A 57,671-nucleotide genomic window follows, 5' to 3' on the forward strand; every position below is an offset into this window, starting at 1 on the left:
AGAAGATTTAAATTCTTATCCACGGTGTCCTATCTAATTAGATTGCAAAAAAAACAATTTTCGGACAATCCCCCAAGTTTTCTACTTGATCCTTATTACAACAGGCCACCAATATGCCAAAGCGCACTTTTGTTAGCCATCAAATCTAATCCCAACAATAAAAAGTAAATCAATCTATGAAGCAAAAACCATCAATGGCATTTATTGCTGCCTCCTGGGTGGCTGTACTGGCAGGTATTCTGGGCTTTGTTATTGGTCTTTGGAATGCTACCATGCAACTGAATGAAAAAGGATACTACTTCACCGTATTGATGTACGGGTTGTTTTCCGCTGTATCTGTGCAGAAATGCGTGAGAGATAAAATTGAGGGCATTCCTGTTACAGATATTTATTATGGACTGAGCTGGGTATCCATGCTCCTCACCATTTTGCTGTTGACCGTGGGTTTATGGAATGCTACGCTGGCTCCCAGTGAAAAAGGATTTTATGCCTTTGCATTTCTACTCAGTGTTTTCGGCGCTATTACTGTACAAAAAAATACCCGCGATACACAAGCGGCTAAAGCAGCCGACGTGTCCAGGGAAACTATTTAACGCCTTCCCTCCCACCAGAAGGTATAACGAATAAATTATCCTGTAAAACAAGGCCTTTGGCAGCTTGCTGCTGAGGGCCTCTTTTTTTACCTCTTCCTTTCACTGCGACATCCAGAAAAAAATGTTAAAAATGATTTCATTTAATGCAAATAAGTATTACTTTTATTCCTGAGTTAGAGAAATTGTGCCCGTTACAAAACTTGTTATTCAAATCAGAGATTCCCATGAATCTTTTTTTTGGCCATATTTGCTAAATCGATTTTTTAATGACATTAAAATGATCGTTAAAAAATAGTGATAGGAGATACCGCGTATGAACGAAAAAACTAAAAGGTGTATAAAGCATATTCCGGTGCTGTATTCAAAAATAAACTTGTTATTCTCGTTGTTAGCTAAATCGATATAGTGTTAAAGGAAGGGACTATAAGCGATCAGTGTTTTTACTTATGCTACATCACTGGAGGAACCATGTAAAACCTGAATGGAAACCAGGTAACTGCCTCCTATGGAGGTATTTTCACTATTCTAAAACAATTAAAAAAACGTAACTCAAATTCTAACAAACAGCCTGTACCCTTATTGCTAAATCGTTTTTTCAATAATTAAGACAGGCATCTTTATTAACCAATATCAATAAATGTATATGCACAAACGATCCACGTTTTGGGCTCGGACGAGTATTGCCGCTACTGTCCTGATGCTCCTTTCGCTGTTCGCCTCTTCACAGAGCAGAACTGTAACCGGAAAGGTAATGGACGGTAGCGACCAATCCGTCATTCCGGGAGTTTCCGTCCAGGTAAAAAATACCAATACCGGTACGGTTACCAAAGCAGATGGTACCTTTTCTCTGCAGGCGCCGGAAAACAGCGTCTTGATTTTTTCCTTCGTGGGATATCAGCCACAGGAAGTTCCTGCCAGCAAAGGCGCACCTATGCTTATTAAACTTACTGCTGCCGTTAAATCATTACAAGACATCGTAGTGGTGGGTTATGGTACACAAAAAAGAAATGAGGTAACTACCTCCGTAGCTACCGTAAAGCCTGAAAGCTTTAACCAGGGCGGATCACGCTCACCGATGGATCTCATCCAGGGTAAAGTGGCCGGTTTATCTGTTACCAGAACACAGGGCAACAACCCTAACAGTGGCGCCTCCATCCAAATCAGGGGTATTAGCTCCATCTCCGGCAACATGAACCCACTGATCGTTATTGATGGTATTCCCGGTGGTAACCTCGACCTGCTGCAACAAGACGATATCGCCAGCTTCGACGTGCTGAAAGATGGTGCTGCTGCGGCTATCTATGGTACCCGTGGTAATAACGGCGTAATTCTTATCACCACTAAAAAAGGGAAAGCAGGCGATCCGCAGTACACCTATTCTACTTATCTGCAACGTGAAGGTGTAGCCAAAAGACCGCATATGCTCAGCGCGGCCGAATACGTAAAAGTAGCCGGAGCCAGCAACAACCAGGGCGCCGACGTAGATATGTACGACCTGCTGCTGGATAAAAACAATCTTAGCCACTATCACAACTTCGCCGCTTCCGGCGGTACCGTCAACAGCAATTACAGAGCGTCTCTCTATTACAGCGATGCCAATGGTATTGCCATAGAAAATGGCCGTAAACAATATGGTGGCAGGGTAAACATAAATCAAACCGGATTGCAGGGTAAACTGACCCTCGCCATGAACCTGGCTACCAACTTCAACAAAGCCAATCTCAATGGCGGTAATAGCGGCGATAAGGCAGGCGGCAACGGCGCCGACTTCGAACAGGCTGTACAACGCAACCCTACCGCTCCTATTTACGATGCCAACGGAAAATTTATCGAAACCAACGGGTACAATAACTATAACCCGCTGGCCCGCTTACAGCAGGAACTGTATGATCGCGATCAGAAAACTTACTCCGGCGATGCCCGTCTGACCCTGGAGCCGATCCGCGACCTGAAATTATCTGCCTTCGGCGCCATTCTCCGCGATGAGTGGAATGACCGCAACTACCGTAGTAAGTTGTCCCGTTCCTCTATCCAGGATTATTCCGGTGGTGGTTATGCTTACAAGGGGAACCACACCGACCTGAGTAAAACATTTGAAGCAACCGCCGATTACACTAAAACTGTTAACAGCGATCATACATTTAACCTGATGGGCGGTTACAGCTATCAATACCAGACGCTGGAAACCTACGACATGGATAACAACGGTTTCCTTACCGATGCTTTCCAGGACTGGAATATCAACGCCGGTAACGCTATCAATGATCCCAAACTGCCCCGTCCCTCCCAGAACAGCTTTAAGGAAGACAACACCCTTATCGCATTCTTCGGCCGTTTGAACTATAACTACAAACAGAAATACATGTTGCAGGCCATCCTGCGTCATGAAGGTTCTTCCCGGTTTGGGGCCAACTACAAATGGGGTAACTTCCCTGCAGTATCAGCAGGATGGGTGATCTCCAAAGAAGCATTTATGCAAAACCTTACCGTGATCAACAACCTGAAACTTCGTGCCGGTTATGGTATTACCGGTAACCAGGGCATTCCCAACTACAAATCACTGATCACGCTGGGCACCGGTGGTGCTTACCTTCAATATGGTAAATGGATACAGACTTATGGTCCGGATAAAAACCCGAATCCAAACCTGAGATGGGAAAAGAAAAAAGAATTCAACGTAGGTCTGGACTTCTCCCTGTTGCAAAACAGACTGGGCGGCGCCATCGATGTATACAGCCGCAAAACAGTAGACTTGTTGTTCGGTTATGCAGCAGCATTGCCTCCTAATATTGTCGATAACATCTTCACCAACGTAGGTACCATTTCCAACAATGGTGTGGAAGTAGTGATCAATGCGGTACCTATAAAAACCCGGGATTTCGTATGGAACAGTGATGTGACTTTCAACTCCCAACGGAATAAAATGGTTTCCTTCTCCAATAATATTTATAAAGCTACCGAACAGTATTTTGGAGATCTTCCTTCCCCGGGTAACCTGGGCCCCGCTATCCGCGTAGTAGAAGGCGGTCCGCTGGGTACCTTCTATGGCTACCGTTATGCGGGTCTTACAGATGATGGCAACTGGTTGTTCTATAAAAAAGACGGTACTAAAGGCACGCCTTCAGAAGTAAACCAGGACGATAAAGTAGTATTAGGCAATGGTATTCCTAAATACATGGCTTCCTGGAACAACACTTTCCACTATAAAAACTTTGACCTGAGCGTGTTTTTCCGTGGCAAGTTTGGCTTCAAGATCCTCAATCTCCAGGATATGTATTTTGGTAACAAGAAATGGTCGCCCAACAACATGCTGAGCAGTGCGATCGGTAAAAACAGCAAGATCAATGCAGATCCGCAATTTTCCGATTACTACCTGGAGAAAGGTGATTTCGTAAAACTGGATAACATCACCCTCGGCTATAACTTCAAACTGAAAACCAAGTATATCCGCAACCTGCGTGTATATGCGAGCGGCCGTAACATTGCCACCTTTACCAAATACAGTGGCCTGGATCCGGAACTGGAAGATACCGCCCTGGATTCCGGTATAGATGGAAGAGGATTTTATCCACGTACCCGTTCCTATACCATCGGATTGAACATTGGATTCTAAAAGCAGTAAAACCGACACGCATGAAAAAAACTAAAGTATATATCAGTGCAGCTTTACTGGCGCTCGGCATGAGTGCCTGTACCAAGCTCGATGAAAAGCCATACAGCGTTATCACCGCAGATAACTTTTATCATAACCGGGAAGAAGTACTGGCCGCTGTATTGCGTCCTTTCACCCATGCCAACGCCTGGGCTGCTCCTACCGGGCAAACCGGCTACTGGCGGCTCCAGGAATTGTCGGCCGACCAGCTGGCATGGCCGCAAAAAGGCCGCCACGGTTATGATGGTGGTAACTGGATTCGCCTGCACAATCATACCTGGATTGCCAATGACGACAATGCCTGGAATCCATGGCGCCTCATGTTCTGGGGAATGGGCTTCTGTAACAACTCCATCGCCGACTTTACCAAACTGGATTTCACCAAAATTGGTATGACCGACGCCGATAAAGTCAGCATTATTGCAGAAACGAAAGTGCTCCGTGCCTGGCACTATCTCAAACTGATGGACCTCTACGGCAATATTCCCATCGTAACCGAGGTAGGCATCCCGGAAACACCTCCGACCAAACCTCGTAAGGAAGTATTTGCCTTTATTGAAAAAGAAATCAAGGACAACGTTGAACAGCTGAAACCTTTATCTGCCGATATGGTGGGCCGCGTTACCAAAGCTGGTGCCTATGCCATGCTGGTAGAACTCTACCTCAATGCTAAAGAATGGTCTGGCACCGAACGCTGGGATGACTGTATCACCTATTGCAATAAAATTATTGCAGGCGACGGCGGCTCCCTCAGCGGTTCCATTCCTGCCCTGGAACCAGATATCTTCCGCGCATTTGCCAACACCAACGCTACCTCCCCGGAAGACCTGTTCCAGATTGCCTATGACTTCAGAAACGGTAACTTCCGCTTCGGATGGAATGGCGATTTCTGGCACTACCGCCAACGCCAGGTATACAACGTAGACCGCGATGGGAACAACGGTATCGTTGTAATACCCACCGCCTACGATGCTTTCAAAGACAACGATCTCCGTAAACAAAACTGGATGCTCATCGGTCCACAGAAAAAAGACCCGGCACTGCGCACAAGTGAGGGCGACAGCCTGGTACTGGGTACTGAAGAATACAACAACAAGCCGCTGGTATTTGTAAAAGAAATCCGTAGAAATTCAGAAGGAGAAACCGGACCTGGCGGTATGACCCGTGGAGAAGAGAATAGCGGCGCACGTTTCGCCAAATACCTGCCTGGTAAACTGGATGATCCTAACTACTGGGGCAACGACTTCGTGTTATACCGTCTCACTGAAATTTACTACAACAAGGCAGAAGCACTCATGCGCAAAGCTGGTGGTGTAGCTACCCAGGAAGCAGTAGACCTGATCAACACCTGTAAAAAACGTGCTTTTAAGCCGGCCGACTGGCCTAAAGAAGCCTATACGACCAGCTCCCTCACTATGGATGAATTATTGGCAGAAAGAGGCCGCGAGTTCATCTTTGAAGGAAAGCGTCGTACAGACCTGATCCGCTTTAATAAATTCACCACCGCTACCTGGTGGGATCATCAGCCATCCGCTGATAAATACAAACTGTTTCCAATTCCATTCAGACAAATGAGCATCAATCCTAACCTCGTACAAAACGACGGTTATTAATTCAACTATTTGGGCCTGATGGGGTAGACGACACAGGCCCGGATGCGGAACCAGACAAAGAAATGCCATCTCCGGAAAGAGATGGCATTTTCTTTTCATTCCAACAAATCATTTGTCTATAACACTACCAGCCGAAAATCTGTTTCAGATTTGCGTTCAGCACCATCTGCGATAATGGTATTGGACGATAGTAATATTTAGGTTCCAGGAATACCCGTTTACTGTCGCGATCACGTGTAAACATGATGTGGCCCGAAGTGCCGTTTTCCAGGTAAAAGTTATTGTCTTTACCATTATTATCCTTGAGATAAAACCTCGCTACGCTGGCTCTTACATCTGCTGGCAAGCCTGCCAGTGCAGAGGTGTCTGTAGGAGACGCCAGGATAGCGATATCCGCTTTCCCGTCGCCGGTCATATCGATACCACCCAGCGCGGCTACATACATCCCTTGCTGTGAATCCTGGAAGCGCATACCTGCTTTCCACCTGTTAACATCGTTAAAGCGCAACCCTTCACAGGCCGTTTCTACCCTTCTCTCTCTCCTGATTTCCAGCAATACTCCTTTATTGGCGCCGGTTACATTCGAATAAGCCGCTGCCTGCACCGGATCCGGTGTTGCATTGGCTACCCCCATGTTCAGGTGAGGCATTTGCACGCGGTCCCGGAGTTGATTAATGGTATTATCAATATCTCCCTGTGTTAATGTGCCCAATTCAGCTTTTGCCTCTGCATAGTTCAGCAGTACTTCTGCATAGCGGAACAACGGAAGCGCGGTGTAATCTGCTCCCCAGCCCTGGCGTTGCGCCGGATCACGTGGATAAAACTTCAGCTGATCAAATCCTCCCAGGTTGGGCTTAGGGATATAGTAGCTTTTATCATTGGTAGTTGAAAATCCCGGATAGGCTACTGTTTCGGCTAAACGCGGATCACGGTTATTAAAAACGTTCACGAAACCCTGTTGGGCATAGCCAGGAATGGAAGTAAACGGTGTACCATCTGTCATCAGGTACGAATACACCAGGCTTTGACTCAATGACCACGTCCAGCCCAGCACGGCATGGGTATTATTACCGCGACCTAAGCTCTGTTGAAAATCTACCCACTGGATCATTTCCGGATTGCCAGACAAAGAACCGCTGGCAAATAAAGCGCGGTAATCTGCGGCCCCTTTGCCGGTGTTATAAATCTTAAATTTACCGGAAGCCATCAATTGTTCACATGCCCATGCCGCCTTCTGCAAATATGTACTGGCAGTCGACTGCAGGCTCAGTTCATCATGATACTTGCGGAAAGTTCCTTCAAATACCCCGAAACGGGCCATCAATGCCAGCGCCGTCCATTTGGTAACCCGGGTATTATTTCCCTGATCCGGTTTAATGTTATCCACAGCAAACTGCAAATCAGCCATAATGGAGTCTACCACCAGGGTACGTGGATCGCGTGGTTTATATAACGATGAGTCAAGATTAGACAAGGCATGTGAATACCAGGGCACATCAGAATAACGGGCTACTTTAGCCATATAAAACCTTGCCCGGAAGAAACGCGCAATACCGATATAGTGGTTAATAGTAGCCTGGTCGCCGGTTGTTTTGGATACATTATCCAGCATAAAGTTAAAGCTACGTAAATCGCTCCAGTCGTTCCATCCGCCTACTGTGGTAGGATTGATGCCATTTTCCACCAACAGATCCAGCTCACCACCGCCGCTATAGCTGGAAATATTATCCGAGTTGATGTCGTCTGTTTGATAATAATCCTTCACATAAAAACCATTGGTATAGGTTTCCAGGTCTTTAGTGGTATTAAAGAAAGCTTCAGGTACAATGTTGGTTTGGGGCAATCGCTCCAGGTAATCCTTGTTACAAGCAGCAGCGGCGCTTCCCAATATAATAAATGATAAATATAGCCTCAGATTTTTCATGATGCACATTTTAGAATACATTAAAAATTCATATTCAAACCAAACGAATAAGTTTTCTGGAATGGGTAAATAGTACCATCCAGACCTTCCGGATCGAGGTTTACTTTCAGGTGAGAGATAGTGAAGATATTTTCAGCACTGAAATAAAACCGTAGGCGGCTGATCTTCATTCTATCTGTAATATTTTTAGGCAGCGTGTATCCCAGTGTTACGTTTTTGAGGCGCAGGTAAGCAGCGTTCTGCAGGTACTTGGTTTGCGGTGCACTCAACTCATCGCCATCTTCGGCGATATAAGCTTTTACGCGTGGGAAATAGGCATTAGGATTTTCTGGTGTCCAGTGGTCCATGTTCTGCACATTCACGTTGGTCCATGGTTGTGCATAGATACCCCAGAAATAGTGATTTCCTCCACCAGGATACCAATCTCTTTTACCGATACCCTGTGCAAACACGCGGATATCAAATCCTTTGTAAGACGCGCTCATATCCACGCTGTAAGGGAAACGGGGACTGCTGTTACCAATAATCTTTCTGTCACCCGGATCGCTTAATGTGTTTTTACCATAGCTGATTTCGCCGTCGCCATTCAGGTCTTTGAATTTCAGATCACCTACATAGAATTTATAGTTCTGATCATCTTCTCCTACTTTGGTCTGATCTGCATGATTTTTCAGTTCTGCATCATTCTGGAAATAGCCTTCTGTTGTCAGACCCCAGATTTCACCCATTTCTTTCCCTTTGTAATGATCGCTAAGCGTTCCACTAGGATTATCGTACTTGGTAATAAACGTACGACTGTCTGCCAGCGCGATTTTTACACTGTAGGAAAATGGATTTTTGTTGATGTTAAACTGATCGCGCCAAACGATGCTGAGTTCCTGTCCACGGGTTTTCAGGTTAGCCGCGTTGGTCACCGGCTCTGAAGCGCCGTATACAGCAGGCAATGTTTTGCTCTTCTGGAACATGCCTTCTGTAAATCGGGTATAGCGATCGTAGCTCACGCTCAAGCGTTCTTTCAGCAGGGAAACATCCACACCACCGTTAATCGATCTTACGGTTTCCCAGGTGTAGTCAGGTGTTACCGGAGATGGCTGCAATACGGCCACTGGTTGCTTACCATCCAGGATCGTATTGATGGTATTGGCATTCATGGTGGCGAGGTAACCATAGTTCAGGTAGTTCTGATCACCCAGTGAGCCATAGGAGCCACGTAACTTGAAGGCATTGAATTTCAGCGCTTCAGTTACCGGTTGAAAGAATTTTTCCTTAGACAGTACCCAGGCTGCTGATGCCGATGGGAAGAAGCCCCAGCGGTGATCAGCCGGGAAACGGGAAGATCCGTCTCTGCGACCATTTAATTCCAGCAGGTATTTGTCGTCGAAAGCATAGTTAACCCGGTAAAAAATTCCTCTTACGGCCCAGTCTGAAATACTCTGGCTCTGTTTTACTGCGCCGGTAGCCAATGCAGTGGTAGGATAAGCAGGGCTGATAAGGCCGCTGGCGCTGGCAGAAAACGTGTTGAAATTATAGTACTCCTGGTTGAAGCCCACTACAGCTCCCAGGTCATGTTTACCAAATTTCTTATTGAAATCGGAGTAGATGTTAAATACGTTGTATTTAGTCTGACTGGCATTGTTGCTGGCACTCGACTGATTACCATCTGTGTACTGGAACGGCTGATTAGGGCCGGTACGATACGCTACAGGAACAGTAAAAGCGTTACCGGTACCATTACTGCGGCGGAAAGTAACATCAGCTTTCAGGTTCCATACTTTTTTTATCAACCCTATTTCTGTATTCAGTGTGGTCAGGAATTCGCCCATATTGCTGTTAGTACGACCACCACTCTGTAATTTCCCGATCAATGCAGCACCGTCTGAAGTCCAGGTACCATCGGGGTTCTTAGGAACGGATAAGGAAGGAGTACGGTTCGCATTGTGGAAAAACAGCCAGCTGGCGTTGGTTGGCTGGTCATAGTTCATATTGGTATATACCGTATTTGTACCCAGTTTAAAACGATCGTTGAAGGTATAGGTAGCCTTGGCGCGGAGGTTGTAACGGGTATAGATATCGGGGTTGCTACGCAACATACCGTCTTGCTTATAATATTCGCCAGATAAATAATAATTCAGCTTGTCGTCGCCGCGGGCAATGCTGAAATTGGCCGTCAGTGCAGGTGCAGACTTATTATACACCTCATGCAGCCAGTCGGTAGTACCATAATATGCATAGGCATTGGGATTGGTAGGATCTACAATAACAGCTGGTAAGGAAGGATCTTTAGAACGCTTGGCGGCATAAGCCCTTACAGCATCCGGGTACAGGTCATACAACGGCGTAGCGGCGTCATGTTTCATCTGCATGACTACCAGCGGATCGGTAATAATTTTAGGAACAGCGCCTAACGTACGCACGGCATAGTTAGCATTTGCAGATACTGACAACCGGCCATCCTTCGCGGTTTTTGTAGTGATCAATACCACACCGAAAGCAGCGCGGGCGCCATAAATAGCTGCTGATGCTGCATCTTTCAATACCGACACACTTTCAATGTCTGCGGGGTTCAAACGTGATACTTCATCTGCGGTAAAGGGAATATTGTCTACGAGGATAAAAGGATCACCACCGTTCAGCGAAGTATAACCACGCAGGTTAAATCCGGGTGCATCCGCAGACCGGCCGCTGGCCACCGTAATGTTCAGGTTGGGAATCAATCCCTGTAAACCCGTTCCTACGTTGGTAATGGGCCTGCTCTCCAGGGCTTTACCAGATATATTATCAACGGCTCCACTGAGGTTTACTCTTTTTTGTTTGCCATAACCTACTACCACGACTTCATTCAGGCCGCTGGCGTTGGCTTTCATTACTACCGTCACACCCTGTGCTCCTTTTACGGGCAATTGCCTGGTTTCATATCCCACATAGGAAAACTCGAGGGTGGCATTCTCCGGGGCTTCCAGCTCATAGTGGCCCTCGGTATCTGTTTTGGCGCCCTGAGTAGTGCCCTTTATTAGCACCGTTACGCCAATTAACGGAATGCCTTCCTCATCTTTCACCTGTCCTTTTACTTTCACCGATTGCATGGTTTCTCCCGCTTTCATGATCACCACCAGGTTATCGGCCATGATCCTGTAATTCAGCGAGGTACCCGCCAATGCCCTATCCAACACATCTTTCACAGGTGCATCGTCCATTTTTATGGCAATCTTTGTTTCGGGAATAGCGCTGTTTTTATACACAAAGGTGTAATCGCTCTTCTTGCCGATTACGTTCAGGAGTTTGCCAATGCTGATACTTTTGTAATCAACACTGATTTTTTCCTGTGAAAACCCATGCGCGCTCAGCTGCAAGAAACCAGCACAAAGCAATACGGAAGTTAGTTTCATACGCAGTAAAAGTTTCCTCATATCCCGCTGGGGGATATTAGAAGGCCACCAATAACTTTTTTTCATAAATTTGTTTCGTTAGGTTAAATAATTAGGCCATTACCAGATTGTGTGGATCGGTTTACGTTGTTTAGCCAGCATTTTGAAAAGGGGAATGTTCGAGCATTTCCCTTTTTTATTTGCTGTCAGCAATAAAAAAATAATTTGATTTATATGTTCATGAATGATTATTAAAACAAAAGACTACCATATGTAAATAACATTCTCCTTACTGTTCACTTCGTAGTGCATGTCTGCCGACATTAACTGCAAAGCTTGTAATACCTGCTCAATGCGCTGTTTACGGAAAGCGCCCGTAAACACTTCATACTTGTATTTATCGTTTTTAAAGCGGATGGTTACGTTGTACCAACGTTCCAGGTCGTGTGATAACTGTTCCAGCGTAACGTTATCAAATTCAAAGCGGTCGTTCATCCAGGCAGTTTCCTGCTGTTTACTGCTATCGCCCTGGTTATTTACTTTCAGTGGGGTAATGGCGAAAGTACGAATGGTATCATTACGACTGCTTTGTGCAGCAGCATTCATATGCTGCTTATCTAAAATCAGCTTCTGTTCCGGCTCCAGTACTACTACCTTATTTACTTTACCGGCAGCCCCTTCGCGGAAACTCACTTCTACTTTACCACTGAGCAGGGAGGTTTCTACAGTAGCGTCTTCGGCATAGGCCTTCACATTAAAAACAGTGCCCAACACTTTAATACTGGCATGATCGGTTTGAATAATAAAAGGATGCTGTGGATCATGCTTCACATCAAAATATGCTTCTCCGGTAAGCACCACTTCCCGGTTGCCGTTCAGAAATTTATTCACATCATACTTCAGGCGGCTGCAGGCATTGAGTACCACGTTGGTTCCATCTGGCAGTACTACCGCGGTTTTAGAACCATTCTTAGTTACTATCTCATTTCCATAACTTCCCTGACGCGGCATTTTCCATATGCCATACACCGCCACCAATACGGCTATACAGGCGGCTATACCGGCGCTCATCTTCCAGGGGAATAACCGCTTTACGGGCCGTTCGTCGGCTATGGCCATTAACCGCTCTATATTTGCCAGTCCATCTTTCAACAACTGCTGCTCCTCAGCTGCCGAAAATCCCCCTGTTTCTTTCACCTCCCGGATATCTGCAACAATGGTATAAGTGTATTGAAGCTCAGGGTATTGCAACAGCAATTCATCCAGTTCTGCCAACTCTTCCAGGGAAGCCTCCCCGGCTACCTTCCTGGTCATCAATAAATTTATCCGCTGCTGCTCGATCATTTACTTGCTTGTAAGTGTTATAGCAGAAGGACGAAAAGAAATTCAAAAACCCCCAAAAAGAAAATAATATTTTTTTAGTGCAGTGGTGGCGGATTAATGGGGCAGACGGCAACTACAACCCTAGTTTTCAATAAAATAATATCAGGGCTACAAAAACCTTTTGCAGATAAATTAATTTGTTAACTTTAGCGTAATCTACGTTATATAATTTGCAACCATTATCAGCGGGAAACAGGAATGGATCAGTGTACAATTAATGAGCTTTTTAGTAACATCACAATGAACAATGATCAGGCAGCCTTCCGGGCTTTCTACAATCATTTTTTTGTGACCTTACTACGCTTTTCATTCACATTAACTCATTCCAAAGAAATTGCTGAAGAAATTACCAACGATGTTTTCATGCATTGCTGGCAAAAAAGAGCTTCCCTCGCACACATAAAAAATCCACAAGTATATCTTTTTGTGATCGCAAAAAATAAAGCGATTGATTATCACCGGAAGCAGGTAGCTTCCCGGCAGGTATTTTTTCCGGAAGAAGACAAAATAGATATCGCATTCGACAGCGACCCCGAACAATTGATGATTTCCGCGGAAATGGTGCGTAAAATGGAATTCGCCATACAACAACTTCCTCCCAAATGCAAAATGATATTTACGCTGATTAAGCAAAACGGCATGAAATATAAAGAGGTGGCTACCGTAATGAATCTCTCTGTAAAAACAGTAGAAAATCAACTCGCCATTGCCATGAAACGTTTAACCGCTACCGTTAGTTTTACCTTTGGAACTGCTTCTAAGGCAGTGAAATAACCGGCGTCTGCGCCGTTGCAACCATCCTTCTTTTTCAAAAATAGTACGCCCTGTTTTCAGATCAAACCATCCGGCTTCGGGAGCATTCCAGAAAGTATGTATTGACAAGTTAGTAGGCCAATAGCTTAAGGATCATTTGGCTTACCTTTTCCGGACCTGGCAGCATCGCGGCTTCCAGCCCTGTGTTGAGGGGTACTGCCGGTAAATCCAGGGCCCCCATGGTAAATACGGGAGCATCCAGGAATTGAAAACAGGCGTGTTGTATACGGCCGGCCAGCGCCTGCGCAAAAGAATTATTGAGTTGTTCTTCCGTCAGGATCAGGCATTTGCCATGTTGCTGCACCGTTTCAAATACCAGCGCTTCGTCCAGTGGAAACAGTGTACGCAGATCGATAATGGTTACCTGTCCCGGCCAGTCTTTAGCGGCGGCCTTAGCCCAGTATACGCCCATTCCGTAGGTAATAATACAGATCGTATTCCCGTTTGCTACATCCCTGGGATGCGCATGTTGCACTACCGCTCCTTTGCCCAATGGGAGTACATAATCGGCGGCCGGCTCCACGGTCATGGCTTCCAGGGTACCTGGTACCTTGCTCCAGTAGAGGCCTTTATGCTCCAGCATTATTACGGGATTGGGATCCAGGAAGGCTGCCTTCATCAGGCCTTTCATATCAGCAGCGTTGGAAGGGTATACCACTTTGATGCCTTTTATGCTCAACAGCGTTGATTCCACGCTGCCGGAATGATAAGGGCCGCCACCACCATAGGCGCCGATAGGCACACGGATAAGTGTTTGTACCGGGTATTTTCCATTGGTGAGATAGCAGGATTTAGAGATTTCCGTTACCAGCTGGTTAAATCCGGGATAGATATAGTCGGCGAACTGCACTTCCACTATAGGTTTTACGCCTACGGCAGATAATCCTGCGGTGGCGCCTATAATATACGCTTCCTGTATAGCGGTGTTATATACGCGATGTATACCAAATTTATCGCCGAGGGTAGCCGCTTCGCGAAATACGCCACCCAGCCGGCGGCCTACGTCCTGGCCAAAAAATATGGCTTCAGGATATGTCGACATAATTTCTTCTACGGCGTGCAGGGCAGCATCTACCATCACCACCTTCTGCTTTCCGGCGGGATTACGTTCCCCTTTTTCTTCCTTGATGGCGGCAGGCGCAAATATGTGTTCGGTTACGGTGCCAGGAAGGGGTTCGGGAGCAGCCACGGCTTTATCAAAGGCGGCCTGTATATCCGTTGCCGCAGTGGCGGCCAGCTGGTCGAGTGTTGCTGCGGTAACCCCATGCTTTTCCAGTAATGTCCGGAGTTTAGGTAGTGGGTCGTTGGCGGCATGTTTTGCCAGGTCGTCTGGCGTCCGGTACCACTCTTTCCGCACCCCGGAGGTATGATGTCCGAGCAACGGCACGGTGGCATGTACCAGGATGGGTTTGCGTTCGTGGCGTACATAGCCAATGGCGGCTTCCATGGCGGCATAGCTGGCCGTAAAATCGCTACCGTCCACCTGCATACGCTCTAGTCCCTTAAAGCCGGCTGCATACTCGTAGGCATCCATGGTGCGTACTTCTGCGGAGGTAGCAGAAATTCCCCAATCGTTGTCCTGTACCAGGTAGATAATGGGCAGCTGTTTTAAAACGGCAAACTGGAATGCTTCAGCCACCTCTCCTTCCGTAACGCTGCCGTCGCCCAGGGAGCAAATGACTACCGGTAATTCGCCTGCAGGGCCGGTGCGCAACAGGTTGGAATGGATCTGTTCCAGGTATTGAATCCCCTGTGCAACGCCGGTAGTAGGAATCACCTGCATACCGGTGGCACTGCTTTGATGAGGAATTTGCGGCCGGTCTGTTCTACGGCTGTTTGGGTGGCTGTAATAAGATCGTCCCCCTGAGAAAGGATCGTCAGCTTTGGCAAGTAACTGTAGCATTAACTCATAGGGAGAAAAGCCCATGGCGAGCAACATACTTTCATCGCGGTAATAGGGACTTACAAAGTCCCACGGCTGCAATTGCAGACCTGTGGCTATTTGTATAGCCTCATGCCCCCGGGAGGTAGAGTGTACATACCGGCAAATACTCCTGTTGTTTTCATAAATGGCGGCCATGGAACTGGCCTCACACATCAATCTCCACGCTGTCAATAAATCAGCCATTTCGCCCTGGTGACCACCCGGATCGGATGTGGGCGTTTTTAAAGTTGAAACGCTTGTGCTATCTTTAAACACAATAAGACTGTTTTGGTGATGACGGTAATCTAAAAACAATAGTTGCCATAGCAACAGTTGCTAATGCAAATTAACTAATATGACTGATACTTTCGTCAGTAATCCATCTTTTTTTAAGTTGGATGCTACGCTAAAAAAATTGCGCAACTATTGGCAAAAAAAGTTCGATGCCGAGCAGAAGGACATTACAGTGGACCAATGGCTGCTAATAGAGAATCTTTACAAGCACAAAAAAACCACCCATAACGAGCTGGCCCGTAATACCTCAAAGGACATTACAACTATTTCCCGTATTATAGAATTATTGGTAAAGAAGGGATTGGTAAAGCGGGAAGCGGATGCCCAGGACCGCCGCAAAGTTTACCTGCAGCTTACCCCGGCTGGGGTGGATAAATACAAAGATGTAAAATCACTCGTGTATGACATGCGTAAAATTGGCTGGAAAACGCTCACAGAGACCGATTATGCAGAGTTAACGAGGATACTGGATACCATTTATGCGAATATTCCGTCCTAAGAGCGGAAAGTATAAAGCAAAAAGCTATTGAGGCAAATGATCTTTGCGATTACCTAAAACCGCGCTGATCATTTGCCTCAATAGCTTTTTGCTTTTCGCTTTATACCTTCTGCTTACTTCACGTTAAACTCCAACAGGCTATCATTTTCAATAAATGCTTCAAAACTATCCCCGATTTCGGCAGGTCCTACGCCGGCGGGAGTACCGGTATAGATCAGATCCCCAATATTGAGGGTAAAAAAGCGGGAAATATAGGCCAGGAGGAAATCGAAAGAAAACAACAGGTCTTTCGTATTGCCGGCTTGGGCCAGGGCTTTGTTCTTATATAAACAGAAATTAATGTCTTTCTTATCCATTTCCGGGGTAATGGGAATGAAATTGCCTACCAGGGCTGAATTGTCGAACGATTTGGCGATTTCCCAGGGTAAGCCTTTGGCTTTTTGCTTATCCTGCAGATCCCTTGCGGTAAAATCAATTCCTACTGAAATCTGATCGTAATATTTATCGGCAAATTTCTCTTGTATATGTTTCCCGTTCTTGCTCACTTTCAGTACCAGTTCACATTCGTAGTGCAGGTTGCTGGTAAATTCGGGGTAATAAAACGGGTGGCCATTCTGGAGCAGTGCACTCTTGGGTTTCATGAACAATACCGGTTCTGAGGGCACTTCATTCTTTAATTCTTTGGCATGGTCGGCATAATTCCTGCCTACGCAAATAATTTTCATAATGCGTTTGTTTTTAAAGATAAGAAAAACAGCGAGGTATCCGCTATACGATTCATTTACAGCAGGAATGTGAGCTTGTTGGCATCATTCATAGTACGGGCAATACCGATGCTGGCAAAACTTTCAATAATTTCCGTGCTTTTGTTAATTTTTTCCTGCACAACAGGCTCTTCCGTTTTTTTCCATTTGCTCAATACAAATTCCACCTGCCGTCCTTTGGGATAGTCATTGCCTACGCCAAAGCGCAGTCGGGGGTATTGGTTGGTGCCCAGCGACTCCTGTATACTTTTTAACCCATTATGCCCGGCATCGCTGCCTCCGGGGCGTAACCGGATCGATTCAATGGGGAGGGCGAGATCATCGAGAATCACCAGCAGGTTTTCTACGGGGATCTTTTCCTTGTCGAGCCAGTACTTAATGGCTCTTCCACTAAGGTTCATGTAGGTAGTGGGCTTAATGACAATAAACGTTTTCCCTTTCCATTTGCATTCGGCTACATCAGCCAGCCGGTCGTTCCGGAAACTTGCCTGGTGTTTGGCTGCAAAGGCATCAGCCACATCAAAACCAATGTTATGGCGGGTATGTTTATATTCTTCCCCAATGTTGCCTAATCCGGCTATTAAATATTTCATAACCTGAAAAATCTAAAATTAAAAAGCCCCTCTAAAAGTAGAGAGGCTTTTTGGAAAAATATTTCTAAAAGATTATTTCTTTTTAGCGTCTTTTTCAGCAGTGGCTTCTTCCTGGCGCAGCTGACGGGTCATAACCACAGAAGCGATAGGAATACGCGGAGAGTTGGTGATTTCAATACCTTCGATCTTCACGTCTTCTACACGGATGTTAGCATTCAGTTCCAGGTTATCGATGTTAACTTCGATATTTTCAACCAGGTCCTTAGGTAATGCTTTTACTTTCAGCGCTTTCAGTTTGCTCACCAGCTTACCACCGGCTTTAACACCTACAGACTGACCAACCAGTTTGATAGGCAGGGTTACTGCTACCGCTTTGTCTTCTACCAGCTCCATGAAATCGATGTGAGCCAGTTCGTCAGTTACTACGTCAAACTGCAGATCTTTTAATACACATCTGTAAGTTTTAGCACCCAGTTTAACTTCTGCGATCTGGAAGTCAGCAGTGTACACCAGGTTTTTGAATGCTTTTGCAGGAGCTGAAAAATTAACAGTTTCTGCACCCCCGTAAATAACGCAAGGCACTTTTTCCTCAGAACGGATCTGGCGGGTGGCTTTTTTGCCGAATTCGCTCCTGAGTTGTCCTTCGATGGTTATTGTTTTCATTGTTTAGACAATTTTATATTGGTAATTAAAATACTTGGTTATTCGCCCCGGCGATGGCTGTGTATAAACAGGCTGGTGATAGACTTGTTTTCGTGCATGTTGCGGATCGCTACCGCAAACAGCTCGGCCACAGAAATCACTTTAATCTTGGAACCCGGCGCTTGTGGTTTGATGGGAATAGTATCGCATACCACGATTTCTTCCAGCACTGAATTCATGATGTTTTCGTACGCATTCCCGCTAAATACCGGGTGGGTACAAAATGCACGAACACTTCTGGCGCCTTTTTCCTTTAACAGGTTGGCTGCTTTAGACAGTGTTCCTGCTGTATCACAGATATCGTCAATGAGCACTATGTCCCTGTCTTTCACCTCTCCGATCACTACCATGGATGCTATTTCATTGGCACGTTTACGATGTTTATCGCAAATCACCATTTCAGCATTAAAGTAGGACGCTACTTCACGCACCCTATTGGTGCTACCTACGTCAGGGGACGCAAAGGTAAGGTTTTCTAACCTTAAATTCTCGATATAAGGAATAAAAATAGCGGAACTATCCAGGTGGTCCACCGGGATATCAAAGAATCCCTGGATCTGAGGAGCATGTAAGTCCATGGTTATCACCCTGTTGGCTCCTGCTGAAGTAAGCAGATTGGCCATCAGTTTAGAGCCGATCGCCACCCTGGGCTTATCCTTCCTGTCCTGGCGGGCATATCCGAAATAAGGAATTACGGCGGTAATATAGCCTGCGGATGCCCGTTTAGCGGCATCTATCATCAACAACAGCTCGAGCAGGTTGTCTGACGGCGCGCTGGTGCCCTGGATAAGAAAAACATAGTCGCCCCGGATACTTTCCAGGAACACAGGCTGGATCTCACCATCACTGAATTTCTGAATTTTTACTTTGCCAAGACCGCCATTAAGACCCTTGCCATATTTTTTGGCAATTTTCTCGGCCAATGCAGGATTACTGTTGCCTGTGAAAATTTTTACTGAAGGTTGCATACTAGATACTAGTGGAAAAGAGGTTGCAAAACTATGGTTTTTTGGTAGTACCAGCCTGATTTTTTTCGAATACAAAATATATAGTCATTATTAAACAACTATAAACACCGCATTACCAACAACCACTGGAAGGTATATCGTCCCGAAAAATTCCCATAACGATTGGCACTCAATATAACATTTTATAATGACCGTATAAAAAAGGAACGGAAAAATGTGGGAAAATCGGGAAGATTACGGGAGGGATGAAGTATATTTGGATAAAGAGAGATAACCATGTTTGTTGACCTTAAACCAGCTCCCCGCCTGGCCATACGCGATTGGCCGGAAGATGAAAAACCCCGGGAAAAATTCAGTCATCTTGGTCCCACTGCACTCAGCGATGCAGAATTATTGGCCATCCTGTTACATACCGGGCATAAAGGAAAGTCGGCCATAGAATTGGCTAAGGAAATTTTGCGCCTGGCCAATAACAACCTGGCAGAGCTGGGGAAAATGAATATCGGGCAATTACAACAGCTGCCGGGTATAGGCGAAGCCAAAGCTACTACCGTACTGGCTGCCATGGAACTGGCCCGCAGACGGCAGGCAGGCGCTATCAACAAAAAAACCGTGATTGCCAGCGGCACAGAAGCCGCCCTGTTTTTTAAGCCATTGCTCGCTGATCAGCCCTTTGAAACCTTCTATGTGATGTTCCTGAACAATGCCAATAAAGTACTCCGTTACCGCTGTATCAGCACCGGCGGTATCACCAGTACAGTGGTAGATCCCAGGCTTATCTTCCGGGAAGCCCTCTATGCCGGCGCTACCAAACTATTGCTTTGCCATAACCATCCCTCCGGCAGCCTGCGCCCCAGCCAGGCCGATATCCGCATTACCCATAAAATAAAAGACCTGGGGCTTCTCTTTGATATCGCCATACTGGACCATATCATCGTTTCCGAAACCGGCTACTACAGCCTCGCGGAAGAAGGAATGATCTGAGATGATGATATTTGATTACTTTCGCACATATTTATTCATTTTCCATATGCTCAAAATAGGACTCTTCGGCGTAGGACATTTAGGTAAAATACACCTCTCTCAACTGGCCACTATGAAAGATGTAGAAGTGGTAGGCTTCTACGATCCCAACAATGCAAATGCGGCCAGCATCATCGAGCAATATAACATCCCACGCTTTACCCTGGCGGAAGAATTGATTCAGCAGGTAGACGCCATCGATATCGTGGCCCCTACCACCCTGCACTTCAAATTATGCGAACTCGCCATCCGCAATGGTAAACACATCTTCGTGGAAAAACCCATGACCAACACCATGGAAGAGGCCAAGACACTGGTAAAGCTGGTGGATGAAGCCAACATCAAATTCCAGGTAGGACATGTGGAACGCTTCAACCCAGCCTACCTCGCCCTCAAAGGATATGACCTTAAACCCATGTTCATTGAAGTGCATCGCCTGGCAGAATTCAATCCCCGCGGTACCGATGTCAGCGTAATCCTCGACCTGATGATCCATGATATCGACATCGTACTCAGCATCGTAAAATCTACCGTGAGCCGTATTTCCGCCAGTGGTGTAGCCGTTATGAGCGACACGCCGGACATTGCCAACGTACGCATAGAATTCCATAACGGCTGCGTAGCCAACCTCACCTCCAGCCGCATTTCCCTAAAGAAAATGCGCAAAATGCGCCTGTTCCAGAAAGATGCCTACATCGGCATTGACTTCCTCGACAAGAAAACAGAAATTATCAAACTGAAAACACCAGAAGACGAAGGTTTATTTACCCTGGATATCGAAACCAACAGCGGTAAAAAAACCATCGCCATCGATAATCCGCAAATCAAACAATCCAATGCCATCCGCATGGAATTGGAAATGTTCCGCGACAGCATCCTGCACAACAAACCCGTAGCCGTTAACGCGATCGACGGCCTGCAGGCACTGGATGTGGCACACCAGATCCTGCAAAAAATAAATAAAGGCCTGTCTGAAACAGCCGCCGCCAAATAATTAACTACTGTAACAAAAGCCACTGCCAGTCCGTTTTCATAACACAACCAACTTGTATGAAACGTATTTTTCCTGTACTGGCAGTGGCTTTAGCTATGACGGCCTGCTTTAAAGATCCCCCCAACATCTCCAAGCCAATGTTTTACTTTGAAACATTATGCAATAACCCCTGGGGCCCTGCACTCACTACCAAACAAGACACTGTAGCCGCCTGGCTTTCCAAACAAAACATACACTATGAATACCTGAGTATACAAGGTGAGATTTTTTCCGGCGCCGCCAACGTCACCAAATGCGATACACTCACCAACCGGCAAATTGTTGTTGCTGTACTCTATGCAAACACTTCAAAAGCAGCAGCAGCGAGGTTCAAAAGCCCTTACTAAACCACTGCTGTTTAATTTAATGCCGCTCCTTTAACAGGGCCTCTGCAATCGTCAGATCCAGTGGCTTGGTAATCTTGATATTGGATTCCTCTCCGGGCAGCAGATGCACCGGGTGCCCCAAACGTTCTACCACCGTTGCTTCATCTGTAAACAACGGATCATAAGGTAACTCAAACGCAGGCAAAATCAGGTGAGAAAGAAAGGTTTGTGGGGTCTGAATAATTTTAAAGCGATCGCGGTCTACTGCCGCATTATTACCTGCGCGGATCTCCCGGATACTATCTTTCATATCTACCACCGGGATAGCAGTACCATGGCTCAAGGCAGCCTCATAACAGGCACGTATCAACGTAGTAGATACCAGTGGCCGCACGCCATCATGTACAAACACTACCGACGGACTATCTACCAGCTGTAGTCCATTCTTAACGGAATGAAAACGGGTTTCCCCCCCCTTTACAATGGTAACAGCCGGTAAGGGATCAAACCCCTGTAGTAACTGATTGGCAAAAGAGAAATGTGCTTCCGGCAATACCAATACGATTTCCATATCGGCATAGGCAGCAGCAAAAGCAGCAATGGTGTGGTATAGGACGGGCTTTCCCGCAAGCTCCAGGAACTGCTTGGGTACAGCACTTTGCATACGGGTGCCGGAACCTCCGGCAACAATGATCGCCACTTTTTTATATTCCATACAAAAAAATCGGGGACTACCTTATCCAGTACACTGAATAAGATAATCCCCGGAAATACTTTGTAATTAAATGATCAGCATAGCATCGCCATAGCTGAAGAAACGGTATTTTTCTTTGATGGCCTGCTGGTAAGCCTCCATGATCAGATCATATCCTGCAAAAGCGCAGGTCATAATCAACAGGCTGGTCTTAGGCAGGTGGAAGTTGGTGACCATTGCATTCGGAATAGCAAAGTCGTAAGGCGGATGAATAAAAGTATTAGTCCATCCCTCCGCTGCCTTCAGGTGGTTTTGCGCAGTAACAGAAGATTCTACGGCACGTACGGAAGTAGTACCGATAGCGCAGATCCTGCGGTTTTCTTCTTTCGCTTTATTTACCACTTTCACGGCATGTTCTTCGATCAGGAAGTACTCTGCATCCATTTTGTGCTTGCTCAGGTCTTCTACCTCGATAGGACGGAAAGTACCCAAACCTGTGTGCAGCGTTACTTCTGCAAACTTCACCCCTTTGATTTCCAAGCGCTTGATCAACTCACGGCTAAAGTGCAACCCCGCAGTAGGCGCAGCTACCGCACCTTCGTACTTAGCATACACGGTCTGATAACGTTCTTTGTCCTCATCTTCCGGTTTACGTTTGATATATTTAGGCAAAGGCGTTTCTCCCAGCTGGTCTAATACCTGCTTGAATTCTTCATCATTGCCTTCAAATAAGAAACGAATAGTACGGCCCCTGGAGGTGGTGTTATCAATAACTTCTGCCACCAGCGTTTCATCATCGCCAAAATACAACTTGTTGCCTACACGGATTTTACGGGCAGGGTCAACAATTACATCCCACAAACGGTTTTGCTTGTTCAGCTCACGCAACAGGAATACCTCAATTTTTGCTCCTGTCTTTTCTTTACGGCCATACAACCTCGCAGGAAACACCTTGGTATTGTTCACAATCATTACATCCTTGTCATTAAAATAACCGAGGATGTCCTTGAATACTTTGTGCTCAATTTTTCCGGTATTACGATGTACCACCATTAAACGTGATTCATCTCTTGTCTTGGTAGGGTGCTGTGCGATCAGATTTAAAGGAAGATCGAATTTGAACTGTGATAGTTTCATATTACGGTATGAATAAATTTTAGAGGTGCGAAGGTACCAATTATAATCTATTTCATCAAAAAATGATATAAAATAAATAATAATCAGTAATTTATATATTATATTCCCTTAGGAATAGCTGCAATTAGTTGTTGGGTATAAGCATTTTGCGGGTGGTTGTAAACAGCATCAGCAGCCCCCTGCTCCACAATTTTTCCCTTCTGCATCACCATCATCCGGTCGCTGATAAACCGCACCACCGATAAATCGTGCGAAATAAAAATGCAGGTGAAGCCCAGCTCTTCCCGCAAACGGATCAGCAAATTCAACACCTGGGCCTGTATGCTTACATCCAGCGCTGCCACCGATTCATCACAGATAATAAAAGAAGGGTCCACCGCCAGTGCCCGCGCAATGACTACCCGCTGCCGCTGCCCACCGGAAAACTCATGCGGATACCGGTTGAAATGCTCCGGCTGCAGGTTTACTTTCTCCAGCAATTCCAGCACCCGCTCCCGCTGACTGCGTTCCGGTCCATGCAGGCCATGTACCTGCATAGGCTCCAGGATAGCGGCACCGATGGTCCTGCGCGGATTCAACGACGCATAAGGATCCTGGAAAATCAGCTGCATATCCTTGCGTAAACCACGCATGCCGGCGGCCGACAAGCTCATAATATCCTGTCCTTTATAATAAATACTCCCTGCAGTGGGAGGTATCAGTCTTAACAAAGATCTGCCCAACGTTGTTTTGCCACAGCCAGATTCTCCCACCAACCCCATCGTTTCGCCCGTTTTCACCTGGAAACTTACGTCGTTTACGGCCTTGGCCCATTGCAGTACTTTACCGGTTATACTTCTCTTTACGGGAAACCAGGTCTTCAGTCCCTGTACCTCCAGTAATGGTGTGGCAGTGCCCAATTGTTGTTCCCTCCGCGTGATATCGGCTTCCGGAATTACCAGGGATTCCAGCACCGCCTGGATAGCTCCATTTTTTTCGTGTATCTGTCCCTGTGAGTCTGTTTCCATAAAGTCGCGGATAACGGGCAATCGCACCAAACGTTTATCCAGTGGGGGGCGGCAGGCCAGCAACCCTTTAGTATAAGGGTGTTGCGGTTGCCGGAATACGGTAGCTACATCTCCCTGCTCTACTATATTGCCTTTATACATCACCACTACCCGGTTGGCCAGTTCGGCCACTACTCCAAGGTCGTGGGTGATAAAAATAACGCTCATATCCATCTGCTGTTGCAGTTCCCGGAGCAGTTCGAGGATAGCTTTTTGCACGGTAACATCTAAAGCGGTAGTGGGTTCATCGGCGATGAGCAGCCTGGGATGGCAGGAAATGGCCATGGCAATCATGACGCGCTGTTTCTGCCCACCGGAAAGTTCGTGGGGATAACGCTGCATGATACCTGCCGGGTCGGGTAGTTTTACTTTCTCAAACAGGGATTTCACCTGCTCTCTGGCCGCCGGCCGGCTTACGGCCATGTGCAGCCGGATGGCTTCTGCCACTTGTTGGCCACAGGTTTGCAGGGGGTTCAGGGCCGTCATCGGCTCCTGGAAGATCATGGCTATTTCATTGCCCCGGTAGCTACGCATCGCCGCTTCGGGCAGTGCCAGCAAATTTACCGGCTGTGCTGCACCCGGCTGGTAAAGTATTTGTCCACCGGAATCAGCGCCTGGCGAGTCGATCAGCCGCATCAGCGACAAGGCGGTAACGGATTTTCCGGAGCCGGATTCTCCTACTACGCCAACAATTTCTCCTTTTCCTATAGAAAGGGAAATATGGTTAACAGCCTTTGTGGTGGTTTCACCTGACCGGAACGTGACCGCAAGGTCCTGTATCTCTACCCGAGTGGAAAGCATGCCCGGAAGATACAACAATTCTAAAAACGCAGGTGCTTCACAGTTTGGTGACTGTCAATCAGTTTCTGTAAGGAGTCTATTCCTACTTTAAGATGACGTTCTACGAAATGTGTGGTTACCTTTTTGTCGCTTTCTTCCGTTTTTACACCTTCTGGCACCATAGGTTGATCCGATACCAGCAATAAAGCGCCCGTAGGAATTTTGTTATAGAATCCAACCGAGAAGATAGTGGCCGTTTCCATATCTACCGCCATGGCTCTTACTTTTTCCAGGTAGTGCTTAAAGTCGATATCATGTTCCCATACCCGGCGGTTGGTGGTATAACAGGTGCCTGTCCAATAGTCAAAGCCAGAATCTCGGATAGTGGTGGAGATAGCTTTTTGCAATGCAAACGCTGGCAGTGCCGGTACTTCAGGTGGGAAATAATCATTGCTGGTACCTTCTCCGCGTATAGCAGCTATGGGTAATATGAGGTCGCCGATATTGTTTTTCTTTTTCAGTCCACCACATTTTCCCAGGAACAGTACGGCTCTGGGTGAGATGGCGGATAACAGGTCCATTACGGTAGCAGCGCCCGGGCTTCCCATACCAAAGTTGATAATGGTGATATCGCCAGCTGTAGCGCATTGCATGGGTTTACCGTGGCCAATGATTTCTACATCGTTCCATTCGGCAAACATGGTCACATAATTACTGAAATTGGTGAGGAGGATATGAGATCCGAAACGGTCCAGTTTCTCACCTGTGTAGCGAGGCAGCCAATTAGCTACAATTTCTTCTTTTGTCTTCATAGCTTTTTGACAAGCAAATGTAAGGTTTTGTTCGCTAACGGCAATATTATCCTAATGTAACTATCTTCGTACCCACATTAAAACCTGTTGTATTTTGATTGCGATCAGCTTCCCCCCACCGGATTTTAAGATTACAAGAGAAGGTAATAGAGAAATGATTTTCGACCGTTTTCGCAAGAAATACGTGGTGCTTACCCCGGAAGAATGGGTGAGGCAAAATTTCCTGAATTACCTGGTAAAAGTAATGGGATACCCGGCTGCGCTCATAGGCATTGAAAAAGAAATATACCTGGGAGAGATGAAAAAGCGGTATGATATCGTGATTTACAATCGTGCCACACAACCCTGGATGCTGGTAGAATGCAAGGAAATGAATGTGCCGCTTACAGAGCAAACCATGCAACAAGTGATCCGTTACAATATGGTGATCCCTGCTACTTACCTGGTGATTACCAATGGGATCCATACCTTCTGTGGTAGGTATATGGACCGGGAACAGCAATGGAACTTCCTTTCCGCCTTACCGTCATTTGCATAAAAAAGCCCCCGCGCCGGCGGCACAGGGGCTACAAAATTTATCTATCATCGTGCATCAAGGGAAAATACCCAGTTGCTCGTAAGCAGCGCCTACTTTGTTGATCGCTACTACATAAGCAGCCGTACGCATATCGTGTATCTGTGGATTAGCCATCATTACATCGCGTACTTCGTGGAGGGCGGCGTGCATGGTTTCTTCCAGTCCGGAGTATACCAGGTCTACCTCATCTGCTCCATGAGCAATGAATTTTCTTTCTTTATCAGATACTTTCTTACCGGTCAGGTCTTCGATTGTTTGCAGGATATGAATGTTCATATTCTCATCGAAGCGCTTGCCCAAACGGCCATAACGTACGTGGCTGAGGTTTTTCAACCATTCGAAATAAGAAACGGTTACCCCACCCGCGTTCAGGAACATATCCGGTACCACAATCACGCCTTTCTTATTCAGGATTTCATCTGCTTCCGGTGTTAACGGACCGTTTGCAGCTTCCCCGATGATCTTGGCTTTAACGTTAGGCGCGTTATGTTTGTCGATGACGTTTTCCAATGCCGCAGGAATCAGGATTTCGCAATCCAGCTCCAGGCCATCGGTATTTTTATTCAGGTTGGTAGCACCCGGGAAGTTAACAATAGAGCCGGTAGCTTTCTTGTGCATCAGTACTTCATCAGGATTCATTCCCTGTTCGTTGAAGATAGCGCCATCCCACTCGATGAGACATACCACTTTAGCGCCTGCTTCGTGGAAGTATTTGGCGGCGTGGTAACCTACGTTACCCATTCCCTGAACAATCACGCGTTTGCCTTCAATACCGGTAGGCAGGCCCAAACGGTCCATATCTTCCTTGATATTGCACAGCTCACGTAAACCGTAGAATACACCTAAGCCGGTAGCTTCGGTACGACCGCGTACCCCGCCCTGGGATACAGGTTTACCGGTTACGCAACCATAACCATCAATTTCACCCGGACGTAAGCTCATGTAGGTATCCAGGATCCAGCTCATTTCTCTTTCGCCGGTACCGTAGTCAGGAGCCGGAACGTCTGTGCCGGGGCCAATAAAATTTTTCTTTACCAGTTCTGCCGTATAGCGACGGGTAATTGCTTCCAGCTGGAAGGGAGTATAATTGCGGGGATTGATTTTCAGACCGCCTTTAGCTCCACCAAAGGGTACGTTTACAATAGCACATTTGTAGGTCATCAGGGATGCCAGCGCCATCACTTCATCCTGGTTCACTTCATCACTGAAGCGAATCCCCCCTTTACAAGGCAGTTTATGATGGGAATGTTGTACGCGGTAAGCTTCAATTACCTGTACCGTATCGCCGATCCGAACCGGGAACTTGATCTGGTAAACGGCGTTGCAGGCTTTGATCTGCTCCAGGATACCCTTGTCCCATTTGGTGAACGCAGCTGCTTTGTCGAAGCTCTTTTCCACACTCTGGAAAAAGCTATAATGCTGATCTTGCGACATAAATTATTGTTTTGGTATAACGATTAGATTTTATGCTATCAGGGGTTATTTCTTTCCCTTTCTTCCAGCTTACCTATTTTTCTGTCCAGTCTGATAAGAAATAACACTATTCCAATGAAGATGATCACTAAAACGCCCACTATTACATAAATCTTGTCATTGCTGCGGAAGAATTCGTTGATGGGTCCTTTCTCGGTATTCTGCTGTTGTGCATTTGCCAGTACCGATATGCATAGCAGGGCAAGGGTCAGGCAAAATGAAAACGCTTTGTTGATCATTTAAAAATATTTTTAAGCTGTAATTTCTTGTAACGTACTACCAGGCTGAATATCCACACGCTCAGCAGGGTCCAGCCGATGAAAGCGGGGTACAAAACCTGTTTCATGGAACCGCTGGTATCTTTGGAAGCGAAGCCCGGAGTGGTAGCGCTACCCGGGTGCAGGGAGTCTACCATACGAGGGATGATATAGGTGAGCGGTATCAGCAGGGCATAAGCAAAAATGTTATAAACTGCGGATATACGTGCCCGTTTGTCGAGATCATGGATCGACAGGCGTAATACCAGGTAGGCCAGGTAAATTAATATGGCGATGGCCGTACACATTTGCTTGGGATCGTCGGTGAGCGTCCCTCCCCAGGTATAGGTAGCCCAGAGGGAACCTGTGGCAAATCCCATTACGCCGAAGAAAGAGCCTACTCCTGCAGCGGCGGCAGCAATCACATCTTTTTTCAGGTCGTATTTGGAGAGATAGAGAAGTGAGTAGACAATCGAGATTGTGAACATGGTATACATACATATCCACATCGGTACATGAAAGAACAATCCTCTGGATGACTGTCCGTTGGTTCCTATGATAGGTATTTCAACAGTGAACCCGGCGATAATTACATATAAAAGAAGCAGTATCGCTAATGCTTTCCACCAATGTTTGGCCATTTTCTAATAGCTATATTCCGCTGGCAAACCTACACGTTTTAAACCTAATCACAAAGCTTTTCGGGGATTTTAAGTTTATCCAACAGCAGCAAATCCCCGTTAAATATCGTTTACAGAAGTGAGCCTTTTCTTTGATATTTCTAATATCAGTCTTTCCACAAAAACGGGAAAAGTATCATTGTCAGGGCAACTACGAGGATATCCATCCCACCCAGCAGGAGGAACATTTTGGGCAGTTCGGGCTGGTATACCGTTACAAAGGCCGACAAGGAGATATTGGCCAGCAGCATCAGCACCGGCATAATCAGCGGAAATCCCATCACCGCCATCAGGGCGGCGTTATGGTTGGCCTGCGCCGCTATAGCCGCCAGCATGGTAAACAACAGGGATAAACTGGTACCTCCGAGCAATACCATCCCAATAAAATAGCCCGGATGGAGAATAGGATTACCCAGGAAAGCCACGCTGCACACCAGAGCAATAACGCTCATCAGCGCCATGAGTATGATATTGTAAATTAATTTGGCCGCAATAAATACCCGGGAATTGACAATAGAATAGAAATACAGCAGGCGGCCCCTGTTTTCCTGCATAAAGCTTTTGGCCACGGCATTTACCGCTACAAACAGCTGTATCACCCAGAAAAGGGCATTCCATACCTTATCGTCCGGTCTTCCCATCATCAGGTTGATAACAAAAACCGTAGCCACAATATAGAGCAGTACCCCATAAAAGGCGTATTGCTGGCGTAGTTCCAGTGTAAGGTCCTTTTTTACCAGGGTTAATGTTTGCCGTAGCGGATTATCTTTTTTCATGATCAGCCGCAAAGATAGCTTAATGAGCAGAAAGCGGAAAGCAAAAAGCTATTGAGGCAAATGACCTCCGGATATTTAAAATTCCTGCTGGCCGCCCGCTTCAATAGCTTTTTGCTTTCGGCGTTCCGCTTTCTGCTCAAAAAAAACCTATATTAGCCCCTCCATAAAAAAGAGTAATGAATAAAATTCTGGTTGCCAATCGGGGAGAAATAGCATTACGCATTATGCGTTCGGCACGTGAAATGGGCATTAAAACGGTGGCGGTTTATTCCGAAGCCGATCGCACCATGCCGTTTGTACAATATGCAGATGAAGCGGTTTGCATTGGCCCTGCCCCTTCCAATCAATCCTATCTGCTGGGCGAAAAAATCATTGCAGTAGCCAAAGAAAAGCAGGTGGATGGTATTCATCCGGGATATGGGTTTTTAAGTGAAAACGCCCGTTTTGCGCAACAGGTAACCGATGCAGGTATCACGTTCATCGGGCCATCTGCCGCTTCTATTGAAGTGATGGGGAGTAAACTGGCCGCCAAACAGGCCGCCCAGAAATTTGGCGTTCCGATGGTACCGGGTACAGAAACCCCATTGCGCAGCGTGGAAGAAGCCCGGGAAGTGGTGAAAAAGACCGGTTTCCCTATACTTATCAAGGCTTCTGCCGGTGGTGGCGGTAAAGGGATGCGGGTGGTGAATGCTCCGGAAGAACTGGAAGAACAGATAAGGTTAGCTAAAAGCGAAGCCCTGAGCGCCTTTGGCGATGATGCGGTATTCATTGAAAAATATGTGGGGGCCCCCCGTCATATTGAAATCCAGGTGCTGGGCGACCGCCATGGCAACTGCGTATATTTGTTTGAAAGGGAGTGCTCTATCCAGCGCCGGCACCAGAAATTGATCGAAGAAGCGCCATCTTCCTGTCTTACGCCAGCCATCCGGGCTGCTATGGGACAATGTGCCGTAGATGTAGCCCGGGCCTGTAACTACTATGGCGCAGGTACCGTGGAATTCCTGGTAGATGAGCAACTCAACTTCTATTTCCTGGAAATGAACACCCGTTTGCAGGTAGAACACCCTGTTACAGAACTGATCACCGGATTAGATCTCGTAAAAGAGCAGATTAAGATAGCCAGGGGAGAAAAACTTTCCTTTACCCAGGAAAGCCTTAAAATAAACGGCCACGCTATTGAATTGCGCATTTGTGCTGAAGATCCGGCCAATAATTTTTTGCCCGATACGGGGAAACTGGAAACATATATCCGTCCGCAGGGATATGGCGTAAGGGTAGACGATGGATATGAGCAGGGAATGGATATTCCTATTTATTACGACCCGATGATTGCCAAACTGATTGCCTGGGGCAGCGACCGGGAAGAAGCGAGGTTCCGTTTGCTACGGGCCATTGAAGAATACCAGGTGAAAGGTATTAAGACTACGCTTCCCTTTGGCCATTGGGCATTACAGCAACCAGCCTTTATTGAAGGAAAATTCGATACCAATTTCATTGGTAAATATTTCACACCACAGGCGTTGCAAGCAGCATCTGCTGATACCAATAAGCTGGCAGCTATTTTAGCTGCGTATGTATGGCAGCAACAAAATATAACTTTACAGGAAGCAGCTATCAACACCCATTCCGTTTCTTCTCCCTGGAAAAAAAGGAATATGTTAAGATAACCCTGTACAGTTGTTAACTTTCGTTAAAGTGTTTCCGAAAACCCGGAAAACGTATAACTTTGCGCCTATTTTTATGATGTTACGAAACGCCATACTTCAGATACTCAGGTTCTTCTACCAGCCCTTTTCGAAGGTGTTGCCCTGGCAAACCTTCCGGTACCTCGCCTGTGGCGGTGGAAATACCATGCTGGACATATTCCTGTATTTCGTGTGTTACAATTTCGTGCTGCATCAGCAAATGGTGCACCTGGTATTTTTTAATATGAGTGCACATATCGCCGCCCTGTTCATGTCTATGGCGGTTACCTTTCCTACCGGCTTCCTGCTCAGCAAATACGTCGTTTTCTCAGACTCTAATCTACGGGGCCGGGTACAGCTATTCCGGTACTTTGTATTGGTGGGGATCTGTATTTTACTGAATTACCTGCTGATGAAGATTTTTGTGGATCACCTGCATTTTTATCCTACTGTGGGAAAAATATGCACTACTGCGCTGGTGGTTATTTTTAGCTATCTGACACAGAAGAAATTCACGTTTAAGGTAAAACAACATACCTGATTATAAAGCTTATAAAAGGGAAAGCCCACCAGTGGTGGGCTTTCCCTTTTATAAGCTTTATACATTTTCATAATAGCAATGCCGGCATCTTGGTTCATACACGTCTTTTTCTCCCAGCAGTAATGTTTCTTTGGAAGCAGATTTCCGATAGGAATAATTGGCAATATTCCCGCATTTTACGCAGATAGCGTGCAGCTTGGTGATATAGTCTGCTTTAGCCAACAGGAAAGGCATCTGGCCGAAAGGCTTACCGGTATAATCCATATCCAGTCCGGCTATAATCACCCGTACTCCCCTGAGGGCCAGTTGATCACATACATTGGGAAGCTCATCGTCGAAGAACTGGGCTTCATCGATACCTACCACATCCACATCCTGCGCCAGTAACAGGATTTGCTGGGAATTTTCTATCGGTGTAGAAATAATCTTGTTTTCATCATGTGAAGTAATAGCGCCTTCATCGTACCGGGTATCTATCGCAGGTTTAAAAATTTCCACCTTTAAATTGGCGATATACACACGTTTTAGGCGGCGGATCAGTTCTTCGGTCTTTCCCGAAAACATGGAGCCGCAAATTACTTCGATCCAGCCCCTCCGTCCTCCTGCAAGAGAAGGTTCAATAAACATATTATACTAATTTGATTATTAATTAATTAAAATATTCTAATTTTATGAGAATAAAATATTTTTATCTCTCACCCGTTAACAATTAAGGCATGGAAAAAATTAATGCATTAATTGAGAAACTACAGGAATTAAAAAATTCCGGGGCCGACCTGTCCGCTATTTCGTACTATGTACAATTGCTGCAGGCGGAAGTGTTGCATGTACGTACCCTGCAACATCAGCAACAGGTACAATCGTCCCAGCGTAATACCATCGCGGTAATCATGCCGGTGCAGCAACCAGTTGCCGTTCTGGCAGCTGAGCCAACTGCGGCGCAAACTACAACATTACCATCAAATAAACCGTTGGAGGTAGTGGCCGTTCCCGAAATATCGTCCGAAGCGGAAGATATCAACAGTCGGGCGGCGCGGTTGAATGATGTCCCTACTTTCAATCATATTGCCCCCGTTGAAGATATCAACAGCCGGGCAGCCAATACCCAGGCGCCTGCACCTATAGTGGCACCTGAACCGGTAGTGGTTCCCCAGCCGGCCCCAGCCCCTGTGGCGCATATACCAGTGCCGGAAAAGCCTAAACCGGCAACACTTTTCGACGAAATAACTGCGCATGCCCCTGCGCCGGCCGCTTCCCGGGAAAACAGGGCGCAAGAACCGGCCAATGGAAACGGATTATCTCTGAACGACCGCCTGCGCCAACAAAAGATGGAGGTAGCCCAAAAATTGGGAGATATGCCTATACATGATCTGCGTCATGCCATTGGCATCAACGACAAATACCAGTTCATACAGGAGCTTTTCCGGGGCGACAGCGATTTATATGAGCGTTCCATTAAAACCATCAATGAATGCGGCAGCCTCCAGGAGGCTGACTATTGGCTCCAACGCGAAATAAAAATTATCCAGGGCTGGGAAGACGACCATCACCTGGTACAACAGTTTTATTCCCTGCTCAGGAAACGATTTTCCTGAATATAGTCCAATACTTTCTGTGTAGCCCCGGTATTGGCGGCTACGTAATTTCCGGCAATCGCGGCAATGCGGGGATATGTTTCCCCTGGCTGTAATAATTGCTGCACAGAGGTGTGCAATTGTGCTGCATTTGTGATCACCAATGCTCCTCCAGCGGCCACCAGTTCCACCGCTTCGAAGTACTTGCTGTACTCCGGGCCTATAATAACAGGTTTGCTGTACACGGCTGGCTCCAGCAGGTTATGGATCCCATCCTTCCCAAATCCTCCTCCCACATATGTGACGGTAGCATAGCGGTACAACGCAGTGAGCATACCGATATTATCGATAATTAGTACCTGGCCGGTAGCCGTTTGGTCTGTTTTGAGCGCAGAAAACCGCCGGGCGGTAGGAAACAGGGTGAGTATGTCCTGTATATGTGACTCCTGAATTTCATGGGGAGCGATAATCAGCTTTAGCCCGGGCCGGCTTTCCTGTTGCCACCATTCGTTCAGCAGTTTCTCATCTTCGGGCCAGGTGCTGCCGGCTACCATTACCTGGCTGCCGGCAATAAAGGACGCTATTTCAGGCAGGTCGGTATGTTCCTGTAATAAAGCCGATACCCGGTCGAAGCGGGTATCTCCGCTGATGCTGGCATTCCGTAACCCGATCCCTTGTAATAGCCGGAGGGAGCCCTCGTTTTGAACGAAAATATGTGTCAGCTGTTGTAACAACTGACGGAACATAGCTCCATGGCCTTTAAAGAAGACCTGCTCCTTGCGGAAAATGCCAGATACCAGTAAAGTAGGAATCTTACGTGCATAGAGTTCTGTGAGATAATGATACCAGAATTCATACTTAATGAAGATGGCCAATGCGGGCTGTGCAATATCCAGCAGTTCCCGGGCATTGCGCCTGGTATCGAGGGGCAGGTAATAAATAAAGTCTGCTCCTTTGTAATTTTTCCTCACCTCGTAACCGGAGGGTGAAAAAAAGGTTAATAAAATTTTATAGGAGGGGTAAGTAGTACGGATGGCCTCCAAAACGGGTCTACCCTGCTCGAATTCGCCCAGGGAAGCGGCATGAATCCAGACAATAGGGCCGGTTATCTCCTGACGCATGCGGGCTTGCCAGTGTTTCCGGCCATTAAGCCAGCGTTGTGCCTTTGTTTTGCCCAACATAGCTGCCAGCTGTACGCCGGCTTTATATAATTGAAGTCCGGCATTATAAATGCCTGTTGCTACCATTCCCATGCGTACTTTTACTTAATTTTCGGATGAATGCAAAGATAATCCTCATCCAATCCCAAAATTTGTAAATTTGCACACTTTACATAAAATAAAAATATACGATTATATGGTTCCTATTCAGATGGTGGACTTGAAACGCCAGTATACGAAGATTAAATCACAGGTAGATGCAGCCATCGAAGAAGTTCTGGAAAGCTCGGCCTTTATTAACGGAGGGGCGGTACAACAATTTACCGGTGAATTGCAAGCGTATCTGGGCGCGAAGCACGTGATACCTTGTGCCAATGGCACAGATGCCCTTCAGATTGCGATGATGGCGCTAGGACTGGAACCCGGCGATGAAGTTATTACTCCTTCTTTTACTTTTATTGCCACCGCTGAAGTAATTGCGTTACTACAGTTAAAGCCCGTTTTCGTGGATATTGACCCGCAGACCTACTGCCTGGATATAACAGCAGTGGAAAAAGCGATTACCCCTAAAACCAAGGCCATTGTACCAGTGCACTTATATGGCCATGTTGCGGATATGGAGCCCCTGATGGCGGTTGCCGCCAAACACCAGCTATATGTGATAGAGGACAATGCCCAGGCGATTGGCGCTGATTATACTTTTCAAGATGGTAGCAAAAAGAAAGCAGGTACCATCGGACATATAGGCTGTACTTCTTTCTTCCCGTCCAAAAACCTGGGATGCTATGGAGATGGAGGCGCTTTATTCACCAATGACGACGAACTGGCGGCTAAAATACGTATGGTAGCTAATCATGGTCAGTCTGCCCGCTACTATCATGACGTAGTAGGTTGTAACTCCCGTTTAGATTCTGTACAGGCAGCCGTATTACGTATCAAGTTACCATTGCTGGACGGGTACATTGCTGCCCGCCGGGCGGTAGCTGATGCATATGATGCTGCATTTGCCGGTATACCACAAGTTACCACGCCTTATCGAGCCGCCAATAGTTATCATGTGTTTCATCAATATACCCTGCAGCTTCATGATGCCGACAGAAATGAGCTGCAGCAGCACCTGGCTTCCAAAGGGGTGCCAGCTATGATTTATTACCCTGTTCCTGCGCATCGCCAAAAAATGTTCGAGCACTTCGGCGGCGCAGCGTTCAATCTTCCCGTAACCGATAATCTCACTAGTAAGGTGATTTCCTTACCGATACACACTGAAATGGATTCCGATCAACTGGAGCATATCATCCAGTCCGTTAAATCATTTTTAAACACTCCCCAATCATGAAGATTACCGTAGTAGGTACCGGTTACGTAGGTCTCGTAACAGGTACCTGTTTTGCAGAAACAGGAAATGATGTCACCTGTGTAGACATTGATGCTAACAAAGTAAAAAAGCTATCATCTGGCCAGATCACCATTTATGAACCAGGGCTGGAAAAACTATTTGAACGTAATCTTAAAGAGGGACGTTTATCTTTCACTACCAGCTTAGAAGAAGGTATTAAAGGTGCGGAAGTAATTTTTCTGGCACTGCCCACCCCTCCAGGAGCGGATGGCGCAGCAGACCTGTCCTTTGTGCTGAATGTTGCAGCACATTTGGGTAAAATTATGACAGATTACAAGGTGATAGTGGACAAGAGCACGGTGCCGGTAGGGACCGCCGAAAGAGTGGCTGCTGCTATTGCTGAAAATTGCAAGACCCCTTTTGATGTAGTTTCCAACCCTGAATTTTTGCGTGAAGGAGTAGCGGTAGATGATTTTATGAAACCAGACAGGGTAGTAATTGGTACTACTTCAGAAAGAGCCCGTAAAGTAATGGGTGATCTTTATGCTCCATTTGTAAGACAGGGAAACCCTATCTTATTTATGGATGAAAAGTCTGCAGAATTAACCAAATATGCAGCCAACTCATTTCTGGCGACCAAGATTTCCTTTATGAATGAAATCGCTATTCTCTGTGAGAAGCTTGGGGCTGACGTAGACATGGTTCGCCGGGGTATTGGCAGTGACGACCGTATTGGTAAACGTTTTCTGTTTCCCGGTATTGGTTACGGCGGTAGCTGCTTTCCTAAAGATGTACAGGCTCTCGTTAAATCATCAGAAGATGTACAATATAATTTCAAAATATTAAATGCTGTAATGGATGTGAATGAGCGGCAAAAGTTATTCCTGCTTCCCAAAATCCAAAACTATTTTAATAACGATCTTGGCGGCAAACACTTTGCGTTGTGGGGCCTGGCATTCAAGCCCAATACAGATGATATCCGGGAAGCGCCGGCATTGTATATCATCGAAGCTTTACTGGCAGCAGGAGCAACAATAAGTGTTTTCGATCCTGAAGCCATGTCTAATGTACAGCGGTTACTGAGCAATAAGAATGGCAAAATTGTATATGCTGAGCACCAGTACACCTGCCTGGAAAACGCAGATGCCCTGATTATCGCTACTGAATGGAGTGTGTTCAGAACACCTGATTTCCAAAAGATATCAACCAGCCTAAAGAATAAAGTTATTTTTGATGGCAGAAATCTCTTTGATATCGCACGTATGAAAGAATTAGGATACCATTACGAAAGCGTTGGCCGTATACCTGTCAGCCTCTAAATATTTTTTATAACCAAAATATGGAAAAGAAAAGAATACTTATCGCTGGTGCTGCTGGTTTTCTCGGCTCTCATCTCTGCGATCGTTTTATAAAAGAAGGCTACCATGTTATTGCCATGGATAACCTGCTTACTGGTAATATCCAGAATATTGAGCACCTTTTTCCTTTACCGGAATTTGAGTACTACCATCACGATGTCACCAAATTTGTACATGTACCCGGAAAGCTGGACTATATATTAAACTTTGCATCTCCAGCCAGTCCGATCGATTACCTGAAGATGCCTATTCAAACCTTGAAGGTGGGTTCTTTGGGAACGCACAACCTACTCGGGTTGGCAAAAGAAAAAAAAGCACGTATCCTGGTGGCTTCCACGTCAGAAGTATATGGCGATCCCAATGTACATCCGCAGCCGGAAGAATACTGGGGCAACGTTAATCCAGTTGGGCCAAGAGGAGTATATGATGAGGCCAAAAGATTCCTGGAGTCTATTACTATGGCTTATCACAATTTCCATGGAGTTGAAACACGTATCATTCGTATCTTCAATACCTATGGTCCACGTATGCGTCTCAATGATGGGCGGGCTTTGCCGGCCTTTATGAGCCAGGCGTTAAATGGTGAGGACCTCACCGTATTTGGCGATGGTAGCCAGACACGATCTTTTTGCTATGTAGACGACCTGGTAGAAGGTATTTATCGTTTGTTATTAAGCGACTACCATCTGCCGGTAAACATTGGCAATCCACAGGAGATTACCCTGAATCAATTTGCCGAAGAAATTATTGCCTTAACGGGCTCTAAACAAAAAATCGTGTATCACCCGTTGCCTAAAGACGATCCGAAACAACGTCAGCCCGACATCACCAAAGCCCGTACTTTATTAGGATGGGAGCCTAAAGTGAATCGCCAGGAAGGCTTGAAGATCACTTACGAATACTTTAAAAAAGCGCTTTTAAAATAAATTAAACCTTACCGGCAATGAAGCGGACATTATTGATTACCGGAGGAGCTGGTTTCATCGGTTCACATGTGGTCAGGTTATTTGTAAATAAATATCCCGATTACCGAATTGTAAACCTGGATGCTCTTACCTATGCCGGTAATCTCGAAAACCTGGTAGATATAAAAGATCGATCCAATTATATTTTTGAAAAGGGTGACATCACTGATGAGGCTTTGATAGCGCAGCTTTTTGAAAAATACCAATTTGATGGTGTGATACATCTGGCTGCAGAAAGTCATGTAGACCGCTCCATTATGGATCCCCTTGCATTTATCAAAACCAATGTACTGGGCACTGCCGTGTTGCTAAACAGCGCTAAAAAGCATTGGAAAGACAATATGGAAGGGAAGCTATTTTATCATGTTTCTACCGACGAAGTATATGGTTCGTTGGGAGAGGAAGGTTTTTTCCTCGAAACAACCGCATACGATCCGCGTTCTCCTTATTCAGCTTCCAAAGCCAGTTCAGATCATTTTGTGATGGCTTATCATCACACCTATCACCTGCCAGTTGTGATTTCCAATTGTTCCAATAACTATGGTTCGCATCATTTCCCGGAAAAATTAATCCCGCTGGCGATACATAATATAAAAAACAATAAGCCTGTACCGGTATATGGCAAAGGCGAGAATGTGCGGGACTGGCTATATGTAAATGATCATGCCAGGGCTATTGATACAATAGCCCATCATGGCAAAATAGGCGAAACCTACAACGTGGGTGGCTTTAATGAGTGGAAAAACATCGACCTTATCCAGTTATTGTGCAGGATTATGGATAGGAAACTCGGACGTCCGGAAGGCACTTCTGCGCAGCTCATCACTTATGTGAAAGATCGTGCAGGTCATGACCTCCGCTACGCCATAGACGCTACTAAACTTAATAAAGAACTGGGATGGCACCCCTCCCTTCAGTTTGAAGAAGGCCTTGAAAAAACGGTAGATTGGTACCTGGAAAACGAAGCATGGCTCAAAAATGTAACCAGCGGAGATTATCAGAAGTATTATAGCGAACAATATCAAAAAAGATAGTTATTACTCATGCCTTTTCAACAAACGGGTATACCCGGTCTTTTAATTTACGAACCTAAAGTGTTGGGCGATCATCGTGGTTATTTTTTTGAAAGCTACAACGCCAACACTTTCAGCGCGGCGGGCATTGATTATTCATTTGTTCAGGATAATCAGGCCAGATCTGTGTATGGCGTATTGAGAGGGCTCCACTACCAGCTGGAACCATATGCTCAAACCAAATTAGTAAGGGTACTGGAGGGAAGGATTATTGATGCGGTGGTAGATATTCGTGAGGGCTCTCCCACCTATGGTAAATCTTTTGTGATAGAGCTAAGTGCAGATAACAAGTTACAATTACTGGTGCCTAAAGGGTTTGCACATGGTTACGCAGTGATCAGTGAAACGGCAGAAGTAATGTACAAGTGTGATAATTTTTATCACAAAAACAGCGAAGGTGGCATTATCTATAATGATCCTGCCCTGGAGATAGACTGGGGAATTGACCTTAAAGATGCGATCGTTTCTGAAAAAGACCTGATCCTGCCTAAGTTGGCAGACGTACAACATAATTTTATTTTTAACAGCTGATCATTGCCATGAAAAATATTCTTGTTACCGGGGGAAACGGTCAACTAGGCCAGGCCTTAAAGAAAGTAGCCGGTGATTATCCACAATTTAACCTGTTATTCACCGATTACCAGGATCTCGACATTACCAATGCCGATGCACTGGCTGCCTATTTCGCTGCACAACCGATTGACGCCTGTATCAACTGCGCGGCCTATACAGCGGTAGACAAAGCAGAAGAAGACGAAGACAACGCCTTCCTCCTGAATTTCCAGGCAGTACTTACGCTCGCAGAAATCTGCGCGCAACATAGCGCCCAGTTGCTGCATATTTCTACTGACTACGTATTTAGCGGCCGGCAAAATGTGCCCTACACCGAAGAAGATGAAACCGATCCTCAGAGCATCTACGGCGCCTCCAAAGTTCGGGGCGAAGCCGCAGCTACCGGCTACAATGAACAAACCATTGTACTCCGTACTTCCTGGCTCTATTCGGAATATGCAATCAACTTCGTAAAGCGTATGCGTGAACTGATGCAGGAAAAACAGGAATTAAACGTGGTTTTTGATCAGGCAGGTACGCCTACGTATGCTGGCGATCTGGCGGTGGCCATCCTGGATATACTGCAATATAAAACAGTAAACCCTGATGCAGCCCTGGGCGGCGTTTATCATTATAGTAACGAGGGCGTTACCAGCTGGTACGATTTTGCCATTGCCATCAAAGAGATGACCAATGCCACTACCCGCATTTCCCCGGTTACCTCTGATAAATATAAAACAGCCGCTAAACGCCCTGCCTACAGTGTGCTGAATAAAGAAAAGATAAAAGCTACCTTCGGCATCACAGTACCTTACTGGAGAGATAGCCTGGCGAAATGCCTTAAAAATATGTAATGTTTCAGTCCCGTTGCAGAGTAACGGGACTTTTCTTTTTCTCCTTCTTCCTCTCCCACCACTTATCCCCTGCAGTTCAGACATTTTTATGTAGGTTTGCAAAAATTGTTATTAAAATCATGAATCTGATAGAAGAACTGCGCTGGCGGGGTATGCTACAGGATATGATGCCTGGTACGGAAGAGCAACTGCAAAAGGAAATGACCACTGCTTACATTGGTTTTGACCCTACTGCGGAGTCATTGCACATCGGTAGCCTGGTACCCATCCTGCTGCTGGTGCATCTGCAAAAGGCAGGACATAAGCCCCTGGCGCTGGTGGGCGGCGCTACCGGAATGGTAGGCGACCCCTCCTTTAAAGCGGAAGAAAGAAAAATGCTGGACCTGGATACCCTGCAAAAAAATGTGGCCGGTATTAAAGCCCAGCTGGAACGCTTCCTCGACTTTGATCCTGCCAAACCCAATGCCGCAGAAATGGTGAATAACTTCGACTGGTTCCAGCACATTTCCTTTCTCGATTTTATTCGCGACACCGGTAAACACATCACCGTTAACTACATGATGGCCAAAGATTCCGTTAAAAAAAGAATCGAAGGCGACAACGGGATGTCATTTACCGAATTTACCTATCAACTCATACAGGGATACGACTTCTATCATTTGTATACCGCCAAAAACTGCAAACTGCAGATGGGCGGCTCCGATCAATGGGGTAACATTGTTACCGGTACAGAATTGATCCGCCGGAAGGCCAGCGGTGAAGCGTTTGCTTTTACCTGCCCCCTGATCAAAAAAGCAGATGGCACCAAATTCGGTAAAACCGAGCAAGGTACAGTGTGGCTCGACCCCAAACGTACTTCTCCCTACATGTTTTACCAGTTTTGGTTAAATACCACCGATGTGGATGCAGAAAGCTATATCAAAATATTTACTTTCATGGAACAACCAGAGGTAGATGAGCTGATAGCCAAACATCGCGAAGCACCGCACTTACGCCTGTTGCAGCAGCGACTGGCCAAAGAAGTCACCGTTTTCATCCACGGCGAAGAAAGTTATGAATTTGCAGTGAAAGCTTCTTCGTTACTTTTTAGCAATGATACTGCTGAATTGCTGCTATCTCTCACCGAAGAACAATTACTGGATGTAATGGCCGGCGTTCCTCAATTTGAAGTGGCCAAAACCGACCTGGAAGCAGGTAAGGATGTAGTAAGCCTACTGGCCGAAACCGGTATCTTCCCCAGTAAGGGAGAAGCCCGGAAAACGGTACAGGGAGGCGGTGTGAGCATGAACAAAAATAAAATAGAAGGCATTGATACTGTCATCAACACAGCTGCCTTATTGCGTGATAAATATATCCTTTTCCAAAAAGGGAAGAAGAACTACTATCTCGTAAAAGCAATATAAGTTTTCTACAAATAATAAAATGTGAAAGGCCTGCGTATATGCAGGCCTTTCACATTTTATACTTACTCCCCTATTATTTCAACCCATATTTCTGCTCATACTTCGCATTCAACTGTTTCTGTTTATTATCCAGGTTGATTTCCCTTCCCTGGATAAACGCGTGGGTAATGACGCTCGACTTCATATCCAGCATATCTCCGTTACTAACCGCAATGTTGGCGTCTTTACCGGTTTCCAGCGAGCCGGCGATATTATCGATGCCCAGTATTTTAGCTGCGTTTAGCGTAACCGCCGACAGCGCCTGTTCCTTGCTCAGGCCATAAGTAGCCGCGGTACCCGCTTCAAATCCCAGGTTGCGTTGTTGCCAGAACCCTTCGTTGCTCAGGCAATACAACACGCCGGCTTTTTGTAACAGTGCAGCTGTTTTATACGGCTGATCCACATCATCGTCTTGCATAAGCGGCAAGCTATGTGGCTGGGTTAATACTACCGGAATATTATTTTTCTGCAGGATATCAGCAATCAGCCAGGCATCAGTACCTCCTACAATGGCCACCTCTATATTAAACTCTTTTGCAAAATCTATTGCCAGCAGCATTTCCTTTACCAGGTCGCAGTGAATGAACAACTTTTGTTCTTTATTAAACAGGCGGCGCATGGATTCAAATTTGAGATTAGTAGCGCTGTGTTTCCCTTCTTTCAGCCAGGCATTGGCTTCCCGGAAAAACGTTCTTACCTTTTCTATCTGCTCCAGGGCTGCTTTGGTTCTGTCGTTAGTGGCAGGACCACTGCCGCTTCCCACTGGTAGCAAACGGGGCATAAAGAAGTGCAGTGCATTATCCGTTTTATAGGCCGCATCTTCCCAGTTCCAGGCATCCAGCTGCACCACGGAAGAGGCGCCGCTAACGATACCTCCCTGCGGTGTTACCTGTGCCAGTAATATACCATTGGAGCGCAGGGTATTAATTACTTTGGAATCGGCATTATACGCAATAATGGAACGAACAGACGAGTTGATTTCCCCCACTTCCCGGAGATCGATGGTGGCGCGTACACTTTCAAATTCTACGAGTCCCAGGCTGGTTTCCGGCGCTATAATGCCGGGATATACATGCTGCCCTTTCAAATCTATTATGGTAGCATCACCGGCAGCTGCTACATTATTTCCAACAGCGGTAATTTTTCCCTGGCTGAAAGCGATGGTACCATTTTCAATCACCTGTCCATTGCCAACATGAATGGTGGCATGAGTGAGATAAACCGGTTTGCGTTGCGCGGGCGCGGGGGAAATCGTTTCCTGTGCATAGGCAGTATGTAGTCCCATGGCCAATCCCAGCAAAATAATATTTTTATTCATTGAGCAATTTGCTTAAAGTGTTTCAAAATAATGGCCGGTTAATAGCCGATTGCCTGTTGATGTCCTCCCTGCAGATCTTCGCAGTGGTACATTTCATCCGGCACAAAAGTAGCTTTCTGCGTAGGCGTACCTTTCTTCTTTTCCGCCAGCATACGCTGTATCAGGCGATTGCGCTCAGTGGCAATGCGGGTACGCAGCTGCAGGTCGTATTCCCGGTCAAATTCCACGATACCATCTACAATCGTTTTTTCTGCCTTCGCATAAATGCTCAGCGGGTTATCACTCCACAGCACTACGTCTGCATCTTTACCCACCTTGATACTTCCCATGCGGCTATCTATATGCAGGAGTTTCGCCGGGTTAAGGGTCACCATTTTGAGGGCATCTTCTTCGCTTACACCACCATACTTAACGGTTTTGGCAGCCTCCTGGTTGAGGCGGCGGGCCATTTCTGCGTCATCTGAGTTGATGGCGGTTACTACGCCCACTTTATGCATAATAGCGGCGTTATAAGGAATAGCATCCTGTACTTCCATTTTATAAGCCCACCAGTCCGCAAACGTACCGGCGCCGGCGCCATGCGCCTTCATTTTATCTGCTACCTTATATCCTTCGAGGATATGGGTGAAAGTGTTCACCCGGAAATGGAAACTGTCTGCCACATGCATGAGCATATTGATTTCGCTCTGTACATAAGAGTGACAGGTAATAAACCGCTGTTGGTGCAGGATCTCTACTAATGCATCCAGCTCCAGGTCGCGGCGCTTGCCGGCACCTTGCTTTTCGTAGTCACGGGCACGGGTAAACGCATCCAGGTATATTTGCTCAACACCCATCCTGGTTTGCGGGAAGCGAACCGTATTCCGTTCTCCCCAGTTGGATTGCTTCACATTTTCGCCCAATGCAAACTTGATAAACGGGTCCCAGTTAGTTACTTTCAGACCTTCTGCATTTTGCCCCCAGCGGAGTTTAACTAACTGAGATTGTCCGCCAATCGCATTGGCGCTGCCGTGCAGTAAATGAGAAGCGGTGACACCGCCGCTGAGTTGCCGGTAAATATTAACGTCTTCCGGATTCAGCACATCAGCAATTCTCACCTCCGATGTCACGGATTGTGAAGATTCATTAACACCTTTACTGATAGCGATATGGGAATGTTCATCGATAATGCCGGCAGATAAGTGCTTGCCGGTGCCGTCTATCACCCGGGCGCTACCGGCAGACAGCCCCTTGCCTATCTGTGCAATTTTACCATTGCGGATCAATACGTCTGTATTTTCCAGTTTGCCGTCTTTTTCACCTGTCCAGACAGTGGCATTCTTAATAAGCAGGTCCAGTTGCTGTGGGAGTTTTTCCCAGCCATAGCCATTGAATGGATAGTACATGGAGCCAACTGTTACGGGCGCTTTGGCTTTCGTTGTATCCCCTTTTTCAGGTGTTGCTTTAACGAATATCGCGCTCCATTTTACCAGGTTGCCACTGGTATCAGATCCGGTACCTGTCCAGCTGTTGTCGCTGATGATGCCACTCAGGCGTATGCTGCTTTTACTGTTTTTGCTCAGTGGCAGAGACAAAGCTACGAGTTTACCATTGATATCGATATGTCCGGACAGGGTGTCCTGTTGTAATACCGCCAGGGCTGGCGATACCGGGGATCCGTTAATATTTACCGTATAGCTGGCGCCATTGCTGAGGCTAATGGTGTACACTCCACGAACATCATTCCATCCATCGGTTTTGATGATATAGCGGTTACCCTGCACCCAATTTTGATACAGAATAGTTTTATCGTTGAAGATAGGGCCTGAAGTAATGAGGAAATTAGCCAGCTTTCCTGCTTCCAGGCTACCTACTTTATCATATGCTTTTATCAGGGAGGCCGGTGTTTTGGTTAATGATTCCAGTGCTTTCTGTTCGCTGAGTCCATATTCGATAGCTTTGCGCACATTAGCCAGGAACTGTTTTACGTCCTTCAGATCGGCGGCGGTGAGACAGAAAGGAATGTTTGCTTTTTCGAAGGCAGCAGGCGAAGTGGGCGCCATTTCCCAATGTTTCATATCGGCCAGTGCTACGAAGCGGGCGTCGTTAGGATCTTCTACATCAATCGCACTGGGAAAGTTGAGCGGCACTATAAACGTTGCTTTGGTGGCAGCCATTTCAGCGATGCGCTGGTATTCATTTCCACTGGCTTTGATGATGTATTGTACACCAAATTCGTCCCCGATTTTATCGGCTCTCAGTACATCCCATTTATCTGCGGCTTCAAAAAGCTGTGGTAATGACTGGTTGGCATTCCAGGCCTGTAAGCTAAGGTTGATTCCTTCTTTTGCCGGCTGTGATTTATACCACTGTGCGTCCAGGTAAGTCTGCCGTAGCAGGGCTATACATCCCATCAGCGAGTTGGGATAGTTTTGTGTAGAAGTGCCTTTATCGAAAGAGTATGCTGCTGCCGCTCTTTCGCGGAGCATGACTTTATTCTCTTTCGCAGTAGCCAGTGTTACCAGGGCGGCAGTACCGCGGGCAATGCCATCAGGTTGCTGCGTCAGTACCGTGCCAAAGCCTACTTCCCGCAGCGGAGCTGCCTTTCCATCGTCTGCTACAAACAGGTCGGCCGCATTAATTTCGCTTCTGATGGCCTGGTTCCAACCGTATGCCCCTTTGGTGTTAGAGAGAAACTGCGGGGCTGCATTCCAGGCAGAGCCGCCGCGTTTAGGCTCAGATAAACCGTAGTTGCTGTACAGATCTACAAAAGAAGGATAGATATACTTTCCTTTACAATCCACTACCACCGCATCTTTCGGGATAGCTACGGAAGTACCCGCCTCCACAATTTTCCCGTCCCGGATCAGCAGTGTAGCGTTACTCAGCGTAGTTTGTGCATCCCTGACGATCGTAGCATGTGTAAAGGCGAAACAGCCCTCGTGGGGATCGGCAATACCATTTACAGGAAATGTTTCCTGGGCATGCACATAAGAGCCGGTCGACAGTAACAGCAACAGCAGCCATTTGCTGCGATGCTGGTTCAGCGCATAGGTTATACACCGCGATAGCAGGGCGCGCACGGGTTTCTCAAAAGCTTTTTTCATGTAAATCGATAGTTTTCGGTTCAGATTCCGTTGATCGGCTAAAAATAGTAAATCATTGAGGTGGCTGTTAGTAAAACGGCATATTTTTTATGAGTGGTAATACCGGATTCCAAATTTTGGATTCACACGAAAAAGGGATAATTTGACAAAGGATTACACCTTAAGTTTGTTTAAATTCGTATAATACTAGCTGATTATGAAGATTATTTCCGCTTATATGCTGTTACTGCTGGTCTGCCTGGTGGCAGTAACCACCGGTGTCCACGCACAGGCAAACGATACGGCTGCTGTTTCAAGAGGACGCTGGACAATAGAGGGGCGCGCCAACAAGATAACTGATAAAATCTCTCATAAACTGAACCTGAACAGGGCCCAAACAGAGAAGATCTATGTTATTAATGAGGACATTGTTCGCCGGATGGATGCGGTAAAAAAGAATACATCGCTCTCTAAAAAAGAGCGCATGACCCAGTTTAAAGCACTGGATTCAGAACGTAGCCAGCGCTTCAAAACCGTATTTACCGCAACCCAATACAAAAAGTGGAATGACTGGGAAATGAATAAGAAAGAGCACCTGGAAGAAAGAATGGAAAAAAAGCGGCAGAAGAAAGAACTGAAAAATGGGCAATAACTCCTGATATACCAGGCAAAAAATACACCGTTGAAGCGAATGATCTTGGCAAACATGCTGAGATCATTCGCTTCAATAGCTTTTAAACCTATCGTATGGATACACCCGTTCACGATATTCAACAAATTTTCCGGCATGCGGTAGCGGCGGTACACCCGGCCAACCTCATGCAACAACATGTAGCCGTATTACCCGGCACCCGCAACATCCGGGTGGCCGATCATACTTATGCGCTGCCGGCAGGAGGAAAAGTATGGATATTGGGCGCAGGGAAAGCCGCTGCCGCCATGGCCGAGGAGCTGGAAAAGATACTGAGTAAACACTTCCCGCTACAGGGATTGGTGGTGACCAAATATGGCCATGCGTTGCCTTTACAACAGCTGTTGCTCCTGGAAGCAGGGCATCCTGTACCAGATGATAACAGTGTAACCGCTACTGTGAAGCTGCTGGAAATAGCCCGCCAGGTGCAGGCTGGCGACCTGGTGTTCTTCCTGCTATCCGGCGGCGCCTCGGCATTGCTGGCCGATATACCGGCAGGAAGCACGTTGCGGGAAGTGCAACAGCTATTTGAAGCATTGCTTAAAAGCGGGGCAGATATCCGGGAGATGAACACCGTACGTAAACATCTTTCTTCGGTGAAAGGCGGTCAGCTGGCGCAGCTCATTCGCCCTGCGAGGCTATGTACCCTGATCTTAAGCGATGTGGTGGGCGATGACCTCAGTGTAATCGGTTCGGGTCCTACCGTGGCCGATCCATCTACGTTCCAGGATACCTTGTCCATTCTTACGCAATACCATTTGCAGGACCAGCTACCTGCATCACTACGGCAATACCTTCAACAGGGCGCTGCTGGTTTTATCCCTGAAACGCCCAAACCTGGTGATGCCGATTTTAGTCATGTGTATAACTACCTTGCAGGCACCAACCGCATTGCGCTGGAAGCTGCGGCTGCCAAAGCACAGGCGCTGGGCTACCATCCCTTGTTTTTATCTGATACCGTTACCGGAGATGTACACGCAGTAGCCGCTATGCTTACCGAAGCAGCGGAACATTATCGCGGACCTTTACCCGCTTGTTTACTGGCAGGTGGCGAAACCACCGTTAAAATAACCGGAACCGGCCTGGGAGGCCGCAACCAGCAACTGGCGCTGGAGGTGGCCATTGCCATTGCGGGAGATCCCAGGCTAACTTTTTTAAGTGGAGGCACCGATGGTGGCGACGGCCCTACCAATGCCGCCGGGGCTATCGTAAACGCATCTACGATAGAAAATGCAGTTCGTCAGCAGCTGGACCCAAATAGTTTTCTGCGTAACAACGATGCCTGGCACTTCTTCTCAAAAGCAGGCGGGTTAATGATTACAGGGCCTACACAAACTAACGTAATGGATCTCATGATCTTACTGATTCACCCGGCTCCTACTAAAATTTAAAATCAAAGTTTGTATATGTGTAGATAGATTATATTTTTGGGGTTTGGAATTAAAAATTCTGAATTTACAATAAACGTATTGCATTATGCTGAGAATGGAACAGACATGGCGATGGTACGGGCCTAACGATCCGGTTAGCCTGTCTGATATTAAACAGGCAGGAGCTACAGGTGTAGTAACAGCATTGCACCATGTACCCAATGGTGCGGTATGGACAAGGGAGGAGATATTAAAGCGAAAGGCCACCGTGGAAGCTGCTGGCCTTACCTGGTCGGTAGTAGAGAGCGTACCGGTACATGAGGATATTAAAACGCAGCGTGGCCGTTTCCGGGATTATATCAGCAACTACCAGCAAACCTTACGTAACCTGGCCGCTTGTGATATACGTACCGTTACCTATAATTTCATGCCGGTACTGGATTGGACCCGCACCGACCTTTCATATACCGTGGAAGATGGTTCCAAAGCCCTGCGCTTTGAAAAAGCGGCTTTCATGGCATTCGACCTGTTCATGCTGCAAAGACCTGATGCAGAAAAGGACTATACCGATGAAGAAATTGCCCGCGCCAAAGAGCATTTCGACAGCATGACCGATGAGGATAAAGTATTACTCCAGAAAAATGTTATTGCCGGTTTGCCCGGATCAGAGGAAAGCTTTACCCTGCAACAGTTTCAGGCAGCACTGGATACTTACAAAGGTATAGATGCCACCCAGCTGAAACTACATCTGTTTTATTTTTTACAGCAAATAGCGCCTGTGGCAGACGAAGTGGGCATCAAGCTGGCCATCCACCCGGATGATCCTCCTTTCCCTATTTTCGGGCTGCCCCGTATTGTAAGTACAGAGCAGGATGCCAGGGAATTGCTGATTGCCGCTCCCTATGCTGCCAATGGGCTGTGCTTCTGCACCGGCTCTTACGGTGTACGGGCCGACAACGACCTTCCCGGTATGATAGAGCGATTGGGCGACCATATTCATTTTATTCACCTCCGCAGTACACAGCGGGACGCTTTAGGCAACTTCCACGAAGCCAACCACCTGGAAGGCGATGTAGACATGTTTGCCGTAGTAAAAAACATCCTCCTGACCATGAAACGCCGCAACGTATCCATTCCAATGCGTCCTGATCATGGCCACCAGATGCTGGATGATTTGCATAAAAAAACCAATCCTGGCTACAGCGCCATTGGCCGTTTACGCGGGCTGGCAGAACTGAGAGGCCTGGAAATGGGAATAGCCGGGGCCTTAGGCTCTGATTGACTGACGTCTACCAGCATCAGGTCTGCACAACGAGTAAAGGTGGGGATAAGCAATACCATCGTCGGACTGAGATGCTACACCAGGGCAGAAAGCGTATTTGAACACATACCGTAATGGCTGATTACGCGTACAATTTACACTGCTCTATCTAAAATACTAAAAGACCCGCCGCTGTGGTGGGTCTTTCTTTTATAACCCTGCCAACAACAGCTTTGCAGAAAGCATAGCAAAAAGCCGTTGCTTTTTTGTAGCATTGTACCAGGATACGAGATTTTATCAACTGCACATTTTTACTAAACCTACAATACGATGAGCGCAACAATAGATGCGAGATACGAGGCATGCTTGACTAAAAGACCTGATAGCCTCGCCCGCCTGATCAACCTGTTCAAAAAAGATATCGACCAGCGCATTACAGAGAGAATACAGGAACGTGGCTACAAAAATTTTAAACTCGGCGACATGGTCTTACTGGTACACATAGATCCACACGGCACCATCAACAACGACCTGGCCAGGAAAGCACGCATTAGCAAGCAAGCCATGAGCAAAGTGGTAAAAAACCTGGAAGCAGAGAATTATATCAGCAGCCGTAAACACGATACCGACAACCGCGCCAGCCTCATTTTCCTGACTGAAAAAGGCAAGGAATTTATGATCAATGTATACGAAGCCGTAGATGAGATACAGGCAGGATATGAAGCAATTATCGGAGCCGAGGCATTCTCCGATCTGAAAACTATTCTCAAAAAATTAAATGCCGGTTTAAATCTTACCTGATACTGCCCTACTTAATGGTAACATAATACCTGTTGGCGCTGTCTTTTACAATTGGCGTGTTCAATGTCTGTTGCAACAGCGCCAGCATTTCTGCGGCTGACTTATTCTCAAAGTCAGCCGTCAATCGCCGTTTATACAACTGATTTGCCGACGGCGGTACGATGATTTCGAGGCCGTAATAACCATTTACTGCATCCAGTACTTCCTCGAGTGGCACATTCCGGAACTTCAACCGGCCTGTTTTCCAGGCCAGTAATGAGGCACTTTTCAAGGTTTTCTTCTGAATAGGTTGATGTAATTCGCGCTTGGCCTGCATATTGGCGGTTAGCTGCAGTTTATTTCCTTTTTCCGGTACCAGCGTTACACTTCCTTTTATCACATACACCTGGAAAACGGCCGGAGTGCAATGTATGCTGAATAAGGCATTGGCAGTATATAATACCGTATGTTCATCTAATCTCATCCGGATACGGTGTGCCCGGTGTATATTAAAATATGCATCTCCGGAAATCACACTTACTTCAGGTGTAGCCTCAAACTGCGCAGCATAGGTAAGCGTAGTGCCCTTATTGGCAATAATGCTACTCCCTTTTTCCAATTGCAAGGTATCTATCCGTCCGGTATCATTGGTATATAGCAGCATTCTCGCAGGCTGGTTTTCCCACAATAACCAGGCCCCCGCTACAATCAGCGGCACTATGGCAGCTGTCGCCAGCCATTTCCAGGGGAAAGACCGATAGCGGTTTACCGGCATCACCGGTGCGGATGGCATGGGCCTTACAAACCGCCCCTCTTCCAACCAGGCGGAAAGACGGCTTTCGACATAAACAGCCTGCTCAGGATCAGCATCCACAAAGGCTGCCACCTGTTCCCGTAAAAGCGGATCTTGCGGAGATGCGATAAAACTTGATATCAGCTGGCTGATATCCTCATCAGGTTGATACATATTCACTGGTGCTGTCAACTATAGCTGCTATGCTTTGGCAAGATACTTAACTTCCTTGCAAGTTTCACCGCACAGGCATTGCATTTGCTGCTATTATCCAATAAATAATTAGGCTACTTCGACTAGGTTTAATATTTTTAGTAGAGAGGAACCCGGCAAAAACGATATGTATGTCACCTGAACTAATATCTAACGACCAGGAATATATTGAGGGATTGCTTCGCCATCAACCTGCTGTAATCGAGAACATCTATCAGCGGTTTGCCACTAAAGAAAAGCGGTTTATCCTGCAGAAAAGCGGCCATGTCAAAGATGCCGCTCACATCTTCGAGGAAGCATTGATGGATATTTACTTCTTCGCCCGACGCCATCCCCTTAAAGTGGCCGACTTCGAACCCTTTCTTCAACTGCTCTGTAAGCGTATCTGGGAACAGGAACTGGAAAGACGTGGACAACGTATTCCGGGACTGGAAGCAGAAGAATTGTCGACCATGAGCCGGGACGATATCCAGGATGTGGAAGATGTATTAAAGGAAGGTGAAAAAAGAAGACTGGCTTACCACTACTTCCTTACACTGCCAGACGAATGTAAAGAATTGCTGCGATGGTCGCTTACCGATGGCTGCCTGCAGGCAGATATCTCCGCAGAAACCAATATCCCGTTGGCAGAGTTACCAGTAAGACGGGTCTCCTGCTTTCGCAGCCTGTTCCGGGATATCGACAATAAATTAAAAGCGCACAGCCTGTCGGATCAAAACCTGGAAGATACCGACCGTTTCCTTAGCGGACAAATGAATGAAGCAGAACGTAAAGCGTTTACAACCAGGCTTCAAAACGATGCGGCCTTTTCTCAACAGGTAAAACGATTCGATATTATCCGGCAACTGCTGGCCCAGAAAATATGCCCCGATGCCGACCGCGATGAAATACAACACTTGCTCTTTACCCATCGCAATGCCTGGTATACACTGAAAGATAATTCCGGGATACCTATCCGTAATTATGTAATCCTGACAGCGCTGATAGCTGCAGGCATGGCCATCTTATTGTATATAAGTCCCTGGAGAAAGAATATTTACCGGCAATTTGCTTCCACAGAAATGCAAATCCCGGATATAGACAGCCTGCGTTTGCCGGAAGAAGCTATCCAACAATTCAACCGCGGCCATTTCAATGAAGCGGTTGTCCTGCTGAACAATGCGTTGACAACCAATCCCGGCAACCTGTATGCACGGTTTTACCGGGGTGTGGCACGTATTGATCAAAACCAGCTGAATGACGCACGGGAAGACCTGCTCGCTGTTTTTAGCAACAGCCACGATCTCCGCAATGATGCGGCATTTTATATGGCATTGAGTTATCTGAAAGAGGGCCGCAAGCAGCAGTGCCAGGAATGGTTATCAAAAATACCTCCCGAAGCCCCCAATTACCCTAAAGTGCAGAAACTGATAGAAGAATTAAAATAATTAACTCAGGTATTGTCCTTTACTATAGTGGATAATGTTTTCTACCTCTCCCTTAATCAACTCGTAAACAGGCACTTTGTCTGTTTTAATCTGTACCAGTTGTTGTAACACCAGGAAATAAATTTCGCCGCGTTTACAACCGTCTATTTGGGCTTTTAAAATGTTATGTTTCACCTCTTCACAACCGGTGGCATCCAGTTTCTGGTAAATCACATACAAGTCATCCATCCAACTCATATCTCTAAAGTTTAAGCATAGTGTATAGTTATCCTAAAGTTAACTATTTATATTAACAAAATAAATCATTTAAATCTTAAATAATTGTAAATTTTAACCGACTCAGAACCATATCAATGGATTACGGATGGGGAGGTTCCGGATCACCTCTTCCGTTGCCGGATCCTGGTCGAGGGAAAGCCATAAGCGATAGTAATCTGTTTGGTGTAATGCAGCTGCACCAAATACAAGGAAAGGCTGTGCTACCGGCCAATTATGCCAGTACATCACATCTTGGGCATAAGGCCAGGTCTGTTTATTTTTTACATAGGGAAACATGAAGGCGATGCCCTTTACCATGCTGCAACCCTTGTCGGTAGTATATTGCCACAAGTTGTTACCGGTAGTACTCAGCAGCTGACAGATAGCAGACATGGCATCCAGATTAAACAACGAGTAGCCGTAAGGTTTAGTACGTTTCAGCTCCCTGGGAAAACTGCCGTCCTCCGCCATCTGCATGGGTAGCAATACGGTTTTATATCGTTCGCTGCAAAATGTGAGTAGTGGTTGGTCGCCCGTAAACCGGGCAAAAGCAGCCACCTGCATTACCCAGCAGGTACCGTGATTGTTGGCGGCATTCATTTCGTCTTTACCATACGGATGGGTGGTAAGCCATTGCAGGTATTCCTGAAACCAGTTTTTAAATGCCTGCAGATCCCGGTCAGGAATAACCCCCGCCGCTTCCATAATACGCAGGGCCTGCACTACTTCCATCAGTTGGATGGTATCAATAATACCGATTCCCCGCCCCGTAGCACGGCCCTTGATCGCCTGTGCGTATAAAAGAGAAGGGGTCATACGGGTAGCAGGATCTTCCAGCCATGCCCGCGCATGTAATAAGGCGTGCTGCAGGTAGGTATTGTCACGGGTAGCGATATACCCCGCTGCCAGGGCTCCCATTATCCGGCTAAACCGGATCATTACCTGCCGGTGCGCTACGAAATTATCGGGATTGGTTTGTCCGTCGCGTTGAATATAGGGGCTATCCGGATGTACCGGATCCGGCCACCAGTAATCCCCTTCCGAATAAAAGTCATGCAATCCGCCAGCGCTACGTTCACAATGAAACGCTGTAATGGTTTGAGGCGACTGTTGCAGCGCCCATTGCGCCCGGCGCATAATAGCGGGACGGGTATCTTTCAATAGTTGTTGCACATCAGGTACCTGCCCCTGTGCCACCATTGAAATATATAACAGTAACGACCATACGAAATAACGCATTTCACTACTTTTTAGTAATCTTTCTGCTTAGTTCATAAAACCCGGTAAATTTTACCAGGTGCAGTTGGAACATCATACTCAAATACTTTTCCCAACTGCAACCCTGGCAATTTCGTTGCATCTTTTACGATTGTTTTTCCCAGCGTTTGCAGCTGGTAAAATGGATTAGCATTTTGACCAGCTGCAGGGCGAATAGCTTTTCCATTGATGGTAACGGGAACGCGGGTACGAATGCGGCAATTACCTCCCAGCAGTGATTTAATGGTAGCATGTGTGAGCTGTCCGTTGCGCCATTCCATAGCTACTTCAAATCCGCCTCTTGCCTTCAATCCTTTTACACTGCCGGACGGCCAGGCGTCCGGCAGTGCCGGTAACAGGTATATTACGCCATCATGACTTTGCAGCAACATTTCCGTAATACCGGAAGTAACCCCGAAGTTGCCATCTATCTGGAAAGGCGGATGAGCATCAAATAAATTAGGGTAAGAACCGCCGCTTTTATCCGCCACACTTACGGTTTGCCCGCCGGCAAGAAATAATTGTTTATTCAGCATGGTGTAAGCATGGTTGCCATCTTCGAGGCGGGCCCACCAGTTTATCTTCCACGACTTAGACCATCCGGTGCCGCCATCGCCACGCAACAGCAGGCTACGCTTGGCAGCCGCTGATAGTATGGTATCCCTTCTGGGCGTGATAAAGTTGCCGGGGAACAGGCCATAAAGGTGAGATACGTGCCGATGGCTGTCTTCCGGATCATCCCAGTCTTTGTACCATTCCTGCAATTGACCATATTGCCCCGTGTGGAACGGGTATATATCTGCCATAGTACGACGGATACGGGCCACTAAGGCAGTATCGCGCTGTAACACGGTGGCAGCCTGTATCACATTATTAAACAAGTCGTGGATAATGGAAAGGTCCATGGTGGAGGCGATGCTCACCGTACCGGCGCGTTTACCGTTGATCCGGAAATTATTCTCCGGTGAGGTAGAAGGATTCGTGACCCATTGTCCGGCATCATTTTTCACGAGCCAATCGAGCATGAATACCGCGGCATCTTTAAGATCGGGATATGCTTGCAGCAGCATTTTTTTATCGCCGGTAAACAGGTAATGTTCCCATAGATGGCGACTAAGCCAGGCGCCTCCCATGGGCCAGATGGCCCAGGTGGGATTTCCGGTTGGATCAGCGAAATCGAATCCCCCGGCGGGATTGGTCATTCCCCATATGTCGGAATTATGATGTGCTACCCATCCGTTGGCACCATAATTAACGGAAGCAGTAAGCCGTCCGTGTTGGGCCAGGCGGTGAATAAATTCAAACAGCGGGGCGCCGCAATCGGATAAATTGGCCGTTTCAGATGGCCAGTAGTTCATTTCTGTGTTGATATTAATCGTATAGTTGGAGCCCCAGGGTGGTTGCATTTCTTTGTTCCAAAGCCCCTGCAGGTTCATCGCAGGGCCATTTTTGCGCGAGCCCGCAATCATCAGGTAGCGGCCATATTGATACAACAGGGTGATCAGCTGGGGATCGCTGTTACCGCCGTGTGCCGTATATATTTTCAGGCGTTCATCTGTAGGATATGCTGCCATGCTATCGATGCCCAGGTGCAACGATACCCGGCTGAATAGTTCCGTATAGTCTTTAACGTGATTACTTTTCAATTGTGCATATCCGGCTGCTTTTTGCAAGGGAGCTGCGGCGGCCTGGTGGGGGTCTTTCCCATTGGGTTCGCCATCTTTAAAGCTGGTACCCACAGATAGTAACAATACGGCTTCTGTGGCACCGGATACCTGTATACCGCTGGTATCGGTTGTTATTTCCCCGCCGGTGCTGCGGGCTTCCAGGTGCACTTCATAGTTGATGCCTTTATCGCCATATACAATTTGTTTAGTTTCATAAGCCCTGGCGGCCACATACTCCGGGCAGCGACCTTTCATTACCAGGTAATGATTATTCACCACGCTATTGGTATGCGGCATACCATTATCGAAGCGGGTGCGGAAGTTGAGTTGTCCTTCTTTCGTGGAGGTATAGCGTATTACCAGCAGTTGCTGGGGATAGCTGCAAAATACTTCTCTCGTATAGGCGACACCGTTTACCTGGTAGCTAACGCGGGCGATGCCATCGTTAAGGTCCAGTTCACGATGATACTGTGTGGCATCTCCGGGGATATCGTTATCAATCAGCAGGCTGCCAAGGGTGAGGTACCGGGCGCTGTATGTGCCCATCATCTGGCGCGCCAGTTTGGTAGCGGCGGTATAGTCTTCCTGGAACAGGAGTTGCCGCATCTGCGGTAGTAATTCTTTTGCCTGGGGATTGTTGCCGTTGCGGGGTACACCCGACCAGAGGAAACCTTCGTTGAGCTGTAGTTGTTCCTGTTGTACGCCACCAAATACCATGGCGCCGATGCGGCCATTGCCTACCGGCAGGGCTTCCACCCATTGCTGCGCTGGTTGCCGGTACCAGAGCTTCAGCAACGAATCTTCCGGCAAACCGGCAAAGGCATTTCCGGTGAGCAATAACAGGGTAGATGCCAATAAATACTTTATCATTAACTGCTTATTTTCTTAACTATGTGAAATGCCGGTCCAACAAACGGTATAACATATACGTTTTTTCATCCGTGGGCTGCTTATCTTCTACAGGTATATAGTTGCCTGGTGGCATTATTTACCGAAAATATGCAATCGATTGTATTAAAACAGATGCAATTTTATCTATTTCAGGTATCTTTTTCAGAGCGAGGTACAATAATTAGCCGGCATATTCGTCTGCCTATTATATCGCTATGAGAAAAAACAAACAACACGTCATTGCATCTTACCGGCTGGAGGATTTATTGATTGACCCTGGTTTGTTGATTGACGTTCATTATAAAGCTACCGGAGAGATAAGTCATGCACCGCATGCTGACTTAAACAAGGCGCACCGGCACGAGTTTTACACACTGATTGTTGCCCGTAAACAGCGTAGTCAACATATGGTGGATTTCCAGCAGGTAGTGCTGCCTCC

Annotated in this window: 49 protein-coding genes (1 of these 49 running past the window's edge); 25 read left to right on the top strand and 24 right to left on the bottom strand. The window is 46.7% G+C overall.

From position 1 onward, the window contains the following. Positions 1-176: 176 nt before the first annotated feature. From yiaA to FHW36_RS27515, 3 genes are all read left to right on the top strand, one after another. On the top strand, positions 177-593 hold the full coding sequence (gene yiaA / locus FHW36_RS27505; RefSeq protein ID WP_145674097.1) for an inner membrane protein YiaA: 417 nt from the start codon (positions 177-179) through the stop codon (positions 591-593). A 643-nt stretch (positions 594-1,236) separates the two neighbouring features. Then, complete coding sequence (locus FHW36_RS27510; RefSeq protein ID WP_145674099.1) at positions 1,237-4,206, top strand: SusC/RagA family TonB-linked outer membrane protein; 2,970 nt, start codon at positions 1,237-1,239, stop codon at positions 4,204-4,206. Positions 4,207-4,226: 20 nt separating this feature from the next. After that, a complete protein-coding gene (locus FHW36_RS27515; RefSeq protein ID WP_145674101.1) occupies positions 4,227-5,858 on the top strand; it encodes a RagB/SusD family nutrient uptake outer membrane protein in 1,632 nt (543 codons plus the stop codon). 124 nt (positions 5,859-5,982) lie between these two features. On the opposite strand, the gene FHW36_RS27520 is transcribed toward FHW36_RS27515, so the two are convergent. The 3 genes from FHW36_RS27520 to FHW36_RS27530 all read right to left on the bottom strand — a co-directional run bounded on the left by FHW36_RS27520 (position 5,983) and on the right by FHW36_RS27530 (position 12,461). Next, entirely contained in the window at positions 5,983-7,782 is a 1,800-nt protein-coding gene (locus FHW36_RS27520; protein ID WP_222429203.1) for a RagB/SusD family nutrient uptake outer membrane protein, read from the bottom strand. Positions 7,783-7,802: 20 nt separating this feature from the next. Continuing rightward, positions 7,803-11,168 carry a SusC/RagA family TonB-linked outer membrane protein gene (locus FHW36_RS27525; protein ID WP_222429204.1) on the bottom strand — a complete coding sequence of 1,122 codons (3,366 nt, stop codon included), beginning with the start codon at positions 11,166-11,168 and terminating at the stop codon, positions 7,803-7,805. A 243-nt stretch (positions 11,169-11,411) separates the two neighbouring features. Continuing rightward, positions 11,412-12,461, bottom strand: coding sequence for a FecR family protein (locus FHW36_RS27530; RefSeq protein ID WP_186452635.1), 1,050 nt, complete (start codon positions 12,459-12,461; stop codon positions 11,412-11,414). 309 nt (positions 12,462-12,770) lie between these two features. Between FHW36_RS27530 and FHW36_RS27535 the strand changes: the two genes are divergently transcribed. Continuing rightward, positions 12,771-13,304, top strand: coding sequence for an RNA polymerase sigma-70 factor (locus tag FHW36_RS27535; protein WP_186452636.1), 534 nt, complete (start codon positions 12,771-12,773; stop codon positions 13,302-13,304). Positions 13,305-13,413: 109 nt separating this feature from the next. Here FHW36_RS27535 and FHW36_RS27540 read toward each other — a convergent pair whose 3' ends face one another. Next, complete coding sequence (locus FHW36_RS27540) at positions 13,414-15,543, bottom strand: alpha-ketoacid dehydrogenase subunit alpha/beta (RefSeq protein WP_246121240.1); 2,130 nt, start codon at positions 15,541-15,543, stop codon at positions 13,414-13,416. A gap of 79 nt (positions 15,544-15,622) precedes the next feature. Here FHW36_RS27540 and FHW36_RS27545 point away from each other — a divergent pair, with 79 nt between their 5' ends. Then, positions 15,623-16,060, top strand: a complete 438-nt coding sequence (locus FHW36_RS27545) for a MarR family winged helix-turn-helix transcriptional regulator (protein WP_145674111.1) — start codon at positions 15,623-15,625, stop codon at positions 16,058-16,060. Positions 16,061-16,173: 113 nt separating this feature from the next. On the opposite strand, the gene FHW36_RS27550 is transcribed toward FHW36_RS27545, so the two are convergent. The 4 genes from FHW36_RS27550 to FHW36_RS27565 form a co-directional block, all read right to left on the bottom strand. Continuing rightward, positions 16,174-16,785, bottom strand: a complete 612-nt coding sequence (locus FHW36_RS27550) for a fumarylacetoacetate hydrolase family protein (RefSeq protein ID WP_145674113.1) — start codon at positions 16,783-16,785, stop codon at positions 16,174-16,176. Between the two features lie 56 nt (positions 16,786-16,841). Then, a complete protein-coding gene (gene pth, locus FHW36_RS27555) occupies positions 16,842-17,417 on the bottom strand; it encodes an aminoacyl-tRNA hydrolase (protein ID WP_145674115.1) in 576 nt (191 codons plus the stop codon). Positions 17,418-17,489: 72 nt separating this feature from the next. Next, complete coding sequence (locus FHW36_RS27560) at positions 17,490-18,080, bottom strand: 50S ribosomal protein L25 (protein WP_145674117.1); 591 nt, start codon at positions 18,078-18,080, stop codon at positions 17,490-17,492. A 38-nt stretch (positions 18,081-18,118) separates the two neighbouring features. After that, positions 18,119-19,087 carry a ribose-phosphate pyrophosphokinase gene (locus FHW36_RS27565; protein WP_145674118.1) on the bottom strand — a complete coding sequence of 323 codons (969 nt, stop codon included), beginning with the start codon at positions 19,085-19,087 and terminating at the stop codon, positions 18,119-18,121. A gap of 276 nt (positions 19,088-19,363) precedes the next feature. Between FHW36_RS27565 and radC the strand changes: the two genes are divergently transcribed. The 3 genes from radC to FHW36_RS27580 are packed head-to-tail and all read left to right on the top strand — an operon-like array spanning position 19,364 to position 21,490. Continuing rightward, on the top strand, positions 19,364-20,071 hold the full coding sequence (gene radC / locus FHW36_RS27570; RefSeq protein ID WP_145674131.1) for a RadC family protein: 708 nt from the start codon (positions 19,364-19,366) through the stop codon (positions 20,069-20,071). A gap of 46 nt (positions 20,072-20,117) precedes the next feature. Then, positions 20,118-21,104: a Gfo/Idh/MocA family protein gene (locus tag FHW36_RS27575; RefSeq protein ID WP_145674133.1), complete on the top strand. Its 987-nt coding sequence runs from the start codon at positions 20,118-20,120 to the stop codon at positions 21,102-21,104. 56 nt (positions 21,105-21,160) lie between these two features. Then, a complete protein-coding gene (locus FHW36_RS27580; protein WP_145674135.1) occupies positions 21,161-21,490 on the top strand; it encodes a hypothetical protein in 330 nt (109 codons plus the stop codon). A gap of 16 nt (positions 21,491-21,506) precedes the next feature. On the opposite strand, the gene FHW36_RS27585 is transcribed toward FHW36_RS27580, so the two are convergent. From FHW36_RS27585 to FHW36_RS27600, 4 genes are all read right to left on the bottom strand, one after another. Further along, positions 21,507-22,184: a 2-C-methyl-D-erythritol 4-phosphate cytidylyltransferase gene (locus FHW36_RS27585; protein WP_145674137.1), complete on the bottom strand. Its 678-nt coding sequence runs from the start codon at positions 22,182-22,184 to the stop codon at positions 21,507-21,509. Between the two features lie 66 nt (positions 22,185-22,250). After that, complete coding sequence (gene queA, locus FHW36_RS27590) at positions 22,251-23,300, bottom strand: tRNA preQ1(34) S-adenosylmethionine ribosyltransferase-isomerase QueA (RefSeq protein ID WP_145674139.1); 1,050 nt, start codon at positions 23,298-23,300, stop codon at positions 22,251-22,253. A gap of 98 nt (positions 23,301-23,398) precedes the next feature. Further along, on the bottom strand, positions 23,399-25,147 hold the full coding sequence (locus FHW36_RS27595; protein ID WP_145674141.1) for an ABC transporter ATP-binding protein: 1,749 nt from the start codon (positions 25,145-25,147) through the stop codon (positions 23,399-23,401). Between the two features lie 20 nt (positions 25,148-25,167). Continuing rightward, a complete protein-coding gene (locus tag FHW36_RS27600) occupies positions 25,168-25,938 on the bottom strand; it encodes an AMP nucleosidase (RefSeq protein ID WP_145674142.1) in 771 nt (256 codons plus the stop codon). A gap of 94 nt (positions 25,939-26,032) precedes the next feature. On the opposite strand from FHW36_RS27600, the gene FHW36_RS27605 reads away from it, so the two are divergent. Continuing rightward, the gene (locus FHW36_RS27605) at positions 26,033-26,476 is read left to right on the top strand and encodes a type I restriction enzyme HsdR N-terminal domain-containing protein (RefSeq protein ID WP_145674144.1); all 444 of its coding nucleotides are present in this window, start codon (positions 26,033-26,035) and stop codon (positions 26,474-26,476) included. A gap of 54 nt (positions 26,477-26,530) precedes the next feature. Here the strand turns inward: FHW36_RS27605 and FHW36_RS27610 are convergent, their stop codons facing one another. The 4 genes from FHW36_RS27610 to FHW36_RS27625 form a co-directional block, all read right to left on the bottom strand. Then, positions 26,531-27,949 (bottom strand): Glu/Leu/Phe/Val family dehydrogenase, encoded by a 1,419-nt coding sequence (locus FHW36_RS27610; protein WP_145674145.1) that lies wholly within the window; start codon positions 27,947-27,949, stop codon positions 26,531-26,533. A gap of 38 nt (positions 27,950-27,987) precedes the next feature. Next, positions 27,988-28,227, bottom strand: coding sequence for a CcmD family protein (locus tag FHW36_RS27615; protein WP_145674147.1), 240 nt, complete (start codon positions 28,225-28,227; stop codon positions 27,988-27,990). After that, a complete protein-coding gene (ccsA, locus tag FHW36_RS27620) occupies positions 28,224-28,886 on the bottom strand; it encodes a cytochrome c biogenesis protein CcsA (protein WP_145674149.1) in 663 nt (220 codons plus the stop codon). The genes FHW36_RS27615 and ccsA overlap by 4 nt, the downstream gene beginning before the upstream one ends. 146 nt (positions 28,887-29,032) lie before the next feature. After that, on the bottom strand, positions 29,033-29,701 hold the full coding sequence (locus FHW36_RS27625; protein WP_145674150.1) for a heme exporter protein CcmB: 669 nt from the start codon (positions 29,699-29,701) through the stop codon (positions 29,033-29,035). Positions 29,702-29,877: 176 nt separating this feature from the next. Between FHW36_RS27625 and accC the strand changes: the two genes are divergently transcribed. Both accC and FHW36_RS27635 read left to right on the top strand, forming a co-directional pair. Beyond that, complete coding sequence (accC, locus tag FHW36_RS27630) at positions 29,878-31,368, top strand: acetyl-CoA carboxylase biotin carboxylase subunit (protein ID WP_145674152.1); 1,491 nt, start codon at positions 29,878-29,880, stop codon at positions 31,366-31,368. Between the two features lie 73 nt (positions 31,369-31,441). Beyond that, the gene (locus tag FHW36_RS27635) at positions 31,442-31,927 is read left to right on the top strand and encodes a GtrA family protein (protein WP_246121241.1); all 486 of its coding nucleotides are present in this window, start codon (positions 31,442-31,444) and stop codon (positions 31,925-31,927) included. A gap of 57 nt (positions 31,928-31,984) precedes the next feature. On the opposite strand, the gene FHW36_RS27640 is transcribed toward FHW36_RS27635, so the two are convergent. After that, positions 31,985-32,554 (bottom strand): thymidine kinase, encoded by a 570-nt coding sequence (locus tag FHW36_RS27640; RefSeq protein WP_145674154.1) that lies wholly within the window; start codon positions 32,552-32,554, stop codon positions 31,985-31,987. 89 nt (positions 32,555-32,643) lie between these two features. Here FHW36_RS27640 and FHW36_RS27645 point away from each other — a divergent pair, with 89 nt between their 5' ends. Then, positions 32,644-33,522 carry a hypothetical protein gene (locus tag FHW36_RS27645; protein WP_145674157.1) on the top strand — a complete coding sequence of 293 codons (879 nt, stop codon included), beginning with the start codon at positions 32,644-32,646 and terminating at the stop codon, positions 33,520-33,522. On the opposite strand, the gene FHW36_RS27650 is transcribed toward FHW36_RS27645, so the two are convergent. Then, positions 33,492-34,754, bottom strand: coding sequence for a 3-deoxy-D-manno-octulosonic acid transferase (locus FHW36_RS27650; RefSeq protein ID WP_246121242.1), 1,263 nt, complete (start codon positions 34,752-34,754; stop codon positions 33,492-33,494). The two genes, FHW36_RS27645 and FHW36_RS27650, sit on opposite strands and share 31 nt — an antisense overlap. A 103-nt stretch (positions 34,755-34,857) precedes the next feature. On the opposite strand from FHW36_RS27650, the gene FHW36_RS27655 reads away from it, so the two are divergent. The 7 genes from FHW36_RS27655 (at position 34,858) to tyrS (ending at position 42,202) form a co-directional block, all read left to right on the top strand. Then, positions 34,858-35,997 carry a DegT/DnrJ/EryC1/StrS family aminotransferase gene (locus tag FHW36_RS27655; RefSeq protein ID WP_145674159.1) on the top strand — a complete coding sequence of 380 codons (1,140 nt, stop codon included), beginning with the start codon at positions 34,858-34,860 and terminating at the stop codon, positions 35,995-35,997. Then, positions 35,994-37,316 carry a UDP-glucose dehydrogenase family protein gene (locus FHW36_RS27660; RefSeq protein WP_145674162.1) on the top strand — a complete coding sequence of 441 codons (1,323 nt, stop codon included), beginning with the start codon at positions 35,994-35,996 and terminating at the stop codon, positions 37,314-37,316. The genes FHW36_RS27655 and FHW36_RS27660 overlap by 4 nt, the downstream gene beginning before the upstream one ends. A 20-nt stretch (positions 37,317-37,336) precedes the next feature. Beyond that, positions 37,337-38,281 (top strand): UDP-glucuronic acid decarboxylase family protein, encoded by a 945-nt coding sequence (locus FHW36_RS27665; RefSeq protein WP_145674163.1) that lies wholly within the window; start codon positions 37,337-37,339, stop codon positions 38,279-38,281. 17 nt (positions 38,282-38,298) lie between these two features. Beyond that, positions 38,299-39,354 carry a dTDP-glucose 4,6-dehydratase gene (gene rfbB / locus FHW36_RS27670; RefSeq protein ID WP_145674165.1) on the top strand — a complete coding sequence of 352 codons (1,056 nt, stop codon included), beginning with the start codon at positions 38,299-38,301 and terminating at the stop codon, positions 39,352-39,354. Positions 39,355-39,363: 9 nt separating this feature from the next. After that, complete coding sequence (gene rfbC, locus FHW36_RS27675) at positions 39,364-39,924, top strand: dTDP-4-dehydrorhamnose 3,5-epimerase (protein ID WP_145674167.1); 561 nt, start codon at positions 39,364-39,366, stop codon at positions 39,922-39,924. A gap of 8 nt (positions 39,925-39,932) precedes the next feature. Beyond that, entirely contained in the window at positions 39,933-40,799 is an 867-nt protein-coding gene (rfbD, locus tag FHW36_RS27680) for a dTDP-4-dehydrorhamnose reductase (protein ID WP_145674169.1), read from the top strand. 119 nt (positions 40,800-40,918) lie between these two features. After that, a complete protein-coding gene (tyrS, locus tag FHW36_RS27685; protein ID WP_145674171.1) occupies positions 40,919-42,202 on the top strand; it encodes a tyrosine--tRNA ligase in 1,284 nt (427 codons plus the stop codon). 73 nt (positions 42,203-42,275) lie between these two features. Here tyrS and FHW36_RS27690 read toward each other — a convergent pair whose 3' ends face one another. Then, positions 42,276-43,559 (bottom strand): amidohydrolase family protein, encoded by a 1,284-nt coding sequence (locus tag FHW36_RS27690; protein WP_145674175.1) that lies wholly within the window; start codon positions 43,557-43,559, stop codon positions 42,276-42,278. Between the two features lie 38 nt (positions 43,560-43,597). Next, positions 43,598-46,645: an amidohydrolase family protein gene (locus FHW36_RS27695; protein ID WP_145674177.1), complete on the bottom strand. Its 3,048-nt coding sequence runs from the start codon at positions 46,643-46,645 to the stop codon at positions 43,598-43,600. 196 nt (positions 46,646-46,841) lie between these two features. On the opposite strand from FHW36_RS27695, the gene FHW36_RS27700 reads away from it, so the two are divergent. The 4 genes from FHW36_RS27700 to FHW36_RS27715 all read left to right on the top strand — a co-directional run bounded on the left by FHW36_RS27700 (position 46,842) and on the right by FHW36_RS27715 (position 50,747). After that, positions 46,842-47,276: a hypothetical protein gene (locus FHW36_RS27700; RefSeq protein WP_145674179.1), complete on the top strand. Its 435-nt coding sequence runs from the start codon at positions 46,842-46,844 to the stop codon at positions 47,274-47,276. A gap of 95 nt (positions 47,277-47,371) precedes the next feature. Then, the gene (locus tag FHW36_RS27705; protein WP_145674181.1) at positions 47,372-48,706 is read left to right on the top strand and encodes a glycerate kinase type-2 family protein; all 1,335 of its coding nucleotides are present in this window, start codon (positions 47,372-47,374) and stop codon (positions 48,704-48,706) included. Positions 48,707-48,791: 85 nt separating this feature from the next. Next, the gene (uxuA, locus tag FHW36_RS27710; RefSeq protein WP_145674183.1) at positions 48,792-49,967 is read left to right on the top strand and encodes a mannonate dehydratase; all 1,176 of its coding nucleotides are present in this window, start codon (positions 48,792-48,794) and stop codon (positions 49,965-49,967) included. A gap of 309 nt (positions 49,968-50,276) precedes the next feature. After that, positions 50,277-50,747 (top strand): MarR family winged helix-turn-helix transcriptional regulator, encoded by a 471-nt coding sequence (locus FHW36_RS27715; protein WP_145674185.1) that lies wholly within the window; start codon positions 50,277-50,279, stop codon positions 50,745-50,747. Positions 50,748-50,754: 7 nt separating this feature from the next. On the opposite strand, the gene FHW36_RS27720 is transcribed toward FHW36_RS27715, so the two are convergent. Continuing rightward, positions 50,755-51,693 carry a FecR domain-containing protein gene (locus tag FHW36_RS27720; RefSeq protein WP_145674187.1) on the bottom strand — a complete coding sequence of 313 codons (939 nt, stop codon included), beginning with the start codon at positions 51,691-51,693 and terminating at the stop codon, positions 50,755-50,757. Between the two features lie 170 nt (positions 51,694-51,863). Here FHW36_RS27720 and FHW36_RS27725 point away from each other — a divergent pair, with 170 nt between their 5' ends. After that, positions 51,864-53,159, top strand: a complete 1,296-nt coding sequence (locus tag FHW36_RS27725; RefSeq protein ID WP_145674189.1) for a hypothetical protein — start codon at positions 51,864-51,866, stop codon at positions 53,157-53,159. Here FHW36_RS27725 and FHW36_RS27730 read toward each other — a convergent pair whose 3' ends face one another. The 3 genes from FHW36_RS27730 to FHW36_RS27740 all read right to left on the bottom strand — a co-directional run bounded on the left by FHW36_RS27730 (position 53,160) and on the right by FHW36_RS27740 (position 57,211). Further along, positions 53,160-53,396 (bottom strand): hypothetical protein, encoded by a 237-nt coding sequence (locus FHW36_RS27730; RefSeq protein WP_145674191.1) that lies wholly within the window; start codon positions 53,394-53,396, stop codon positions 53,160-53,162. A gap of 102 nt (positions 53,397-53,498) precedes the next feature. Then, positions 53,499-54,656, bottom strand: coding sequence for an alginate lyase family protein (locus tag FHW36_RS27735; RefSeq protein WP_145674193.1), 1,158 nt, complete (start codon positions 54,654-54,656; stop codon positions 53,499-53,501). A 32-nt stretch (positions 54,657-54,688) separates the two neighbouring features. Further along, complete coding sequence (locus FHW36_RS27740) at positions 54,689-57,211, bottom strand: glycoside hydrolase family 95 protein (RefSeq protein WP_145674195.1); 2,523 nt, start codon at positions 57,209-57,211, stop codon at positions 54,689-54,691. A gap of 236 nt (positions 57,212-57,447) precedes the next feature. Here FHW36_RS27740 and FHW36_RS27745 point away from each other — a divergent pair, with 236 nt between their 5' ends. Beyond that, positions 57,448-57,671 carry the beginning of an AraC family transcriptional regulator gene (locus tag FHW36_RS27745; protein ID WP_145674197.1) on the top strand. 658 nt of this gene lie beyond the right edge of the window, so 224 of the gene's 882 nt are visible here — the first part of the coding sequence; it begins with the start codon at positions 57,448-57,450; the stop codon falls past the right edge of the window.

This window comes from Chitinophaga polysaccharea, from assembly GCF_007829335.1.
Classification (GTDB): domain Bacteria; phylum Bacteroidota; class Bacteroidia; order Chitinophagales; family Chitinophagaceae; genus Chitinophaga; species Chitinophaga polysaccharea_B.

Bases quoted from the DNA above. Each gene is read 5' to 3' on its own strand.
- yiaA (WP_145674097.1), top strand. From the start codon at position 177: ATGAAGCAAAAACCATCAATGGCATTTATTGCTGCCTCCTGGGTGGCT.
- FHW36_RS27510 (WP_145674099.1), top strand. From the start codon at position 1,237: ATGCACAAACGATCCACGTTTTGGGCTCGGACGAGTATTGCCGCTACT.
- FHW36_RS27515 (WP_145674101.1), top strand. From the start codon at position 4,227: ATGAAAAAAACTAAAGTATATATCAGTGCAGCTTTACTGGCGCTCGGC.
- FHW36_RS27520 (WP_222429203.1), bottom strand. From the start codon at position 7,782: ATGAAAAATCTGAGGCTATATTTATCATTTATTATATTGGGAAGCGCC.
- FHW36_RS27525 (WP_222429204.1), bottom strand. From the start codon at position 11,168: ATGAAACTAACTTCCGTATTGCTTTGTGCTGGTTTCTTGCAGCTGAGC.
- FHW36_RS27530 (WP_186452635.1), bottom strand. From the start codon at position 12,461: ATGACCAGGAAGGTAGCCGGGGAGGCTTCCCTGGAAGAGTTGGCAGAA.
- FHW36_RS27535 (WP_186452636.1), top strand. From the start codon at position 12,771: ATGAACAATGATCAGGCAGCCTTCCGGGCTTTCTACAATCATTTTTTT.
- FHW36_RS27545 (WP_145674111.1), top strand. From the start codon at position 15,623: ATGACTGATACTTTCGTCAGTAATCCATCTTTTTTTAAGTTGGATGCT.
- FHW36_RS27550 (WP_145674113.1), bottom strand. From the start codon at position 16,785: ATGAAAATTATTTGCGTAGGCAGGAATTATGCCGACCATGCCAAAGAA.
- pth (WP_145674115.1), bottom strand. From the start codon at position 17,417: ATGAAATATTTAATAGCCGGATTAGGCAACATTGGGGAAGAATATAAA.
- FHW36_RS27560 (WP_145674117.1), bottom strand. From the start codon at position 18,080: ATGAAAACAATAACCATCGAAGGACAACTCAGGAGCGAATTCGGCAAA.
- FHW36_RS27565 (WP_145674118.1), bottom strand. From the start codon at position 19,087: ATGCAACCTTCAGTAAAAATTTTCACAGGCAACAGTAATCCTGCATTG.
- radC (WP_145674131.1), top strand. From the start codon at position 19,364: ATGTTTGTTGACCTTAAACCAGCTCCCCGCCTGGCCATACGCGATTGG.
- FHW36_RS27575 (WP_145674133.1), top strand. From the start codon at position 20,118: ATGCTCAAAATAGGACTCTTCGGCGTAGGACATTTAGGTAAAATACAC.
- FHW36_RS27580 (WP_145674135.1), top strand. From the start codon at position 21,161: ATGAAACGTATTTTTCCTGTACTGGCAGTGGCTTTAGCTATGACGGCC.
- FHW36_RS27585 (WP_145674137.1), bottom strand. From the start codon at position 22,184: ATGGAATATAAAAAAGTGGCGATCATTGTTGCCGGAGGTTCCGGCACC.
- queA (WP_145674139.1), bottom strand. From the start codon at position 23,300: ATGAAACTATCACAGTTCAAATTCGATCTTCCTTTAAATCTGATCGCA.
- FHW36_RS27595 (WP_145674141.1), bottom strand. From the start codon at position 25,147: ATGCTTTCCACTCGGGTAGAGATACAGGACCTTGCGGTCACGTTCCGG.
- FHW36_RS27600 (WP_145674142.1), bottom strand. From the start codon at position 25,938: ATGAAGACAAAAGAAGAAATTGTAGCTAATTGGCTGCCTCGCTACACA.
- FHW36_RS27610 (WP_145674145.1), bottom strand. From the start codon at position 27,949: ATGTCGCAAGATCAGCATTATAGCTTTTTCCAGAGTGTGGAAAAGAGC.
- FHW36_RS27615 (WP_145674147.1), bottom strand. From the start codon at position 28,227: ATGATCAACAAAGCGTTTTCATTTTGCCTGACCCTTGCCCTGCTATGC.
- ccsA (WP_145674149.1), bottom strand. From the start codon at position 28,886: ATGGCCAAACATTGGTGGAAAGCATTAGCGATACTGCTTCTTTTATAT.
- FHW36_RS27625 (WP_145674150.1), bottom strand. From the start codon at position 29,701: ATGAAAAAAGATAATCCGCTACGGCAAACATTAACCCTGGTAAAAAAG.
- accC (WP_145674152.1), top strand. From the start codon at position 29,878: ATGAATAAAATTCTGGTTGCCAATCGGGGAGAAATAGCATTACGCATT.
- FHW36_RS27635 (WP_246121241.1), top strand. From the start codon at position 31,442: ATGATGTTACGAAACGCCATACTTCAGATACTCAGGTTCTTCTACCAG.
- FHW36_RS27640 (WP_145674154.1), bottom strand. From the start codon at position 32,554: ATGTTTATTGAACCTTCTCTTGCAGGAGGACGGAGGGGCTGGATCGAA.
- FHW36_RS27645 (WP_145674157.1), top strand. From the start codon at position 32,644: ATGGAAAAAATTAATGCATTAATTGAGAAACTACAGGAATTAAAAAAT.
- FHW36_RS27650 (WP_246121242.1), bottom strand. From the start codon at position 34,754: ATGGGAATGGTAGCAACAGGCATTTATAATGCCGGACTTCAATTATAT.
- FHW36_RS27655 (WP_145674159.1), top strand. From the start codon at position 34,858: ATGGTTCCTATTCAGATGGTGGACTTGAAACGCCAGTATACGAAGATT.
- FHW36_RS27660 (WP_145674162.1), top strand. From the start codon at position 35,994: ATGAAGATTACCGTAGTAGGTACCGGTTACGTAGGTCTCGTAACAGGT.
- FHW36_RS27665 (WP_145674163.1), top strand. From the start codon at position 37,337: ATGGAAAAGAAAAGAATACTTATCGCTGGTGCTGCTGGTTTTCTCGGC.
- rfbB (WP_145674165.1), top strand. From the start codon at position 38,299: ATGAAGCGGACATTATTGATTACCGGAGGAGCTGGTTTCATCGGTTCA.
- rfbC (WP_145674167.1), top strand. From the start codon at position 39,364: ATGCCTTTTCAACAAACGGGTATACCCGGTCTTTTAATTTACGAACCT.
- rfbD (WP_145674169.1), top strand. From the start codon at position 39,933: ATGAAAAATATTCTTGTTACCGGGGGAAACGGTCAACTAGGCCAGGCC.
- tyrS (WP_145674171.1), top strand. From the start codon at position 40,919: ATGAATCTGATAGAAGAACTGCGCTGGCGGGGTATGCTACAGGATATG.
- FHW36_RS27690 (WP_145674175.1), bottom strand. From the start codon at position 43,559: ATGAATAAAAATATTATTTTGCTGGGATTGGCCATGGGACTACATACT.
- FHW36_RS27695 (WP_145674177.1), bottom strand. From the start codon at position 46,645: ATGAAAAAAGCTTTTGAGAAACCCGTGCGCGCCCTGCTATCGCGGTGT.
- FHW36_RS27700 (WP_145674179.1), top strand. From the start codon at position 46,842: ATGAAGATTATTTCCGCTTATATGCTGTTACTGCTGGTCTGCCTGGTG.
- FHW36_RS27705 (WP_145674181.1), top strand. From the start codon at position 47,372: ATGGATACACCCGTTCACGATATTCAACAAATTTTCCGGCATGCGGTA.
- uxuA (WP_145674183.1), top strand. From the start codon at position 48,792: ATGCTGAGAATGGAACAGACATGGCGATGGTACGGGCCTAACGATCCG.
- FHW36_RS27715 (WP_145674185.1), top strand. From the start codon at position 50,277: ATGAGCGCAACAATAGATGCGAGATACGAGGCATGCTTGACTAAAAGA.
- FHW36_RS27720 (WP_145674187.1), bottom strand. From the start codon at position 51,693: ATGTATCAACCTGATGAGGATATCAGCCAGCTGATATCAAGTTTTATC.
- FHW36_RS27725 (WP_145674189.1), top strand. From the start codon at position 51,864: ATGTCACCTGAACTAATATCTAACGACCAGGAATATATTGAGGGATTG.
- FHW36_RS27730 (WP_145674191.1), bottom strand. From the start codon at position 53,396: ATGAGTTGGATGGATGACTTGTATGTGATTTACCAGAAACTGGATGCC.
- FHW36_RS27735 (WP_145674193.1), bottom strand. From the start codon at position 54,656: ATGCGTTATTTCGTATGGTCGTTACTGTTATATATTTCAATGGTGGCA.
- FHW36_RS27740 (WP_145674195.1), bottom strand. From the start codon at position 57,211: ATGATAAAGTATTTATTGGCATCTACCCTGTTATTGCTCACCGGAAAT.